At 71.8% G+C, this 57,671-nt stretch carries 46 protein-coding genes and 2 pseudogenes (2 of these 48 cut by a window edge); 21 read left to right on the forward strand and 27 right to left on the reverse strand.

Translation table 11 applies throughout. The features are described 5' to 3' along the window. Nucleotides 1-128, forward strand: partial view of a tetratricopeptide repeat protein gene (locus tag OHB04_RS34180; protein WP_326808963.1) — the final stretch only. Its footprint begins 442 nt before the window's first position; only the last 128 of its 570 coding nucleotides appear in the window; the start codon falls outside the window, past its left edge; the stop codon is at nt 126-128. Nucleotides 129-578: 450 nt separating this feature from the next. Beyond that, nucleotides 579-1,378, forward strand: a protein-coding gene (locus OHB04_RS34185; RefSeq protein ID WP_326809575.1) for an IS5 family transposase whose coding sequence is annotated in 2 segments (ribosomal slippage) — nt 579-918 and nt 918-1,378 — 801 coding nt in all. Because the reading frame shifts where the segments join, the coding sequence is not laid out codon by codon here. Between the two features lie 236 nt (nt 1,379-1,614). Here the strand turns inward: OHB04_RS34185 and OHB04_RS34190 are convergent. Next, entirely contained in the window at nt 1,615-2,349 is a 735-nt protein-coding gene (locus tag OHB04_RS34190) for an IclR family transcriptional regulator (protein ID WP_326691499.1), read from the reverse strand. A gap of 408 nt (nt 2,350-2,757) precedes the next feature. On the opposite strand from OHB04_RS34190, the gene OHB04_RS34195 reads away from it, so the two are divergent. The 7 genes and pseudogenes from OHB04_RS34195 to OHB04_RS34225 all read left to right on the forward strand — a co-directional run. Continuing rightward, complete coding sequence (locus tag OHB04_RS34195; RefSeq protein ID WP_326691500.1) at nt 2,758-3,336, forward strand: VOC family protein; 579 nt, start codon at nt 2,758-2,760, stop codon at nt 3,334-3,336. Beyond that, nucleotides 3,333-4,316, forward strand: a complete 984-nt coding sequence (locus OHB04_RS34200; protein WP_326691501.1) for a fumarylacetoacetate hydrolase family protein — start codon at nt 3,333-3,335, stop codon at nt 4,314-4,316. The genes OHB04_RS34195 and OHB04_RS34200 overlap by 4 nt, the downstream gene beginning before the upstream one ends. Further along, entirely contained in the window at nt 4,316-5,398 is a 1,083-nt protein-coding gene (locus OHB04_RS34205; protein ID WP_326808964.1) for an alpha/beta hydrolase, read from the forward strand. The genes OHB04_RS34200 and OHB04_RS34205 overlap by 1 nt, the downstream gene beginning before the upstream one ends. Nucleotides 5,399-5,453: 55 nt before the next feature. Beyond that, nucleotides 5,454-6,386 (forward strand): NADP-dependent oxidoreductase, encoded by a 933-nt coding sequence (locus tag OHB04_RS34210; RefSeq protein ID WP_326691503.1) that lies wholly within the window; start codon nt 5,454-5,456, stop codon nt 6,384-6,386. Between the two features lie 51 nt (nt 6,387-6,437). Beyond that, nucleotides 6,438-7,988: a bifunctional 3-(3-hydroxy-phenyl)propionate/3-hydroxycinnamic acid hydroxylase MhpA gene (mhpA, locus tag OHB04_RS34215; RefSeq protein ID WP_326691504.1), complete on the forward strand. Its 1,551-nt coding sequence runs from the start codon at nt 6,438-6,440 to the stop codon at nt 7,986-7,988. A 66-nt stretch (nt 7,989-8,054) separates the two neighbouring features. Continuing rightward, complete coding sequence (locus tag OHB04_RS34220) at nt 8,055-8,885, forward strand: alpha/beta fold hydrolase (RefSeq protein ID WP_326691505.1); 831 nt, start codon at nt 8,055-8,057, stop codon at nt 8,883-8,885. Continuing rightward, a pseudogene (locus OHB04_RS34225) lies at nt 8,882-9,410 on the forward strand (transposase family protein); the annotation flags it as partial. The gene OHB04_RS34220 and the pseudogene OHB04_RS34225, both read left to right, overlap by 4 nt. An 87-nt stretch (nt 9,411-9,497) precedes the next feature. Here the strand turns inward: OHB04_RS34225 and OHB04_RS34230 are convergent. Continuing rightward, entirely contained in the window at nt 9,498-10,070 is a 573-nt protein-coding gene (locus tag OHB04_RS34230) for a TetR/AcrR family transcriptional regulator (RefSeq protein ID WP_326691506.1), read from the reverse strand. A gap of 145 nt (nt 10,071-10,215) precedes the next feature. On the opposite strand from OHB04_RS34230, the gene OHB04_RS34235 reads away from it, so the two are divergent. Beyond that, on the forward strand, nt 10,216-10,953 hold the full coding sequence (locus OHB04_RS34235; RefSeq protein ID WP_326808965.1) for an SDR family oxidoreductase: 738 nt from the start codon (nt 10,216-10,218) through the stop codon (nt 10,951-10,953). 9 nt (nt 10,954-10,962) lie between these two features. On the opposite strand, the pseudogene OHB04_RS34240 reads toward OHB04_RS34235, so the two are convergent. The 10 genes and pseudogenes from OHB04_RS34240 to OHB04_RS34285 all read right to left on the reverse strand — a co-directional run. Next, a pseudogene (locus tag OHB04_RS34240) lies at nt 10,963-11,076 on the reverse strand (SDR family oxidoreductase); the annotation flags it as partial. Nucleotides 11,077-11,368: 292 nt separating this feature from the next. Next, nucleotides 11,369-12,088, reverse strand: coding sequence for a lytic transglycosylase domain-containing protein (locus OHB04_RS34245; protein WP_326808966.1), 720 nt, complete (start codon nt 12,086-12,088; stop codon nt 11,369-11,371). 146 nt (nt 12,089-12,234) lie between these two features. Continuing rightward, on the reverse strand, nt 12,235-12,429 hold the full coding sequence (locus OHB04_RS34250) for a hypothetical protein (RefSeq protein WP_326691509.1): 195 nt from the start codon (nt 12,427-12,429) through the stop codon (nt 12,235-12,237). A gap of 259 nt (nt 12,430-12,688) precedes the next feature. Continuing rightward, nucleotides 12,689-14,029, reverse strand: a complete 1,341-nt coding sequence (locus OHB04_RS34255) for a glycosyltransferase (RefSeq protein WP_326808967.1) — start codon at nt 14,027-14,029, stop codon at nt 12,689-12,691. Nucleotides 14,030-14,234: 205 nt separating this feature from the next. Next, entirely contained in the window at nt 14,235-15,764 is a 1,530-nt protein-coding gene (locus OHB04_RS34260) for a SulP family inorganic anion transporter (RefSeq protein ID WP_326691511.1), read from the reverse strand. A 56-nt stretch (nt 15,765-15,820) separates the two neighbouring features. Beyond that, nucleotides 15,821-16,222: a hypothetical protein gene (locus OHB04_RS34265; protein WP_326691512.1), complete on the reverse strand. Its 402-nt coding sequence runs from the start codon at nt 16,220-16,222 to the stop codon at nt 15,821-15,823. Between the two features lie 156 nt (nt 16,223-16,378). Further along, nucleotides 16,379-17,218, reverse strand: a complete 840-nt coding sequence (locus OHB04_RS34270; RefSeq protein ID WP_326691513.1) for a carbohydrate ABC transporter permease — start codon at nt 17,216-17,218, stop codon at nt 16,379-16,381. After that, the gene (locus tag OHB04_RS34275) at nt 17,215-18,132 is read right to left on the reverse strand and encodes a carbohydrate ABC transporter permease (RefSeq protein ID WP_326808968.1); all 918 of its coding nucleotides are present in this window, start codon (nt 18,130-18,132) and stop codon (nt 17,215-17,217) included. The genes OHB04_RS34270 and OHB04_RS34275 overlap by 4 nt, the downstream gene beginning before the upstream one ends. Nucleotides 18,133-18,223: 91 nt before the next feature. Then, nucleotides 18,224-19,606, reverse strand: coding sequence for an ABC transporter substrate-binding protein (locus OHB04_RS34280; RefSeq protein ID WP_326691515.1), 1,383 nt, complete (start codon nt 19,604-19,606; stop codon nt 18,224-18,226). Between the two features lie 264 nt (nt 19,607-19,870). After that, nucleotides 19,871-20,209, reverse strand: a complete 339-nt coding sequence (locus OHB04_RS34285) for a hypothetical protein (RefSeq protein ID WP_326691516.1) — start codon at nt 20,207-20,209, stop codon at nt 19,871-19,873. A gap of 162 nt (nt 20,210-20,371) precedes the next feature. Here OHB04_RS34285 and OHB04_RS34290 point away from each other — a divergent pair, with 162 nt between their 5' ends. After that, a complete protein-coding gene (locus OHB04_RS34290) occupies nt 20,372-20,728 on the forward strand; it encodes a PRC-barrel domain-containing protein (protein ID WP_326691517.1) in 357 nt (118 codons plus the stop codon). A gap of 249 nt (nt 20,729-20,977) precedes the next feature. Beyond that, nucleotides 20,978-21,859: a class I SAM-dependent methyltransferase gene (locus OHB04_RS34295; protein WP_326808969.1), complete on the forward strand. Its 882-nt coding sequence runs from the start codon at nt 20,978-20,980 to the stop codon at nt 21,857-21,859. Nucleotides 21,860-22,004: 145 nt separating this feature from the next. Here OHB04_RS34295 and OHB04_RS34300 read toward each other — a convergent pair whose 3' ends face one another. The 5 genes from OHB04_RS34300 to OHB04_RS34315 form a co-directional block, all read right to left on the reverse strand. Further along, nucleotides 22,005-22,835, reverse strand: coding sequence for an SDR family oxidoreductase (locus tag OHB04_RS34300; RefSeq protein WP_326808970.1), 831 nt, complete (start codon nt 22,833-22,835; stop codon nt 22,005-22,007). Between the two features lie 818 nt (nt 22,836-23,653). Beyond that, on the reverse strand, nt 23,654-24,184 hold the full coding sequence (locus tag OHB04_RS34305; protein ID WP_326808971.1) for a hypothetical protein: 531 nt from the start codon (nt 24,182-24,184) through the stop codon (nt 23,654-23,656). After that, entirely contained in the window at nt 24,109-24,624 is a 516-nt protein-coding gene (locus OHB04_RS41995; RefSeq protein WP_442815024.1) for a TfuA-like protein, read from the reverse strand. Before OHB04_RS41995 ends, OHB04_RS34305 begins: the two co-directional genes overlap by 76 nt. A 36-nt stretch (nt 24,625-24,660) precedes the next feature. Beyond that, nucleotides 24,661-24,942 (reverse strand): hypothetical protein, encoded by a 282-nt coding sequence (locus OHB04_RS34310; RefSeq protein ID WP_326691522.1) that lies wholly within the window; start codon nt 24,940-24,942, stop codon nt 24,661-24,663. Nucleotides 24,943-25,374: 432 nt separating this feature from the next. Next, nucleotides 25,375-26,724 carry a cytochrome P450 gene (locus tag OHB04_RS34315; protein ID WP_326808972.1) on the reverse strand — a complete coding sequence of 450 codons (1,350 nt, stop codon included), beginning with the start codon at nt 26,722-26,724 and terminating at the stop codon, nt 25,375-25,377. A gap of 426 nt (nt 26,725-27,150) precedes the next feature. Here OHB04_RS34315 and OHB04_RS34320 point away from each other — a divergent pair, with 426 nt between their 5' ends. From OHB04_RS34320 to OHB04_RS34345, 6 genes are all read left to right on the forward strand, one after another. Then, complete coding sequence (locus OHB04_RS34320; protein ID WP_326808973.1) at nt 27,151-28,554, forward strand: extracellular solute-binding protein; 1,404 nt, start codon at nt 27,151-27,153, stop codon at nt 28,552-28,554. Continuing rightward, nucleotides 28,529-29,542, forward strand: a complete 1,014-nt coding sequence (locus tag OHB04_RS34325) for a carbohydrate ABC transporter permease (protein WP_326691525.1) — start codon at nt 28,529-28,531, stop codon at nt 29,540-29,542. Before OHB04_RS34320 ends, OHB04_RS34325 begins: the two co-directional genes overlap by 26 nt. Continuing rightward, the gene (locus tag OHB04_RS34330) at nt 29,539-30,375 is read left to right on the forward strand and encodes a carbohydrate ABC transporter permease (RefSeq protein WP_326808974.1); all 837 of its coding nucleotides are present in this window, start codon (nt 29,539-29,541) and stop codon (nt 30,373-30,375) included. The genes OHB04_RS34325 and OHB04_RS34330 overlap by 4 nt, the downstream gene beginning before the upstream one ends. Further along, nucleotides 30,375-31,469 carry an ABC transporter ATP-binding protein gene (locus tag OHB04_RS34335; RefSeq protein ID WP_326691527.1) on the forward strand — a complete coding sequence of 365 codons (1,095 nt, stop codon included), beginning with the start codon at nt 30,375-30,377 and terminating at the stop codon, nt 31,467-31,469. Before OHB04_RS34330 ends, OHB04_RS34335 begins: the two co-directional genes overlap by 1 nt. Next, entirely contained in the window at nt 31,466-32,761 is a 1,296-nt protein-coding gene (locus tag OHB04_RS34340) for a CehA/McbA family metallohydrolase (RefSeq protein WP_326808975.1), read from the forward strand. Before OHB04_RS34335 ends, OHB04_RS34340 begins: the two co-directional genes overlap by 4 nt. Nucleotides 32,762-32,882: 121 nt before the next feature. Further along, nucleotides 32,883-35,675 (forward strand): alpha-mannosidase, encoded by a 2,793-nt coding sequence (locus OHB04_RS34345; RefSeq protein WP_326808976.1) that lies wholly within the window; start codon nt 32,883-32,885, stop codon nt 35,673-35,675. Between the two features lie 183 nt (nt 35,676-35,858). Here the strand turns inward: OHB04_RS34345 and OHB04_RS34350 are convergent, their stop codons facing one another. Together OHB04_RS34350 and OHB04_RS34355 are read right to left on the reverse strand one after the other, a co-directional pair. Next, nucleotides 35,859-38,678, reverse strand: a complete 2,820-nt coding sequence (locus OHB04_RS34350) for a helix-turn-helix transcriptional regulator (protein ID WP_326691530.1) — start codon at nt 38,676-38,678, stop codon at nt 35,859-35,861. Between the two features lie 255 nt (nt 38,679-38,933). Continuing rightward, on the reverse strand, nt 38,934-39,689 hold the full coding sequence (locus tag OHB04_RS34355; RefSeq protein WP_326691531.1) for a 4'-phosphopantetheinyl transferase family protein: 756 nt from the start codon (nt 39,687-39,689) through the stop codon (nt 38,934-38,936). Between the two features lie 280 nt (nt 39,690-39,969). Here OHB04_RS34355 and OHB04_RS34360 point away from each other — a divergent pair, with 280 nt between their 5' ends. The 3 genes from OHB04_RS34360 to OHB04_RS34370 are packed head-to-tail and all read left to right on the forward strand — an operon-like array spanning nt 39,970 to nt 41,817. Next, nucleotides 39,970-40,209 carry a DUF5988 family protein gene (locus tag OHB04_RS34360; protein ID WP_326691532.1) on the forward strand — a complete coding sequence of 80 codons (240 nt, stop codon included), beginning with the start codon at nt 39,970-39,972 and terminating at the stop codon, nt 40,207-40,209. Between the two features lie 49 nt (nt 40,210-40,258). Beyond that, on the forward strand, nt 40,259-41,047 hold the full coding sequence (locus tag OHB04_RS34365) for a thioesterase II family protein (RefSeq protein ID WP_327391854.1): 789 nt from the start codon (nt 40,259-40,261) through the stop codon (nt 41,045-41,047). After that, nucleotides 41,044-41,817: an AfsR/SARP family transcriptional regulator gene (locus OHB04_RS34370; RefSeq protein ID WP_326691534.1), complete on the forward strand. Its 774-nt coding sequence runs from the start codon at nt 41,044-41,046 to the stop codon at nt 41,815-41,817. Before OHB04_RS34365 ends, OHB04_RS34370 begins: the two co-directional genes overlap by 4 nt. Before the next feature lie 170 nt (nt 41,818-41,987). Here the strand turns inward: OHB04_RS34370 and OHB04_RS34375 are convergent, their stop codons facing one another. From OHB04_RS34375 to OHB04_RS34410, 8 genes are all read right to left on the reverse strand, one after another. Beyond that, on the reverse strand, nt 41,988-43,106 hold the full coding sequence (locus OHB04_RS34375; RefSeq protein WP_326691535.1) for an alpha/beta hydrolase: 1,119 nt from the start codon (nt 43,104-43,106) through the stop codon (nt 41,988-41,990). Further along, nucleotides 43,103-43,999, reverse strand: coding sequence for a 2-oxo acid dehydrogenase subunit E2 (locus tag OHB04_RS34380; protein WP_326691536.1), 897 nt, complete (start codon nt 43,997-43,999; stop codon nt 43,103-43,105). The genes OHB04_RS34375 and OHB04_RS34380 overlap by 4 nt, the downstream gene beginning before the upstream one ends. Further along, a complete protein-coding gene (locus OHB04_RS34385; RefSeq protein ID WP_326691537.1) occupies nt 43,996-44,226 on the reverse strand; it encodes a phosphopantetheine-binding protein in 231 nt (76 codons plus the stop codon). The genes OHB04_RS34380 and OHB04_RS34385 overlap by 4 nt, the downstream gene beginning before the upstream one ends. Then, nucleotides 44,223-46,304: an HAD-IIIC family phosphatase gene (locus OHB04_RS34390; protein WP_326808977.1), complete on the reverse strand. Its 2,082-nt coding sequence runs from the start codon at nt 46,302-46,304 to the stop codon at nt 44,223-44,225. Before OHB04_RS34390 ends, OHB04_RS34385 begins: the two co-directional genes overlap by 4 nt. Nucleotides 46,305-46,309: 5 nt before the next feature. Then, complete coding sequence (locus OHB04_RS34395) at nt 46,310-47,341, reverse strand: 3-oxoacyl-ACP synthase III family protein (protein WP_326808978.1); 1,032 nt, start codon at nt 47,339-47,341, stop codon at nt 46,310-46,312. A gap of 56 nt (nt 47,342-47,397) precedes the next feature. Next, nucleotides 47,398-48,888: an FAD-dependent monooxygenase gene (locus tag OHB04_RS34400; RefSeq protein WP_326808979.1), complete on the reverse strand. Its 1,491-nt coding sequence runs from the start codon at nt 48,886-48,888 to the stop codon at nt 47,398-47,400. Between the two features lie 115 nt (nt 48,889-49,003). After that, nucleotides 49,004-53,971: a type I polyketide synthase gene (locus OHB04_RS34405; protein ID WP_326808980.1), complete on the reverse strand. Its 4,968-nt coding sequence runs from the start codon at nt 53,969-53,971 to the stop codon at nt 49,004-49,006. A gap of 1 nt (nt 53,972) precedes the next feature. Then, nucleotides 53,973-57,671, reverse strand: partial view of an SDR family NAD(P)-dependent oxidoreductase gene (locus OHB04_RS34410; RefSeq protein WP_326808981.1) — the 3' end only. 8,481 nt of this gene lie beyond the right edge of the window; 3,699 of the gene's 12,180 nt are visible here — the last part of the coding sequence; the start codon falls outside the window, past its right edge; it ends in the stop codon at nt 53,973-53,975.

Genomic DNA, 57,671 nt, shown 5'->3' on the forward strand with positions numbered 1-57,671 from the left:
TGGCCCCCCATCTGCCGCGCTACCAGCGCTCGATGGCCAACTACGCCCGTGTGCTGACGGCTCCGCCGGAGCCCGGTCCCGCACTCGCGCAAGAGAAAGACCCGCAAGCAGACCGGAGTTTGCCGTAGGCGTTCGGCACCTGGTTCGGGCCCGAGAGGATCTCTCCGCCGCGCGCTTTCAGGGCCCGCACCCCATCCAGGTCGTCGACGAGCACGGTGTTCTGGACGTCCCGGAACGGGGCGAGGGCCTCGTCGGTGCCCGCGACAAGCAGGAAGCCGCCGATGCTCGCCACCTCCACACCGCCGTAGGTGAAGCGCCTCCCGCTCGCGGGCATCACGTCCACGCACATCAGCGGGAAGACCCGGCTGGTGACCCTGCGCCGGAACGAACTCGGCCTCCGCTTCCCCTCCGGCACAGTGCACCGGGCGCCAATTTCGGAGAATCGCGGAGCGTATCTCGCTTCGTCGAGCTGTTTCACCGTAGGTCCGGGAGCGGTTGAGAGGCAAAGACGAAAAGTGAGCAGGTGCTAAGAGGTCATCTCATTTGGCTGGGTCGGTAGTCTGTCGGTCGTGGTGGGGATCGTTGAGCGGCTGGTGCCGGATGAGTTGTGGGAGTTGTTCCAGCGAGTGGTGCCGGAGGTACCGGCAAGGCCGCAGGGTGGTGGCCGTCGTCGGCACGGCGACCGGGAAGTGCTGGCCGCAATCGTGTTCGTGGCGACGTCCGGCTGTACCTGGCAGCAGGTGCCCGCAGCGTCTTTTGGGCCGTCCGGTGCCACGGTCCACCGCCGCTTCACTGAATGGTCGAAGGCCAGAGTGTGGGCGAAGCTCCACCGCCTGGTCCTCGACGAACTCGGCTCTCGCGGTGACCTGGACTGGTCCCGATGCGCGGTCGACTCGGTGAACATGCGCGCCCTGAAAAGGGGGACCTGACAGGTCCGAATCCTGTCGACCGGGGTAAGTACGGCTCGAAGATCCACTTGATCACCGAGCGGACCGGTCTGCCCCTGTCGATCGGGATCTCAGGGGCGAACCTGCACGACAGCCAGGCACTGATCCCTCTGGTCAAGGGCATACCGCCGATCTGCTCCCGCCGCGGCCCCCGGCGCCGCCGACCGGGCAAGCTCCACGCGGACAAGGGCTACGACTACTCCCACCTGCGACGCTGGTTACGCGAGCGCGGCATCACCCACCGCATCGCGCGCAAGGGAATCGAGCCCTCACAGCGACTGGGCCGCCATCGCTGGACCATCGAGCGCACCATGTCCTGGTTGGCCGGCTGCCGACGCCTCCACCGTCGCTACGAGCGCAAAGCCGAACACTTCCTCGCCTTCACCAGCATCGCCTGCACCCTCATCTGCTACCGCAGACTGGCCAAATGAGATGACCTCTAAAGGGGTTGCCTATAGGCAACCCGGTAACCAGGTGGGGCGGTGCGCGGTGTGACCGCGATGGTCGCGGAAAGACCTGTCGTCTGCTCCGGTGGGCCGAGCCGAACAATGTGGCACATCGAGCCGTCTTTGCGGCACCTATTGCGCGACTATTGATAGCCGGAACCACCAGCACGTCGTGTTCCGGTACAGCACCCCCCACCAGGACGAAGGGCTCAGGCTGCGCCCTAACCGAGCCGCGTGCCGAGTTCGGTGGCGGCGGCGATGACAGCGCCGCTGAGGAGGGCGAGTTTGGCGTCGGTCCGCCTCGCCGGGCCGGATACAGACAGCGCACCGCAGGCCACGCCCTGCCGGTTCCGTACCGGGGCGGCCACCGCGCAGAGGTCCCGTTCGCTTTCCTCCATGTTGGTGGCATAGCCGGTCTCCCTTACCTTCTCGAGCTCGGCCTCGAGCGCCCGGCGTGTGCTTACCGCGTGCTCGGTTCCGCCTCGCAGCCGCGCGCCCGGATAGCGGCGCCGCAACTCTTCGCGGGAAAGCTCGGCGAGCAGAGCTTTCCCTGCGGCAGACGCGTGCGCCTGGCCTCGCTGCCCGGTACGCAGCCCGGCACGGATCACCTGCTGGCTCTCCACACCTTCGATGAAGACGGTCTCTGTGCCTTCCAGTACGAGCAGATGCGCGGTCTCGGAGGTGTCTTCGACGAGCTTTTCCAGCAGGAGACGCGCTTCGTCGCGGAGGGAGACTGCCCCCATCACGGCGATACCGAGCCTGGCCAGAGCGGGCCCAGGTCCGTAGCCCTTGGTCTGGGCGTCCTGGCGGAGCAGGTCGCGGGCCTGCAGGGTGGTCAGCATCCGATGGGCGGTCGACCTGGCCACCCCCAGCTCGGCGGACACGTCTGCGACTCGCAACGACGGCTTGTCCACCAGCATCAGCAGGATCCGCGCCGCGTTGTCGATCGATTCCACAGGGTAGGCGGCTGACACTGCCACAACCCCTCCATCCCGCCGTCGCCACTACGACTGTTCTGGTGATTGAACTACATTTCGCCAGCCAGAATAGTCGCAGTCCTCCCCGGCGTCTGCGCGTCTCGGCGGATCTCGCGAAGCGGTCCGCAGCTTGTTGGCGGCACGTTACGGCGCCGCCGGGGGCACCCGAGCCGCCTCCGAGCACTTCCGCGAGCGGGTTGGGGGGTCCTTCTCGCCGGCCGGAGTCGCCACCGTGGCCACCGTTCCACCAATGTGCCGCCCGTCTTACGTTCTGCTGAGAAGACCATCATCCGTCTAGCAGAACACATCACCATTGACTGCGCACCGGAGCCGGGTTACCTTGCAGAACATGATCTGCCCAGCAGAACACTCTCCAGGAGGAGCGGCGTGACGCCCTCAACGCCGTCCGTCGCGGAACTCGGCCATGTGGGCCTGCGCTGTCACGACGTGGGTCGGCAGCTGGCGTTCTACACCGGCGTGCTCGGACTGACGGTCACCGACCATGACGAGCGGCTGGGCATCTGGTTCCTGTCCGCCCGGCCGGACACCGAACATCACGAACTGCTCCTGGCCGAGGGGCGGGACGCGCCGGTCGGCAGCAAACTCATCCAGCAGGTGTCGTTCCGGTGCGCGCGCTTCGAGGACGTCCTCGGCTTCCATCGGCGTTTCCGGGAGCACGACGTCCGGCTCGACATGATCGTCTCGCACGGCAATGCCGTCGGCGTCTACTTCTACGACCCGGAGGGCAACCGGTGCGAGGTCTACTGGCAGACCGGGCTCGCGGCACGTCAGCCCTTCGTCGAGCACATCGACATCGAGACCGATCCCGAGGAACTGCTGGACGCCATCCGGGCTTCGGTCGAGCGCTACGGCGCGACGGGTTTCACCGAGGAAAGTTATCGCGCCTGGACGCGCGAACAAGCGGTGGCAGCCGATGGCGCCGCAGACAAGGAGGTAAGGCGGTGAAGTTCGTTCGCTACGCGGACGGGCCGTCCGCACGCGTCGGCGTGGTGGACGGTGACCTGGTCCGGGTCATCGACGGTCCGGCAGACCTGCTGCCTCTCATCGAGGCCGGCGAGGCCGAGTTGCTCGCGGCCGGACGGACCGCGCTCCGACGCGGCGCGACCGTGCCGCTGCCGGACATCGTTCCTCTGTCGCCGATCGCGACGCCTCCGACCGTCCGCGACTTCTACGCCTTCGAACAGCATGTCCGGGCAGGGCGCGCCTGGCGGGGCCTCGAGATGGAACCGGACTGGTACGAGCTGCCCGTCTTCTACTTCTCCAACCCCTACGCCGTGATGGGCTGCGGCCCGGTGCCGATGACGCCGGGTGCGGAGCGTTTCGACTTCGAGCTGGAGGTCGCCGCGGTGGTGGGGCGCGGCGGCCGGGACCTGACCGTCCAGGACGCCGAACACACCATCGCCGGTTACTGCGTGCTCAACGACTGGAGCGGCCGGGACGTTCAGCAGCGGGAGATGAAGCTGTCGATGGGGCCGGTGAAAGGCAAGGACACCGCCACGAGCCTCGGCCCGTACTTCGTGACCCCGGACGAGATCGCCGACTTCCGCGAGGGCAACGGATACCGTCTCGAAATGACCTGCACGGTCAACGGCGCCCCCTACTCCCGCGCCCTGTGGTCTGACATCCACTGGTCGTTCGGCGAAATGATCGCCTACGCCTCCCGCGGCGCCGAAGTGAGGCCCGGCGATGTGATCGGCTCCGGCACCTGCGGCACCGGCTGCGTCCTGGAACTCTCCCGCACTCACGACTCGGCGACCTACCCCTGGTTGCAGCCGGGCGACGAGGTCGTCGCGGCGATCGAAGGTCTCGGCGAGTTGCGCAATACCGTCACCGAGGCGGCGCCGGTCATTCCGTTGCGAACCCGGGGCGCGACAGCGCAGGAGGACGGAACACGACCGCGCTTCACCGACGAAGCCGCGCTCTGATGGACACTCCCGTATCGGTGGAGGACCCGGCCAAGCTTCGGGCCGCGTTGCTGCGTGCCATGCCGATGTCCCGAATGCTCGATTACGGCATGGACCACGGAGACGCCGTCCACCTGGCCAACGCGGCCGTCTCGGAACCGTGGCACGAGGTCGCGACTCGCCTGGCCGAGGCGCAGTCGACCCGCGCGGAGGCGACCGCCGACCGCGGTGATGTCGAGACCGCGGTCGCGTGCTATCGCCGGGCGACGGCCTCCCTGATCTTCGCGCAGATGGCTTTCAACACCGACCACCCGGCCAAACGCGCGCTCTACGTCCGGCTCACCCGGGCCTACCAGGCCGCGGCCGAACTCGACACCGAGTCGCGCGTGGAGCGGCTGTCGATCCCCTTCCGGCAGAGCCACTGCACCGCCTGGTTCGTGAGTCGCTCCGGCGCTCGCCCCGGCCCCACGGTGGTCATTGTCGGCGGGCAGAGCGGTTGGGGCCCGGCCTTCCATCAGCAGGCCGAAGCCCTGGTCCGACGGGGACTGTCCGCTGTCCTGCTCGAAACACCGGGCCAGGGTGATACGCGCATGGCCGGCGGACTCCACCTCGACGGGACCGTCGACCGAGCTTTCAGCGCTGCCCTCGACGCCGTGCGTGCCCGTACCGGCTACGACGGCCGGTACGGGGTGTGGGGAAACAGCTTCGGTGGACTGCTCGCCGCCCGCGCCGCGGTGCACGACAGCCGCTTCGGCGCGTGCTGCGTCAACGGGGCCACCGCGAAGCCGGAGCCACTGCCGTTCCGGACCGCACGCGAACAATCGCGGGCGCTCCTGGGCGTCGACACCGACGAAGCCGCCGCGGCCGTCTTCCGCACCCTGTGGCTCGACCCGGCGGTCGACCACACGAGCGCCGCGATGCTCGTGCTGCACGGCGGCAACGACCCGCTGGTCAGCCTCGACCAGCAGAAGGTGTTCCTCGACCTGTCGGCGCATCCCACCCTGCGGGTCTGGGACGACGGCGACCACACCATGTACAACCACTCGGCCGAGCGCACGGAGTTTGTCTGTGACTGGTTCCGTGCCCAGCTCTGCCGTGGGTGACCCAGAAAAATCCAACACCCGATTCCGAACAGTTCACAGAATCATTGAGGAAAGCATGAAAGCAATCGCCCTCCAGCACTACGGCGACGCGGACGCCCTGGAGATCATTGAGCAGTCGACGCCGGCGGTCGCGCCCGGGGAATTCCTGGTCCGGGTCAAGGCAGCCGGAGTGAACCCAGCCGACGAAAAGATCGCCGTCGGCAATCTCGACGGCATCATGGTGACCCACTTTCCCCTCATCCCGGGCTTCGAGATGGCCGGCGTCATCGAGGCTCGCGGTTTCGGCGCCACCGAGTTCGAGATCGGCGACGAGGTGATCGGCTTCGTCCTCAAGGACTGGGCGCAGAACGGCGCCTACGCCGAACTGGTTTCAGCCCCGGTCCGCACGCTGGCACGCAAGCCGGCGTCCTGGGACTGGCTGCGTTCGGCGTGTCTGCCGCTGAACGGGCTGACGGCTTACCAGGCCATCAAACGCATCAGCATCGGCGAGGGCGACACCGTCCTGATCCACGGGGCCGCAGGTGGGGTCGGCTCGCTCGCCGTGCAGATCGCCGCCATCCGGGGCGCACACGTCATCGGCACCGCCAGCGAGCGCAACCACGGCTACCTGCGTGAACTCGGCGCCACACCCATCACCTACGGAGAAGGACTGGCCGATCGGGTGCGCGAGCTCGCGCCGGAGGGCGTCGACGCGGCGCTCGACTTCTACGGCGGGGACGCGGTGGCCGTCTCGCAGAAGGTCTTGAAGGATCCCGCGCGGGTCGCCTCCGTGGCCGACATCACCGCTCCCGAACAGGGTGGCCAATTGGTGTGGGCACGCGCGAGCGCCGACGAGCTGACGGAGGTGGCTGCGCTCGCCGAGTCCGGCAAGTTGTCCGTCCCCGTGAATCGCTCCTTCCCGCTGGAGCAGGCCGCCGACGCCTGGCGGATGCTCCACGCGGACAGCCGCGCCCGCGGCCGGGTCGTACTGGACATCGACGCCACCTGAGGCGATCTCCGGCACGCACAACGCTCCGGCGCAAGCGAAGGGTTGGGACACATGAAGCTTGCCGATGAACCCCGTACATCCACGATCACGCAGGATGCCGTGGATGCGGATGTCCTCGTCATCGGGTACGGCCCGGTCGGTCAGACCCTGGCTGCTCTACTGGGCGCGTCGGGGCACCGCGTACTGGTGTGCGAACGGCGGGTCGGGCGCTACGAGACGCCACGAGCCGGACACTTCGACCACGAAATCATGCGCGTCTTTCAGTCTTTGGGAATTGCCGACGAGGTACGGCGCATTGCCGAACCAGCTCGTGTGTATGAATTCCTCGATCCCGACGGAAGCGTGATTTCTCGTCTGCCAAGGGAATGGGCCGCCCCCTCCGGCTGGGACGCGTCGTACCACTTCTACCAGCCGGAACTCGAGGATCTTCTGGACGCGGCAGTCCGCGGAGCAGCCACGGTGGACGTTCGTTTCGGTGCGGAGCTGGTCGGCCTGCGCCAGGAAGCCGACCACGTGGTGGTGACGTTGGCGGACGGCAGCGTCGTCACCGCTCGCTTTGTGGTCGGGGCGGACGGCGCCAACAGCGCGGTACGCACGCTCTGCGGCATTCCAACGGAAGATCTCGGTTTCCGGGGCGACTGGCTGGTCGTCGACGTCCGGCCTCGGCCCGGCGCCCCGACCCTGGACATCCCGGACACCGGCCAGGTACTCGACCCCGCGAGGCCGAACCACATGGGCCGGGTGGCTCAGCGGTACTTCCGCTGGGAGTTCATGCTCGTCGAGGGCGACGATCCCACCGAGATGGTGAAGCCGGAACGTGTCCGGGAGTTGCTCAGGCCCTGGATCGGCCCGCAGGAGGGGGAGGTGATCCGGCAGACCGTCTACCAGTTCCGATCCATCGTCGCCGACACGTTCCGCCACCGGTCGGTCCTGCTTGCCGGTGACGCTGCTCACGTCATGCCGCCATTCCTCGGACAGGGCATGAGCTCTGGTATCCGGGACGCCGCAACCCTCGGCTGGATGCTCGACCTCGTACTGACCGGCGCCGCGGACCCGAAGCTGCTGGACCTGTACACGCTCTCGAGAAGGCCACAGGTCATCGACTACATCGAAGAGTCGGTGCGGGTAGGGACCGTCGTCTGCGAGACCGACCCCGTTCGTGCGGCGCAACGTCGTGAGGAGATGCGGTCGGCGACCGAGCTTCCGCCACCGTTCGAGCCGCCTGTCGGCGCAGGCTTCCGAGACGGACAACCGCTGGCCGGCCACTTGGCCGTACAGCCCCTTCTGCGTACGAGCAGCGGGAAGACCGGGCGGTCCGACGACGTGCTTGGCCGCGGGTTCACCCTGCTCAGCTTGGTCGAACCGGACGCGGCGACGGCCGCGGCCGTCTCGGAACTCAAGCGCGCGATCGGGCTGCGGTCCGTGGTGGTTGGCGCCGAGGGGGTCCAGGAAGAGGGCGAGGCGCTGAGTAACTGGCTCAAGGAGTCCGGTGTCGTGGCCGTGCTGGTTCGCCCGGACTTCTACGTCTTCGGCACTGCCACCGGGCTCTCCGAGGTGGTGGGCCTGCTCGCCTCACTTCGCGTGAGCCTGTCGCTGGTGTAGCGGCGTGACACCCGCTCGCGCGGCGACCGACGACAGCCCGGATCACGTGACACACGGAGGAATCTCATGCCGAAGACGGACAACGGTATCCACTACGAGGAGTGGGGAAACGGGCCGGACGCTATCGTTCTGCTGCCCGGACTCGGGTGCTCGCTCAAGTGCTGGTCCGAGGTGGCACCCCTACTCGACGGCTATCGCCTCGTTCTCATGGACCTGCCGGGCCACGCGGGCTCCCTCCATGCGCCTGCCGACGGATCGAGCCTCGCCCGGATCGCCGACACGGTGATCGATGCTTGTGATCAGCTCGGCCTCGAACGCTTCGCCCTCGTCGGTCTCTCCTTCGGTGGCGCGCTCAGTGTGCGGATCGCTCTGAACCGGCCCGGCCAGGTAGTCGCGGTCATGGCGCTCATGCCGTGGAACGCGGGCGGTACCGAGGCGGGCGATCCAGTCATCGAAGGGTTCCACAAGTCCTTCCGTGACGTCGAAGCCATAACGCAGGCCATTGGGGCCATCTCGCTGGAGCCGAGCAAGACGACCGATGTCGTGCGCACGATGACGAGTGCTGTCACAGAGCAGTTCTGGCGCAGCTGGCTCGGAACCGGTGGCGGTGCTTACACGAGCATGTTCGAGGAGCTGTCCGGGATCGCCGTGCCGGCGTGCTACGTCATCGGCGGCCGAGACACCATCGCCCCGCAGGACAAGTTGATCGCCGACGTCCGTGCGATGCCCGGAGGCCGGCTGGTCTTCCTGTCGGACGCGGGACATCTCGCCCCTTACGAGTCTCCCGAGCTTGTCGCCCGGGAGATCCGCGAGTTCGTCAGCCGATACGCGAACACGCCGTCGCCGGGCGCGGGTTCCGCGCCCGGATCCTCGCCCAGCGCACGGCCGAGCAGATAGAGACGCCTTTGTCCAGCTCGGCCTTACGCTTCCTCGCCCGGCAACTCGGCGTCCGCCGGCAGCGGATCGGCAGCCGCTGGCGGTGCCTGACGCCGGGACGGCAGGCCCTCCTTGCCCTCGCCCGTCCACGCTGCGGTGACACCTGCACCCGGCTCGCCGCCGGGTTCGGCATCGGCCTGGCAACCGTGTACCGCCACGTCCATGAGACCGTCGACGTCCCTCGCCGCGCTCGCCGAGAGCCTGCCCGCCGCGATACGGCGGGCGAAGCGGCCGGCGTACGTGATCCTGGACGAGACGCTGCCGCCGATCGACCGTATCGCCGCCGACCGACCGTTCCACCCGGGGAAGTACCAGCGGCACGGCATGAACATCCAGGTGATCACCGACCCGCCCGGTCGTCCGCGGTGGGCCTCGCCGGCCCTGCCCGGCTCGACGCACGACCAGAGCGCCGCCCGCACCCACGGCACTCTCGACGCACCGACCAACGCGGACATCACCTGCTTCGCGGACCGGGGCTATCAGGGCGGGGACCGGCAGATCGTGTCGGCGGATCGCGCTGGGAGCAGGCCCGGGTGAGCAGCTCTTCTTCCGCTCCCACGCGGAACCACCCCCTCACGAACGGGCCTTCAGACCGTCCAGGGTGAGGTCGAGCAGGCGTTCGGCTTGCTGTCGTTGTTCGGGGCTCGCCGAGGTGCGGGCGATGCCTTCGAGGGCGGCACCCATGTCGGTGGGGCTGATGTCGGTGCGAATCGTTCCGGCGGTTGCACACGCGTCCATCAGGGCGGTGATGGCGGCCTGGATCATGTCCCGACTGTGGCCGTAGGGGTTGCTTCCCGCCGCGGCGATGGCACGCAAGGCGTCGGCCATGCCGAATTTGGCGGTGACGTAGTCCAGGAAGAGGCGTGTCCAAGCGCGCAGGGCTTCGTAGGGCGGCTTCGAGGCGAGCAACTGGGGGACGGCGTCGCACAGCTGGGCCACCTCGTTGCGGTAGACCGCCTCGATCAGAGCCTCCCGGGTGGGGAAGTTGCGGTACAGGGTTGCGCTGCCCACGCCCGCCTCTTTGGCGATGCGCTCCAGGTGCGTGTCCAGCCCTTCCTCGGCGAACGCGCGCACCGCAGCCGCGAGGATCTTGTCTCTGTTACGCCGTGCGTCAGCTCGCAATGGGCGTTGTGCACTGTCGGCCATCAGTGGTCGTCATTCTCCTCTCCGGTTCCCTTCAACTTGCTAAATGGAGGCATGCCCACTTAGCCTGACGTAAGTGGCGGCTTCCCCACTTTCACTGTAGGTCATGGGCTGACCTGCGCACATCCTCCTTGGAGGGACGTTGATCATGTCAGGTACCGAGGGCAAGGTCGTAGCGATCACAGGTGCCAGCAGCGGCATCGGAGCGGCGACGGCGACCTGGCTCGCCGGGAAAGGGGCCCGGCTTGTGCTCGGGGCCCGACGGGAGGACCGGCTGAACGCGGTGGTGGACCAGATCACGGCGCAGGGCGGCTCGGCCGTCGGGGTCGTCATCGACGTGACGCGCCGCGAGGACCTCAAGCGCCTGACGGACACGGCGGTCGACCGGTACGGCCGGCTCGATGTCCTGGTCTCCAACGCCGGCACGATGGCGGTGTCACCGTTTGACGAGTTGCGCCAGGACGACTGGGACGCCATGGTCGCCACGCATGTCACCGGCCTGCTGAACGGGATCGGGGCGGCACTTCCCGTCTTCCGGCGGCAGGGCTCCGGCCAGTTCGTCAACGTCGCCTCCACTGCGGCCTACGTCGTGAAATCTCCCCAGGCCGTCTACGCGGCCACCAAGACGGCGGTGAAGGTGCTGACCGAGGGCCTGCGGCAGGAGTCGGGGCCGCACCTGCGAGTCACCCTCGTCTCGCCGGGGTTCACCAACACCGAGGGCGTGGGCAAGGGGGCGAGCCCCGAAGCAGCGGCGGCGGCTGCCCAGCAGCGCGACGAGATCGCCATCCCGCCCTCCGCCATCGCATCCGCGATCGGTTACGCGATCGAGCAGCCCGTCGGCATCGACGTCAGCGAGATCGTCGTCCGGCCCACCGTGCAACCCTGACGCCGCTTCTCACGCGCTCATGCCGCCATCCACGGGCAGGATGACGCTGACGCCAGTGACGAAGGAGGCGCGGTCGCTGAGCAGCCAGGCGGCGGCCTGCGCCGGCTCGTCGGGTTCGGCGGCACCTGGAGCTGAACTGCGACGCCCCACTCGTCCCCCGAACAGGACCAGCAGGTCATCATCTACACGGCCGACCCCGGCACCTCGCCCGACCGGCCCTTCAACTCCTCGCCGTCATCGGCACCCAGCGCATGGACACCAGCCTCGAGGGCGGCTGACCCCCTCGGTCGACGCTGCAACCCGGTGGACCGCGGGCCACCGTCGGCGACGGCGACGGCGACAGCGCACGAGCCGGTCGCAGTACGCCGCGGCCAGGTTCCGGTCATGCGGTGTGAGGACGGTGGTGCCTGGGTGTTCAACCGCCCACGGCCCGGCCCGCCTTGGCCCAGTTGCCGCGCAGTTTGTCCAGATACGACTGGGCCATGCTGCCTGGCTTCACCCCGCGCGCGAACGCCTGCATGTTGCCTGACCCGGCGTTGTAGCCCAGCGCCAGCAGCTCGTCCCGGCTGAGACCCCCGCCGCTGCCGCCGCTGCCGGCTCCGCCGCTGTCCGGTCCGAGCTGCGCCGCCAGGTCGTGCAGATGCCAGGCCGCCGCCTTGAGTGCCAGATCGCGGTCATCCGGCAGCTCCTCCCACGAGCGGGAGGCGAAGTCCTTGCCGCGCTTGGTCTCGTCGAAGGCCGTCCGGTGCATGTTGGCGATGCCGAACGCGGCGTCCGGCTTGAACCGCTGCCAGGACCGCTCCAGTTCGGGATCGTGCGGTTTGTAGGCCTCGTTGTAGAGGATCGCCATCAGCAGCCGCGGGCTGATCCCCGCCTCCCGCGCGTGCGTGCGGACCTGTCGGGCGTACCGCGCGGGTTCGTAACTCCCCTTGCGGGACCCGGCGGAGGGCGAGTCGTCCGGCGCACCGGTCGGCTTGTCGGACGGCCGCGCATCGGAGGAGGGCCGGTCCGAGGAGCGGTGCGAGGGGCTTGCCCGCTCCCCTTTCGCGTCGTCCCCGTCCCGCGCCATACCCCATACGATCAGCGCCAGTAGCGGTACGACCCACCACCGCCACTGCGTACGCCCTTCGGCCATCCGCCGCCTCCCCTCGCTCTACGACCCCTTCCATGGTCGCGCACCGAGGGGGAACCGGACGGGAGGCCGGGAGCCCGGAAGTCCGAGTGGCGGTATCCGCCCGGAAGTCGAGGGGCGTGGCACCGGAGGCCGAGGGCCGTGGCGGCTCAGGCGTCGCGGCGGCGCAGTGCCAGGTAGCCGCCGAGGAGGGCGGCGGCCGTCCATGCCGACAGAATCGCGAGCGCGCCCCCGGGGCCGTAGTCGTGACTGAAGCGCGGGTCGTCCTGCGGGCCGACCAGGTGCATGAGCACCATCCCCGCCTGGTCGGGGAGGTATTGCGGGACGGTCTTCAGCGCCGGCACGTTGCCCAGCCCCTGGGAGCTGAGGAACGGGCCCGCGGCGCGTTCCTCAGCACGGCCCGCCCCCGCTCCGGTGGGTCACGGACTCCCCGGCGACTCGCAGAAAGGTGTCTTCCAGCACGCCGCCGACGATCCCTCCCGCACCCCGCGCGGCACATCAGTCCCGGGAAGGACTCGAACGGGTCATCTTCCAGGCGGAGTTGAGCCGCACGAGCGGCGCACGGGTCCCCTCATGGGGTGGAGAGGGGGCGGGGCGGCCTGATCATCGTTCTCCACCCTGGCCTCGCGGTGCGGGCCGCGCGCTGTCAGCCGCCCGCGCGCCGGGTGGCGGGGCGGCTGCCAGGTTGTTGAGGGCGGTCACGACTGCCCCTACGCCGTCCTCGGCCCGCAGCCGGGTCGCCACGCGCTCGGCCCGGCGCCCGTAGACGGGGTTGCGGACGGCGGCGGCCAGGGCTGCCGCCAGCCGGTCGGCGGTGAGCTGCCGGAGCGGGACGGCGGTGGGCGCGACGCCGAGTGCGACGAGTCGTGCGGCCCAGAAGCCCGCGTCGAACTGCACCGGAACCGGCACCGCGGGCACTCCCGCGCGCAGCCCCGCGCCCGTCGTGCCCGCGCCGCAGTGATGGACGACGGCCGCCATCCTCGGGAAGAGGAGGGCGTGCGGCACATCGTCGACGGTGAGCATGTCCTCGGCGCCCGCGTCGACGCCCTCGTCGGCGCGCAGTCCGGCCCAGCCGCGCTGGATCACCCCGCGCAGTCCCGCCGCGCGCAGCGCGCGCACCACCAGGGCGCTCGTGCGGGCCGGGTGGGGCACGGTCGCGCTCCCGAGGCCGACGAAGACCGGTGGCGGGCCCGCGTCGAGGAAGGCCCGTACCCGCGCCGGGAGTTCGGCGTCCGGCGGATCGTAGGGCCACCAGTAGCCGCTCACCGTCAATCCGGGCCGCCAGTCGCGGGGGCGAGGCACGATCAGCGGGCTGAAGCCGTGGTGCACCGGCCACAGCCGGCGCTCCCTCGCCGCGTGCCGGGTCGCGCGGGCCGAGCCGTGGGGGAGGTCGAGCAACTGCCGTACGGTCGTGCGCAGCGTGCTGGTGAAGATGCCGTCCACGCCGGCGTTCACCGCGCGCGCCGCCAGCCGGTTGCCCGCCGGGCCGAAGGAGCGGGTGCCGATCACCGAGGGGCCGAAGGCACCGGTCGGGTGGAGCGGCTGGAGATAGGCGCCCATGCTGGGGATGCCCAGGCCCTGCCCAATGGCGTACCCGAGCGGCGCCAGCGAGCTGGACAGCAGCAGCACGTCGCTGTCCCGCGCCACGTGCACCAGCTCGGCCGCCAGCTCGCCCACCACCGTCCGCGCGATGCTCATCAGCCGCAGTATCTTGCCCGCGCCCGTGGTGCTGTCGTGCAGCCCCCGGCCCTGCTCGGACTCCAGCACGGCCCGGGGGTCGACCGGCAGCGGGCGGAAGCCGACCCCCGTCGCCGCCACCAGCGGGCGGAACGAGCCGTGTGTGGCGAGGGTGACCTCGTGCCCCGCCCGAGCCAGACCGTGTGCGAGCCCCGTGTAGGGGGCGACGTCGCCCCGCGAACCCGCCGTCATCACCGCAACGCGCATCTACCAAGTATCGGCGAGACGGCCCCCGGCCGCGACGGGGCAACGCCAGAGCGGGACGAGGCGACGTCCGGGTGGGACGAGGCGACGTCCGGGTGGGACAGGGCGACGTCGTCCGGGTGGGACGGGGCGACGCTGGGGCGCCGGGCGACGCCCACCGATGCCCTGTCCCTTGCCCGTCACGGCGCCGCGCCGCCCCCGAGCCGGGTCATCCGACCAGGCTTGCAGCGTCCTCGCTCTTTTCGGCAGACCTGGTCGCGGCCCGTCCGGCCGCCTTGTTGTGCTGCTCCTCCCAGGTGGACAGCGCCAGACCGCACGCGTGGTCCATGTGCCGCAGACCCTCCAGGCGCAGCTCCACGTGGCGGTCGGCGGGCATCGCGTCCAATTGGTCCTGGAGCTTGGGCAGCCGCAGGAAGGTGGCGTTGCCCAGCACCATGACGTGCAGCGGCTGCCCCTCGCCGGGGTCCTCGGTCTCCACGTGCACGTGCGAGGTCTCCCAGGCGGTCTTGATCACGGCCATCAGCAGGCCCAGCAGCACACCCTGGAACATGTCCGTCACCACGATCGCCAGCGCCGTGGCGATCAGGACAACGGCCTCGGCCCGGTGCTCGCGCCACATCGGCCCCAGGGCCTTGACGGGGATCAGCTTCCAGCCCGCGTGCACCAGCACACCGGCCAGCGCCGAGACGGGGATCAGCTCCAGCGCGGCGGGGAACGCGGCGGCGAACACCAGCAGCCACAGCCCGTGCAGCACCCGGGAGACCTTCGTCTTGGCACCCGCCGAGACGTTCGCGGAGCTGCGCACGATCACGGCGGTCATCGGCAGCGCGCCCAGCACGCCGCACACGGTGTTGCCCGCGCCCTGGGCCATCAGCTCCTTGTCGTAGTTGGTGCGCGAGCCGTCGTGCAGCTGGTCGACGGCCGCCGCGCTGAACAGCGACTCGGCGGAGGCGATCAGCGTGAAGGCCAGCACCGTGCCGAGCATGCCGACCGTGGCGAGCCCGCTGAAGTCGTCGAGCCCCGGGGGCTGTACGGAGGCGAGGAGGCCCTGCACCTCGACGCGGGCCACGGGCAGTCCGAACCCGGCGGTGGCCGCCGTCGCCAGCAGTACGGCAGCCAGCGGCGCGGGCAGCACCCGTGCCCCGGCACGCCACTTCGGCCACAGCACCAGCACCAGCACCGTCGCGGTTCCGATGCCGAGGGCGGTCAGCGCCTTGCCGTCGCTGAGGGCGTCCAGGGCGAGGCCACCGAGGCCGAGGAGCTTGTCGGGGCCGCTGCTGGGCGCCTTGGCGTCGGCGAGCGCGTAGAGCTGCCCGGCGATCAGCACCAGGCCGATTCCGGCGAGCATGCCCTGGACGACGGAGACCGAGATCGCACGGAACCAACGGCCCAGCCGCAGGGCGCCCATCGTGAGCTGGAGGAGCCCGGCGGCGAGCACGAGCACACCCAGGCCACTGAGGCCGTGGGTCTTCACGGCCTCGTACACCAGAACCGTCAAGCCCGCGGCCGGGCCGCTGACCTGGAGGCTGCTGCCGGGCAGGAAACCGGTGACCAGGCCGCCCACGATGCCGGTGATCAGGCCGAGTTCGGCCGGTACGCCGGAGGCGACGGCGACACCCACGCACAGGGGGAGCGCGACGAGGAAGACGACGAGGGACGCGGTGATGTCAGCACGCAGCGTGGCCGGATCCCGGAGGGGACCGAGCCGTGCGCGGACATGCGGAAAGAGGGGTTTCATGCGGTGTACCTCACGAGGAGTCGGCGTGTTGCGGTCGCGCGGCTGCTCGTGAGATGTCAGTGCAGGAAGACCTGGTGGAGTACGGGAACCTCGACGGATCTGCGCCAGGGCATGCCGGCGCTCCCCGTCTCCGGGAGCGCACCGGCGCTGTGGGGCGCGGGCGGGGCCGTCCAGCGGCAGTCCAGGGGCCGCTGGGGCGGGCCGGACCAGGAGGGCGTGGCCAGGGTGCGGGAGGAGCGGGGTGTGCGGCGCGTGTGGCAGTCGTCCTCGCCGTGCTCGCCCTCGTCCGCGAGGGGTGTCACACTCTCCTGCGGTGTCACGCTCTTCTGCGCGACGGAGCCGGACCGGTCGGCGGCCCATGCCTGGTGCGCGCCGGCGTCACCGACCGTCAGCAGGAGGCCCAGCACCAGCGCGACGACGTAGGCACACGTACGCACGGCGGTCACGCTGCGGCGCATGCAACTCCTCACGTCGCGGGTTCGCGGGGCCTGTCCGTCGGTGTCTTCCATAGTCGCCTATGAGATGTAACGGATCATGACGCAAGAGGTTAACCCCAGGTGAACTCCGCGAGGAGGCGCGTGCTCACGGCGCTGAGCCGCTGCACGCGCACAGCGCTATCCCTTGAACGCGCCCTGGAGCAGCCCGGAGACGAAGCTGCGCTGGAAGAGCAGGTAGACCAGGGTGATGGGCAGCATCACGATGATGGTCCCGGCGGCCAGCATCGGCACATCCGTGTTGTTCTGCCCCACGAAGAAGCCGAGCCCCGCCGGTGCCGTCCGCTTGGTCGCGTCCTGGATGAGCACCAGCACCAGCAGGAACTGGTTCCACGACCACATGAACACCAGCACACCCAGCGTCGTCAACGAGGGCCTGGCCAGCGGCAGCAGCACCCGGAAGAGGATCGTCCACGACGAGGCGCCGTCGATGCGCGCCGCCTCCACCAGCGAGGGCGGCGTCGTACGGAAGTGGGTGCGCATCCAGAACACGCTGAACGGCATGAACAGCGCGATCTCCACCAGGATGACGCCCCAGTAGGAGTCCGTGAGTCCGACCCCGCGCAGGTCGAAGGAGAGCGGCACCACGATCAGTTCGACCGGGATGGTCAGCCCCGCGATGAACAGCGCCGCCACCGCGTTGCCGCCCGGCAGCCGCATCGTGCCCAGCGCGTACCCCGCCAGACCCGCCAGCACCAGCGAGGCGGGCACCACCCCGACGGCGATGAGCAGGCTGGAGCGCATCAGGTCGGAGAACCCGGCGACCGACCACGCCTGCCGGTAGTTGTCCAGACTCCAGTGCTCCGGCCAGGCCATGCCGACCACCGGCTCACCCGAAGGCTGCATGGAGGCGAGGAAGACGCTGAGGAACGGGATGATCACCGCGACCGCCAGCACGGTCAGCAGCGCGTAACCCGACAGGCGCTCCGTACGCGACGTGGTCCGGGAGGCGGTGTTCATGAATCGGACCTCGACAGTCGGTTGATGACGTACACGAGTACGAGGATCAGCAGGCTGAGGACGACGCCGAGTGCCGAGGCCAGGCCGACCTTGCCGTCGGAGAAGGCCAGCCGGTAGACGAGCAGCCCCGGCACCGTCGTCTCCTCACCGGGCCCGCCGCCGGTGGTGACGTACACGATGTCGAAGCTGGCCAGCGCGGCGACCGTGGTGACCGTCAGCGCGACGGCCAGCTCCCCGCGCAGCTGGGGCAGCGTGACCGAGACGAACTCCCGTACAGGCCCTGCCCCGTCCAGCCGCGCCGCCTCGTACAGCTCCGAGTCGATCTTCTGCACGCCGCTGAGGAAGAGCATCATGCACAGCCCGCTGAGCACCCAGGTGCCCACGACGCCGACCGCGATCAGCGCCCAGTCGAAGTCGCCCAGCCAGGCCCGGGACCAGCCGCCGAGCCCGATGCCGCCCAGCGTCTCGTTGATGAGCCCGTCGTCCCCGTACAGCCAGCGCCAGGTCACTCCCACGGCGACCAGCGGAACGACCTGCGGGAGCATGAACAGCAGCCGGAAGGCGCCCATCCCGGGCCGCCGGTCGGGGGCACCCCCGGACGAAGTCCTGGGGAGGGCCAGCAGACCGGTCATCGCCAGGCCCGCGAGGATCGGCAGGAACGAGAAGAAGACCACCAGGACCAGCGCGTTGACGACCGAGCCACGCAGCGCGGGGTCGGCGAAGACATCCCGGTAGTTGTCGAGCCCCGCCCAACTGCCCAGCGACACCCCGTCCCAGTCGAAGAACGAGAGGTAGGCGGTGTGCAGCGCCGGGAACACGGCGAACACCAGATAGACCGCGAGCGCCGGGAGCACGTAGAGGTAACCGCGCCACGCGCGGCGGCGGTGCGCGCGGCGCGACGTCGAACGCGACATGGCCTTCACCTGTGTCCTCACCTGACCCTGACCTGTGTCCGCACCTGCTTCGGGGGCTGCTGCTCGGTGTGCTGCCTACCTGGTGTGCTGCCTACTCGGTGTGCCGGCCCGCCCAGACCTCCTGGAGCGAATCGAGGTACGCCGACGGCGTGACGCGGCCGGCGATGAGCTTCTGCACCCCGGAGCGGAGCGGGTCGAGCATGTTGGGCGCCGTGAAGTCGGGGAAGTGGTTGATGCCGTTGTCGGCGGTGACCCGCCGGTGGGCGCGGGCGACCTCGCCGAGTACGCCCTTGGGTATCGGGACGGCCTTCTCGTCGGGCGGCAGGAACCCGTTCGCGCTGACGATCTTCGCGGCCTCTCGCGAGCCGAGGAAGTCCAGGAAGGCACCGGCCGCCCGTGGGTGCCTGGTGCGCGAGGAGATGGCGTAGGAGACGCTGAAGCCGGAGGCGACGGCGCGCGCGTGCGGCCGGGTGCCGGGCATCAGGAAGAACCCGGCCTTCTTCCCCATGGCCTCGGCGAGCGTGCCCGCCGCCCAGTTCCCGTTGATCAGGAAGACGCTCTCGCCCCGGGTGAACTGGCCGGTGGAATCGACCTGAGCCGTGCCGTTGGCCGAGTCGTCGAAGTAGCCCTTGCGGCTCCACTCGGCCAGCTTCTTCGTCGCCGCGAGGGTGCCCTTGGTCTTGATCGTGGCGCCCGGGGTGCCCTTGACCCAGTCGCGGTAGTCCTTGGGCGGCATCATGCTGTTGACCAGCGCGGCCCACAGGTGGAGCCCGCCGGAGTCGAGAGCGCCCACGCCCAGCGGGGTCGTCCCGGCCTTCTTGGCGGCGGCGAGCTGGCCCTCGAACTCCGCCAGCGTGCGCGGCGGATGCGTGATGCCCGCCTTCTTCGCCAGCTCCTTGTTGTAGTAGATCCCCGTCATCGACAGCCCCGCCGGCACCCCGTACAGGTGCTTGCCCGAGGCGGCGCGCTTGCCGGAGCCGGTGAGCTGGTCGAGGTTGGCGGCCGGGAACTTCGCGCGCCAGCCGTACGCGTCGCGGTAGGGCGCCAGGTCCAGGATGTCGCCGCGCGCCGCGATGTCGTCCATGCCGACGGCGAACTGGGCGAGGTCGGGCGCGCTGTCGGAGGCCATGGTGAGCTTGATGCTCTTCACATAGTCGGCGAACTGGGTGTACGAGGGCTCGACCGTGATGTTCGGGTGCTTCTTGTGGAAGGCCACGATCAGCGCGTCGACCATGACGGGCGCGTCCGCGAACGTGAGCTTCAGCGTGACGTCCTCGTCCGGCACAACGGTGGAGCGGGGCACGGTCCGCGGCCTGCCGGAGTCGGCCTCGCTGCCCGGCGTGAGGGCCCCGCAGGCGCTGACCAGCAGGGCGAGCACGGCGAGCAGGGCGGCGGCCATCGTGGGGCGTGCGGTGTGGCGTGCGGTGGTGCGGAGTGCGGCAGCGCGGCGCCGGGCGCTCCGGTTCGTCTCCATACGCGCCCTCCGGGTGGACGTGGGGCGTGCGGCAGTGGGCAGCGAGCGGATCAGGACCGTACCAGCGGGAATCGGGCCGGGCCAGACCCCGTACGGGCCACGTAAGTCCTGGTCACCGTAGGGCGGTTGGGGCAGTGGGTTGGAGCTGTGGCGGGCCTTGGGTGGCAAGGGAAAGGCGGGCGCCGTGGCGCCCGCCGTGGGCTGGAATGGCGGCCGGGCCGGGGTGGCGGGCCGAGTCGGAATGGCGGCGCGGGCCGCCGTCGGTCAGGAGAAGAGGACCGAGCGCACCTTCAGCCGCTCGGAGCCGTGGCCGGTGTGGGGGCGCAGGCTGAAGTGGTCACCGGTGCAGTCCGGGCCGGTGAAGACCACGGCGGTGGAGTCGGTGTGGTTCCTGGGGGAGTGGGCCGGCGGCGTCCACTCCGCCACCCCCGGCAGGGTCACGCACTCACGGCTGGGCGGGTCCGCCAGGATCGCCCGCTGCGGGCCCCCCGGTGTCTCGTACGTGTAGGAGAACTCGCCGGTGGCGGCCCCTGCCGGAGCGGCGACGGACAGAGCGAGCGCTACGGCGCCGAGACCGGCGGCCACAGTGTGGCGCAGACGCATGAGGACTTCCTCTTTCTCTGGCTACTGCCCGAGCTGTGTGCTGGGCCCCCCTTCACTGCCCCGCGCCCCCGCCGGGATGCGCCCGCGCGCTCGCGCTCACACGAAAGAGCGGCGCGGCGGCAACGGTGTCACGATGGGAGAAGCCCATCCGTGGAGGCAGAGATGTTCGAACCGGATGACATCCGGGAGTGGCGCGGCCACGACGTGGTCGACGAGGACGGACACAGGATCGGCTCGCTGGAGTCGGTCTACGTGGACACGGCCTCCGACCAGCCCTCCTTCGCCACGGTGACCGTAGGCGTGCCCACCCGTCATCGCCTGGCCTTCGTCCCGCTGGCGGGCGCGTCGGTGGGGCCTGGCTATGTGAAGGTCGGGTTCCCCAAGAGCCAGGTCAAGGGCGCCCCTTCGATCGGCACGGACGGTGTGCTGCCCGCCGAGGACGAGGCGGCTGTCTTCGGCTACTACAGGCTCCACTACACCCCCGGCGCGAGCGGCGAGCGGCGCCTGGCACGCCGCTGACCGGACCGCGCCTGCGGCCCTGCCGCGATGACGAGTACGGCTCCTTCCGCCGCGACGGCGAGAACCCGACGACCGCAGCACGGGCACACGTTCACACACCGGCAAAGCCTTACCCAAAGGGGTTCACCGGGCCCCGAAACCACTGGTTGCCTGCGGCTACCATCTTGTAACGTGCGGGGCGGGCGCCACCGTACGTGCGCTCCTGAGCACTGTGTGAATCTGCCTCGGGGGAGCCATGGAGGTATACCGGTGAACACCGATCAGCAGCAGTGGGACATCGTTTCCGGAGTGGGCATGACCGCCCTCCTGGTCGCCGCCGGAAGAGCCCTGGAATCCAAGCGTCCGGACGCGCTGATCACCGATCCGTACGCCGCGCGCTTCGTCACCCGGGCCGAGCCGCCGACGCCGGTCCCGCTGACGCCGGAGGGACTGCGGGAGCACGCGGACCCCGGGGGCATGTGGGCGGCGATGACGGAATATGTGGGGGTGCGCTCCCGGGTCTTCGACGACTTCTTCCTCGGCGCCGCCCGTGACGGCGTCCGCCAGGCTGTCATCCTCGCCTCCGGGCTGGACACCCGGGCCTTCCGGCTGGAGTGGCCGGATGGCACCCGCTGCTTCGAGCTGGACCAGCCGCTGGTCCTCGACTTCAAGCTGCGCGTCCTCCAGGAGGAGGGCGCTCGCCCCGGCTGCGCCCACCGGGCGGTCCCGGTCGATCTGCGGGACGATTGGGCAACTGCCCTGGAAGCAGCGGGATTCGACGCCTCGCGGCCGACCGCGTGGCTCGCCGAGGGCCTGCTGCCGTATCTGCCGCCGAGGGCGGAGGAGCGGCTGTTCAAGGAGATCGACCGGCTGTCGGCCCCCGGCAGCCGGGTCGCGCTGGAGCAGGCACACGAGATGAACGAGTCCGTACGGGATCGGGTTTTCCGGGAGACCTCCGAGGCGCTCGGCGTAGACATGACCTCGCTGGTGCCCGAGGGCGAGAAGCGCTCCGTGGAGGACCAACTGGACGCGCTCGGCTGGGAGTACGAGAGCCGCTCGGTGCGGGAGTCGAGCCGCCGGCTCGGTCGCGCGACGACGGAGTGGCCGGCCATGACGGACCGCCTGGTGCACACCTTCGCCCAGCGTCCCTGACCCCGTCGCCGCGGCGGCGCCGCGTAAGCGCGGGACCTTTGGTGTACGGGACGGCCACCGCCGTCCCGTACACCGTGCCGGGAGACCGCGGCCACGAGACCGCCCTCGGCAAGGGCGCGCTCTCCCGTCGGGGCGGGTGCCTGTGTCAGCCGAGTTGCACGGGGACCACGACCATCTCGGCGATGTTCACATTCGCCGGTGCCGTGACGGTGAAGGCGACGGACTCGGCGATGTCCTCGGCGGACAGCGGGCGCAGGCCGGTGCGCATCCGCGCCAGGGCGGAATGCATGTCTTGGTTGAGCATGTCGTCTCCCAGCTCGGTAGCCGTGACGCCGGGCTCGATGTTGTGCACCCGTACGTCGCGCGGTCCGAGTTCGGCTCGCAGGTTGCGGGTCAGGTGGGCGACCGCGGCCTTGGTGGCGCAGTAGACGGACCAGTTGGGGTAGAGGCTGTGGCCGCCGATGGAACCGATGTGCACGAGGTCGGCAGGGCCGCTCTCCGCCGCGGTGAGCAGGTCGTCGGCGAAGGCGCGGCCGGTGAGCAGCAGTCCGCGCAGATTGACGTCGATCATGCGGTCCCACTCGGCGGTGTCGGCGGTTTCGAAGGGCGCGCCCAGCATCGCGCCGGCGTTGGCGACGACGAGGTCGACCCCGCCGAGACCGGAGCGCACGGACGCCGCCGCCCCGGCGAGGGCCTGGGGGTCCGCGAGATCCACGGCCACCGGCAGGATCTGGCCGGAAGCGGCCGGACGCAGTTCGTCGGCCAGCTCCATGAGCCTGTCCTCGCGGCGGCCCAGCAGGGCGACGCAGGCGCCGCCGAGGGACAGCCGCCGGGCGGTGGCGGCGCCGATACCGCTGGTGGCCCCGGTCACCACGGCCACCCGCCCGGCGAGGGGATGACCGGGTTCGGCGGCGGACGCGGAGGCGGGAGCGGAACGTGTGGATACGGCCGAGGCCGATGAGGAAGAGAAGGTCATGTCCCCACCGTGGGGTGATCCGGCGGCTCCTTCCAGGCAGCGCTCCACCTGGGTGACCTCAACCTAGGAGTGACACGACCACTCTCGGCGGCCGGAGGTGCCCTCCGGTGGATTCCATGGACCGCACGACGGCTTCTTCGCGGTCGCCGATCCAGGCACGTGCGTGCCCCAACTGCACGGGCGCCAGGGGCCGGCTCCGGTGGAGTGGTGCTGCTCGTAGGGACGGGAAGGTACGGGTCAGCCGGGTTCGACAGGGCGTGCAGCCGGTCGAGAGCGTCCGTGATCACCTCGGTCCAGGGTCAATGTGCTGCGATGCGGAGGATGCGGCGGCGTCCGATGGTGACGAGTTGGGCGCTGCGGACCCCGGCGAACAGCGGGGTGGCGGCGACTCACTGGGAGCCGATGACCCGCCGCCGGCCGGCCGTTCAGTCGGCGGCGCTGCGGGTGACGGCCGGTCATACCTGTGCCCGGGGTCACCGGACGGTGACAGCGGTGGTTGCGGCAGCGGCTCGGACTCCGCCGGAACCGACGAGAAGCAGCCCGACCAGGCTGGTGAGTCAGACGGCGAAGATGGGTCCGGTAGAAGCGCCGGACAGTACAGGTGAGCCCCTGAGACAACCTCAGCCCCGAGCCGTCCGGCAGATGTTCGCTCACCAGAAGCCCTTCACCTTCCGCTGTTGGTAACAGAGCACCGGTTCCACCTTTGGGCCCTCGTTTGAGTGCTCTCAGCCCGACCAGCGCGGCAACCAGGCTTGTGAGCTGCTGCTTTCGTCAGCCGCCTGACAGCCTCCTGATCTGCCTATCGGTGGCCGGCGGTGTCAGACGTCCACCCTGTCCGAGGCGTGCAGGTAGAAGGCGCGAGCCGCCTCGACCGCTTCGGCCACGTCGACGAACCCCCGGTCGCCGGCTGCCCCCGCCAGCGCGCGGCGATCACCTGGCGGTACACACCACTGGTCAGCGAGATGCCCGATCAGCAGGTCGGTGCGGAGCCGATGGACCGAACGGTGCGGAGCGGAGGCGGCGACGGCTTCGTTGAGCCGCCAGGCCGCGCGCACCGCCGAGGCGCTGTCGATGTCGCCGTCGAGCAGTCCCGCGGCCCGCTCCGGATCGGTGAACCGCGCGGCCCCCGCCGCACTGAGGCGGGACGAGCGGACGAGCATCCGGAGGAGCTGTTCCGCCGGGTCGGGCAGCTCGCTCTCGCCGGAAGCCAACCACTGCGCGACCTGGTGGGAGGTGAGGGTGCCCGGAGCAAGGCCCCGCAGGCGGGCGGCGGTCAGGGCCCGCCGTGCGGTCGGCTCGGCGGACTGGGCCGGCTCGGCAGGTCCGGCCGACTTGGTCTGTTCGGGCATCCCCGCGATCCAGGTGAGGACGAAGTGCCGCCACCGGGCAGGGAAGTGGGGGTCGTAGAGCTGCTGGTGCTGAAGCTCGGCCGCGAGCGGGACCCTCTCGGCGGCGGCTCCCTGGGAACTCCGTGCGCGGTACCGGGAGACCCACTGTCGATCGTCCCCTCCTGGTACATCGCGAAGATCCGCCCGACACCACGCATGCCGTACGGGTACAACTCGGCCGCGCGCAGCGCTCCCATGCTCGCCGCTCCCGCCACGGCCACGCCCCGGGCGAGCAGCCACAGGATCTCCTTGTGCCGTACCGGCGCAGCGGAGTGGAAGACGCCGTCGATGACCAGGACGAGGTCACCGGGGCAGGCGTGCGACGCCAGCAGGTCACCGTGCCGCACGGGCGGGTACCGGAGCGCAGTGGGCAGGATCCGGGAGACCTCGCGGACCGTCACGCTCGGTCCGTGACAGGAGCGTGAGGGCTGCGCGGGTCAGTGAACCCCGGCGCCCTGTGTGCCCGGCTCCGCCGCCGTGGCGGCGCCGGTGATCGTGTCGGTCGGCTGGAGGAAGGAGTGGTGCTCCGGGCCGCAGCCGAGAGGCCCGACGTGGTCGTCGCGGCAGTACCACAGCGGCCACAGAGGGCTGTGCCCCTCACCGCTGTACTCCAGCAGCGGCAGCGACGAGCTTTTCTCGGCGCTGCTCCCAGTAGCTGCGCCCCCTGCGAACAGGCTGTCCAGGTGGGCGTACTGATCGATCGCCTGGGTGGCTGTCATGATGTGATCCCCGCTCTGTGCCGGGCCCCCTGATGAGGGCTGTGTCCGTCGACGCCGCCAGACGCCAACTCCCGCCCTGGGATGAGGATCGGCGCGTGATGGCTCAACGACTGTCCCGGCGCCTCACCCCTGGACCGGCAAGGAGTCAACCTCCCCGGACAACAGCCTGTAAACATGATTCGAGATCTTCGAATGTCCACCGCCAACGCCGAAACGGTTGGCCGGACTTGGTCGTTCATGAGGGCCTGTCGGCGTGCTGACGGACGGAACTTCGGGGCCGAAGACCGTGGGGGCCTTCGCAGTCCGAGCGGGCTGGCAGCCGCCCTCTGCCGCTACAAACGACTCCCCGAACTGACCATGTAGGACCCGGTCTTGGCCCAACGTCCAACGTCCAACGCCCAACGTCCAACGCGGATCGGGCGGTACTCCGCTTCATGCGGTGCGTTGCCGTGGCCGTGCCCGTAGGAGGAGGCGGCGCGGGTGCAGGATGGCGCTGTGCGGAGCCGGACGCGAATCGGATCCCGGCGCGCTGCGCAGTTGCCACCGGTGGGTGATGGTCGCGAGGGCGAGGGTGGCTTCGACTGTGCCGTAGCGGTCTCCGATGCATTTGCGTGATCCTGCGCCGAAGGGCAGGTACGCGCCGCGGGGAAGGTGGCCGGCGTGGTGCGGCAGCCAGCGGTCGGGGTCGAACACGTCAGGATCCGCGTAGAAGTGGGGGTGCCGGTGCACCGCGGCACTGCTGAAGACGACCGTGCTTCCGGGGCGCAGTACGTGCCCGCCCAGCCGGGTGGGGGCGGTGGTCACCCGCGTGAGCAGCCAGGCGGGGGGATAGAGGCGGAGCGCCTCGGTCAGTACGCGGGAGGTATAGGGAAGTCGGGCCACATCGCTCCACTGCGCCGGCCTGCCGTCGAGTACCTCGTCCACCTCTTCGTGGACCCGGCGCTCGGCGTCGGGGTGCTGGGCCAGGAGGTGCAGGGTCCAGGCCAGTGATGCCGCGACGGTGTCCGAGCCGGCGATGAGCAGCGGGAGGACCTGCTCATCGATGTCCGCGTCGGACAGCCAGTCGTAGCCCTCCTCCTGCCGGGCGGCGATCATGGCGGAGAGGATGCCGCCGTCCTCGCCCCGGCCATGAGCGCTCTCGGCCATGAGGGTGTCGCGGGCGTGCAGGAGATCCTGCATCACTTGCCGGAGGCGACGGACTATGGGCAGCGGGAGCTTTTCAAGGCACCGTGGCAGCATCAGCCGTGGCAGGAAACTACCCATCGCGGTTGCCATGCTGCGCCGGAACTTCTCCACCGAGCCGGGGTCAACGCTGGTACGGAACAGCGTGCGGCTGACCGTACGCAGTGCCATGTCGAACAGTGCGGGGAAGGCATCGATGACCGGGGTGTCCCGCCAAGAGGCCGTCATGGCGGTGATCTCGTCCGCCATGACCTCGCTGTACCGCTCCAGCCTGCTGCGATGGAAACCCGGCTGCATCAGCCGGCGCTGCCGAAGATGATCCTGGTGGGGACACAGCGGCAGGCCGTTGCCCGCCAGCGCGCGCGCTTTGTCATACATCCAGCCGCCCTTGTCGAACGTACGGTCATCCGTCAGGACCTGCCACAACAGCTCCGGATGGCACGGGACGTACGCGCGCAGCGGACCCAGCCGGATCGTCACCAGATCACCATGACCGGCGAGAGAGCCGGTGAAGTCGAGCGGGCGCCGCAGCAGCGCCCAGCCATGGCCGAGGATCGGAAGCGCGCCCGGGGCGGCTGCGGCAGTGAAGGCGTGGGTCATCAGCGGTGGTTTCCTCATGGAGTCGTGGACTCGGTGGCGAATGCTGTACGGGAGGGTGAGGCGCGGCGCGGGGAAGGCCGTACCGCCGAGCCGTCCGCCCGGCACCGGCAGCAGTCCGGCACATGCCGACGCTCCCGCTCGCCGTCATGCCGGTGCGGTGCAGCCGGCACAGCTGCCAGGCGATCCTCACCACTTCAAGATCGAACTTCATCAGAACAAGCCGGTCGCGCGCCAGCCACGGCTCCAGACCCGACGTGCTGCCCGGTCATCGCCGACCAGCACCAGCCCGTGAAGATCCCAACGAGAGGCCCTGGACGGCCGGCGCGGCTCCGGGTCGTGATGTAAAGGTAAGGACAACAGCTCTTTACGTCATCCGGGCAGCGTGTAAATCTTCCGCCACGATCTCTGGCGCAAGGAGGGGCCTGGATGGGAGGCATCGCGCGGCGTACCGCGTTGACCGCTGCCGTCCTCGGGGGTGGGTCGGCGGCTCTCGCAGGATGCGGAAGCCCGCTCGATCCTCGCGGGGGCGAGGGCTCGGACGGTGAAGTGGCGCTCACCGTCGCCACCAACGCCGTCTCGGGCGGCAAGAACGCCGACGAGGCGGACTGGATCAAGAAGTGGGTGATCCCCCGCTTCGTACGGCAGCAGCGGGCCAAAGGCGTGGACGTCCGGGCGGAGTTCGTGCCCAGCGGCGTCGATGACGAGCAGTACAAGACCAAGCTCGCACTCGACCTGAAGGCGCACGCGGGCCCCGACATCATGTCGCTCGACGGCATCTGGGTCGGCGAGTTCGCCCAGGCCGAGTACATCAAGCCGCTGCGCGCCGTGGTGGGTCCGGGCGCGGCCCGCTGGGAGGGGTGGCGGCAGATCAGCGCGAAGGTGCGCTCCCTGGCCCGCTTCGAGGGACAGCTCTACGGCATACCCGCGGGCACCGACGCGCGCGTCCTGTACTTCCACAAGCCGCTCTTCCGCCGCGCCGGCCTGCCCGAGGACTGGCAGCCGCGAAGCTGGCAGGACATCCTCGACGCGGCCCGCAAGCTCAAGCGGCTCCCCGGCGTCACCCCGCTCCAGATCAACGCGGGCACCGCCATGGGCGAGGCCACCACCATGCAGGGCGTGCTCCCGCTGCTGGCGGGTGCCGGAGGCCAGGTCAGCAAGGGGGATCGCTGGTACGGCGACACTCCCCAACTGCGGGCCGTGCTGAGGTTCTACCGCGACATCTACGCCCACGGCCTCGGCGACCCCAGGCTCCAGCAGGAGGCCAAAGGCCGGGACAAGTCCTTCGAGAAGTTCGCCGGCGGCAAGCTGGGCATCCTCGCCGAAGGGGACTACTTCTGGCGCGACGTGATCTCCCCGAAGACCGGCACTTCGCCGATGAAGCGGCGTGACAACGATGTCGGCTACGCGCTCTTCCCGGCCCGTGCGCGCGGTGAGGGACTCGCGGGGCGCGACTACGTCAGCCTCTCGGGAGGGGCCGTCCATGTGCTCAACCCCCACACCCGCCACCCGCAGCAGGCGTTCGAGCTGCTGGGGGCGCTCCACTCGGCGGCGGCGCTGCGTGCCCGGCTGGGGGACAGCGCGATGATCACGGAGCGGGACGACGTGAACGACGTGGTCCTCGACAAGGACCCCATGCTGCGCTTCTGCGCCGACAAGGCGATGCCCGTCACCACCTTCCGGCCGGGGCTCGCCGCGTACCCGGAGATCTCCCTCGCGCTCCAGGAGGCGACGGCCCAGGTCGTCGCGGGCAAGAACCCCGACCACACGGCGGCGGCCTACCGCAAGGAGCTTCAGGAGGTGCTCGGTGGCAACGACCGCCTCATCAGCTGAGTCCGAGTCCGCCTTGAAGGCGGCGGCGGGCGGCCCGCACGGCGAAGGCCCCCCGGAGCGGGAGCCCGAGCGCGACGCGGCCGGACTCGGACGGCGCAGGGCCGCCGCGTTCGTCGCACCCGCGCTGGTGCTCATCGCGCTCTTCCTGGTGCTGCCCGCCGTCTGGACCCTCTACCTGGGCGCCACCGACTACCGGCTGACCGGCATACCCGCCATCGACCCCAGCTTCGTCGGGTTCGACAACATCACCAAGGCGCTCGGCGACAGCGGCTTCCTCAACTCGCTCTGGCTGACCCTGTTGTTCGTCCTGGGCTCCGCCGTCATCGGCCAGGCCGGGCTCGGCTTCGCGCTCGCCTGGTGGATGCGTGAGCGCAAGGGCTGGGTCAAGGGCCTGCTCGAAGCGCTGGTGATGCTCTCGTGGATCCTGCCCAGCTCGGTCGTCGCGTTCTTGTGGATCGCCTTCCTCGACCGGGACGGCGGCACGCTCAACGCGCTGCTGCACACCCCGGGCGCGGCCTGGCTGCTCGACCACCCGATGCTGTCGATCATCGTCTACAACGTCTGGCGCGGCAGCGCCTTCTCGATGATGCTCTACAGCGCCGCGCTCGGGAACGTGCCCGCCTCCCAGCTGGAGACCGCGCGGTTGGCCGGGGCCAACGGCTGGCAGCAGCTGCGTGACGTCGTCTTCCCGCGCATCCGCGGCCACGTGCTGACCAACCTGCTGCTGATCAGCCTGTGGACGTTCAACGACTTCACCCCCTTCCTCATCACCGCGGGCGGGCCCAACGGTCAGACCGAGACGCTGCCTGTCTACATCTACAAGACGGCCCTCGGCAGCGGGCAGCTCGGCTACGGCGCCGCGATCTCCTTCCTGATGCTGCTGATCAACCTCGTCGTCGCCGTCATCTATCTGCGGCTGCTCGGCCAGAAGAAGAAGTCCGGCCGCAAGACGGCACCCGACAAGGCCACCAAGGAGGAGACGGCATGAGACAGACCGGCAACCCCGTCCGCGACCTGCTGCGCGGCGTCGGCGTCTACCTCCTGGTCGCCCTCGCGCTGGCCTTCTTCGCGCTGCCGCTGCTGTGGCTGGCCAGCGCGCCGTTCGACAAGCACCCCGGCATCACCGCCTCGCTGCCCGACTTCACCCTCGACAACTTCGAGCGGCTGTGGAACAACCCCAACGCCGTCAACTCGCTGGCCAGCTCCCTGATCCTGGCCATCGGCAGCGCCGTCCTCGTCGTCGGCCTGTCCGCGCTGGCCGCCTACGCGCTCAGCCGCGTCCATATCCGCGGCAGGGACGGGCTGCTCTACGCGCTGCTGCTGCTCTCCTCCATCGTCACCGGCACGGCGGCGATGGTGCCGATCTTCCTGCTGGCCGCCGAACTCAACCTCGTCGACTCCTACCTCGGCGTCATCCTCGTCCTCACCGGCGGGCTGCTGCCCGCGGCGATCTTCATCCTCAAGGACTTCATGGACACCACCCCGCGCTCCTACGAGGAGTCCGCGCGGGTCTTCGGCGCCTCGCCGCTGCGCGTCATGAAGGACATCGTCGTGCCCGTCGTACGGCCGGGACTCGCCACGGTCGGCGTGTGGACGGTGGCCCAGGTGTGGGGGAACTTCCTCATTCCGTTCCTGCTGCTGCGCTCGCCCGACAAGTCCCCGGCGGCTGTGGTCATGTACACCTTCTACACCGAGGGTGGCCAGCCCGACCTCGCCCTCATCTCGACCTTCTCACTGCTCTACTCGCTGCCGGTCGTGCTGATGTTCCTCTTCGTCAGCCGCCGCTACGGATTCCGCTTCCACGGAGGGATCAAAGGCTGATGGCAGACATCACCCTGAACCGGCTCGCCAAGGTCTACCCCGGCGGAGTGCGGGCGCTCAACGACCTCGACCTGACCGTGCGCGACGGGGAGTTCTTCGCGCTGCTGGGCCCCTCCGGCTGCGGCAAGTCCACCCTGCTGCGCACCATCGCCGGACTGGAGGCGGCCAGCGGCGGCGCCATCCGCATCGGCGAGCGCGAGGTGACCACGCTCCCGCCCGGCGAGCGCGATATCGCCATGGTCTTCCAGGACTACGCGCTCTTCCCGCACATGACCGTCAACGAAAACATCGCCTACCCCCTGAAGATCAAGAAGGTCGGCAAGGCCGAACGCGCCGCCAAGGCCCAGGAGACCGCAGAGGAACTCGGCCTCGGCCACCTCGCCGAACGCCGCCCCGGACAGCTCTCCGGCGGACAGCAGCAGCGCGCCGCGCTCGCCCGCGCCATGGCCTGCCACCCGAAGGTCTTCCTCTTCGACGAGCCGCTGTCCAACCTCGACGCGCGCATGCGGCTCGAGGCCCGCACCTTCCTCAAGAAGCTCCAGCGCGAACTCGGCGTCACCACCGTCTTCGTCACCCACGACCAGGCCGAGGCCCTCGCCATGGCCGACCGTATCGCCGTCATGGAAGGCGGCGAACTGCGCCAGATCGGCACCCCTACGGAGGTCTTCCGCCGCCCCGTCAGCACCTTCGTCGCCTCCTTCATCGGCTCCACTCCGATGAACCTCCTGGCGGCCGAGGTCGTCGAAGGGCCCGCCGTACGGGTATGCGGCACCGAACTGCCCGTCCCCGAGGAGGCGGCCGACGGCGTGCGCGAGGGGGACAAGGTCGTCTACGGCATCCGGCCCGAGTACCTGCGCTGGACCGACAGCGCCACCGAAGGCGCCCTGGAAGGCACCGTCTCCGTCGTGGAGAACCTCGGCAGCGCTCAGCTCGTCACTCTGGAGTGCGAGAACGACACCACCGTGCAGGTCGTCGTCCCCGAGGACCACGAACCGGCCGTCGGCGGACGCGGCCGGGCCGTGCCCCGTGCCGACCGCGCCCTGCTCTACCGCGACGGAGACCTGGTGACGGCCGGGGAAGCGGTGCCCGCGTGACCGTGCGTGAACAGGCCCACCGGGGCACCTGGACGATGGAACAGCGCGCCGAGGCGGTGCTGCGCGAGCTGCCCTTCGAGCTGCCGCCCGGCACCGGCGCGCTGAGCGTCACCCTGTCCTACGAGCGCCGCGCCGGCGTCCTCGACCTCGGACTCCTCGGCCCCGACGGGGAGTTCCGCGGCTGGTCCGGCGGCGCCCGCGACACCTTCACCGTCACCGAGGAGTGGGCCACGCCCGGCTACCTGCCAGGCCCGCTCACCCCCGGCACCTGGCGCGTCCTGATGCGGCTGCACCGGGTGCCGCCCCAGGGGCTGGCCTACGAGCTGCGGGCCAAGACCCTGGCCGGGCCCGCCCCCTCACCGCCCGACGAGGCCCTGCCCACGCCCGTACCCGCCACCTCGCGGCGCCCCCGGCGCGCGCTGCCGCCCCTGAACGGCGCGGGCGACGTGAACGGCGCGGGCGACGTGAACGGCCCGGGCGGCGCGGACGGCGCGCGGTGGTTCGCGGGCGACCTGCACGCCCACACCCTCCACAGCGACGGCTCCCTCACCCTCGACGAACTCGCCCGCCGCGCCGCCGCCGAGGGCCTGGACTTCCTCGCCGTCACCGACCACAACACCACCAGCCACCACCCCTGGCTGCCCGCCGCCTCGGCCCGCCAGGGCATCACGCTGCTGCCCGGCCAGGAGGTCACCACCGACCTCGGCCACGCCAACGTCTTCGGCGACACCGGCTGGATCGACTTCCGCGCCCCCGCGGGGGAGTGGCTGGCGCAGGCAGAGGCAGGCGGCGGAGTCCTCTCCGTCAACCACCCCCTCGCCGACGACTGCGCCTGGGAACTCCCGTTCGCCGGGCCCCGGCCACGGCACGCGGAGATCTGGCACCACTCATGGACCGACCGGCGCCACGGGGCGCCGCTGGCCTGGGCGCGGGCCTGGAGCGGCGATCGCGACGACGTGATCCCGCTCGGCGGCAGCGACTTCCACCGCCCCGACGACGGCCGCCCCCTCGGGGCGCCCACCACCTGGATCCTCGCCGAGTCCGCCGAGGTGCCGGCCCTCCTCGACGGGCTCCGCGCGGGGCGCACCGCGGTGTCGGCGGGGCCGGACGCGGGGGCGCTGCTGCTGCGGTACGGGGATGAGGTGCTCGCTTTGGAGGCGGACGGGACGGTGTTGGTGCGGCCCGACGGGGGGCGCACCGTCGTGCGAGGGGGCTGCGTCCGGCTTCCGGCGGGGGAGGGGCCACACCGTCTTGAGACCTCCGCGTGTGAGGTCCTCGCGCTGTGCACGTGAGTTGTGCCGGCCCCTGTCCCTCCCCCAGCCTCCGGCCGGGGGCCCCCACCCGCGAGGGAGAGGCAGCAACCGTTTGACCTCTCACCCGCCTGAAGGCGGGAGTATCCACGAAGGAGTCCAGATGAAGTCCCACGCGCCCGCGCCCTCGGCGTCCGCCGCGCACCCCGCGCCCGCCCATTCCCCGGCGTCCGCCGAGACCCCCGCGGCCCCCGACGAGCTCGTCATCGTCCCGCACACCCACTGGGACCGGGAGTGGTACCTCCCCTTCCAGCAGTTCCGCCTCCAGCTGATCGGGCTGCTGGACGAGGTGCTGGAGCGCATGGAGAACGACCCGCGCCAGCGCTTCACCCTCGACGGGCAGGCCGTCGCCGTGGACGACTACCTGGAGGTGCGCCCCGAGCAGCGCGAGCGGCTGACCTCGCTGGTCAAGTCCGGGCGGCTCGCGGTCGGACCCTGGCAGATCCTGCTGGACGAATTCCTGTGCTCGGGCGAGAACATCGTCCGCAACCTCGAACTCGGCCTGCGCCGCAGCCAGGAGATGGGCGCCTCGCTGCGCGTCGGCTACCTGCCGGACATGTTCGGGCACTGCGCCCAGATGCCGCAGATCCTGCGCGGCGCCGGTATCGAGCACGCCTGCGTATGGCGGGGCGTGCCCGCCGAGGTCGACAGCCACGCCTTCGCCTGGACGGCGCCCGACGGGACGGCTGTCCGCACCGAATACCTCGCCGCGGGCGGCTACGGCAGCGCCGCCGGACTCTTCGACGACCCCGAACAGGTCGCCGAGCGCGCCACCGCCATCGCCGCCAAGCTGCGCCCCTGGCGGCCCGACGGCTCCCCGATCCTGGCCATGTACGGCTCCGACCACACCGCGCCCGCCGCCGACCTGGCCGACCTGCTGGAGCGGCACAACGCCACCGACAGCGGGGTCACGCTGCGGCTGGCCACCATGGCCGAGTACTTCGGCGCGCAGCCCACCACCGTCGAGGGCCTGCGCGCCGTCCGGGGAGAGCTGCGCAGCCACGCGCGGGCCAACATCCTGCCCGGCGTCTTCTCCGTACGCGCCCCGCTCAAGCAGGCCATGGCCCGCGCCGAGCGCGCCGTGGAGCGCTACGCCGAGCCGCTGGCCGCGCTCTGGTTCGACGGGGCGGCCCAGCGCTTCCTCGACATGGCCTGGCACCGCCTCATCGAGGTCTCCTGCCACGACTCGGTCACCGGCTGCGGCTGCGACGAGACCGCGCAGCAGGTCGCGGCGCGTATCGCCGAGGCCGAGCAACTCGGCCTGGCGGTGCGGGACATGGTCGGCAAACAGCTCGCCGCACGGACCCCGCACGACGCGCAGGTGCTGCTCAACCCGACGCCCGAGGAGCGCACCGACCTGGTGGAGCTGGACGTCGCGGGCGACGGCCCCGTCCACGTCACCACGGCGGAGGGCCGCGCGTTCCCCGCGCAGCGGATCTCGGCGGCGCCGACCCTCCTGGCGGACGACACGTTCGCCGCCGAGCGGCTGGCCACGGTCCTCGCGCGCGTCCACGGCATCGAGCTGTACGGCCAGGAGATCACCGACTGGCACGCCGACCCTCAGACGCGGGTGCTGCACTTCACCGTGGCGCGCAAGAGCGAGCTGCGCTTCGACATCGCCGAGGTCAAGGCCGCACTCGCCGGGGCCGAGGGCGAGTGGCGCGTCGTCATCGAGGCCGAACCCCGGCAGCGGGTGGCCGCGCTGGTGGAGGCCCCCGCGCTGGGCCACACCGCCGTACGCGCTGCCGAGGGCCAGGCCCCCGCGCCCGCGCACGCCGTGCACGCCGCCGACGGCACCCTCGGCAACGGGCTGCTGAGCGTGGAGATCGCCGAGGACGGCACCTTCGCGGCGCGCACTCCCGAGGGCGTGGAGCTGACCGGCGCCGGACGTGTCGTGGACGGCGGCGACCTCGGCGACACCTACAACTACGCGCCGCCGGACCACGACGTCCTGGTCGACCGGCCGGACGAGGTCACCGTGCGCCTCGTCGCCGAAGGACCGCTGGTCGCCGCCTACGAGGTCGCACGCCGCTACGGCTGGCCGTCGGCGGGGGACTTCGCCGCCGACGGACGCACGGCCCGGGCCGAGCCGACCACCGTCACCACCCGCCTCGAACTGCGCGCGGGTGAGCGCTTCGTGCGCCTGGCCGTCTCCTTCGAGAACCGCAGCGACGACCACCGCGTCCGCCTGCACGTGCCGCTGCCGCGCCGCGCCGAGAAGTCCTACGGCGAGGGCCAGTTCGCGGTGGTCGAGCGCGGGCTGACGTCCGAGGGCGGCTTCGGCGAGGAGCCGCTGCCGACCTTCCCCGCCTCCGCGTTCGTGGCGGCGGGCGGCGCCGCCGTGTTGCTGGAGCACGCCACCGAGTACGAACTCGTCTCTGACGGCGCCGAGGTGGCGCTCACCTTGCTGCGCCCGACCGGGCGGATGTCCCGCAACCGGCACGTGTGGCGGGACGAGCCCGCCGGCGGCGAGTTCGCCACCCCGCAGGCCCAGTGCCGGGGGCTGCGCACGGTCTCCTTCGCGCTGCTGCCGTACGCGGGGCAGTGGCACGAGTCCGGCGTGCACGCGGCGGCCGAGTCCTTCCGCCACCCGCTGGCCGTGCTGCCCGGCACGGCGCCGTCCGCGACGCCGCTGCCCGGCTCCACCGAGGGGCTCCGGGTCGCGGGTGCGGGAGTCGTCCTCAGCTCGGTGCGCGAGCGTGAGGGCCGCCTGGAGGTACGGGTCGTGGCCCAGACGCCCACGGATACGACGGCATGCCTCGCGCTGCCGGGGCTGCGGGCCGCCTTCCGCGCGGATCTGCTCGGCAACGCGGGCGAGGCCGTGGCCGTGGACGCCGGCACCGTCACCGTCGCGCTCCGCCCCTGGGAGATCGCCACGTTCCAGCTCGGGCGCTGAGCCCGCGCGGAGGGCCGGGCCCGCCCTCGCGGCGGGCCCGACCCTCCTCTTTCCTGGTGCTGAGCAAGGGCTGCCCCTGGCTGTGCTCGGCAGACTGCGGGCGTGTTCTGGGCCGGTCGCGCAGTTCCCCGCGCCCCTTCGGGCTCCCCCCGGTGCCGGGCACGCATGAGCTGCCGGGCGTGCTCAGGGGTGGTCGACGGATCTGAGCAGCAACTCCAGCGACAGGTCGGCCCTGTTGCTCACGCGCAGCTTGCGGTAGACCCGGGTCAGGTGCTGTTCCACCGTGCTGACGGTGATGAAGAGGGTCTTCGCGATCTGGGTGTTGGTGTGCCGTTGGGCGGCCAGCACGGCAACGCGCAGCTCCGCTTCGGTGAGATCCTGGACGAGTTCCTGGTCGTCGTGCGAGGGCGTGAACGACGGCGCCAGCGAGGGCGGCGCGGCCAGGGTCGCCAGGCTCTCCTCCCGCTCGGGCACCTCCGCCGGAGGCACGAAGCCGTACTTCGAGGAGAGCTCGGCGATCCTGCTCTCCAGCTTGCGTGCCTGCTCCAGCCAGCCCAACTCCTGGCACATGCGCTTGAGCGCGGTCATGGTGCGAGCCTGCTCGTAGCAGTCTCCCGACTTCACCAGCAGCTCCGCCGACTCCCGCAGCAGCGGCAGGCGCTGCTCGGGGGCGCTGGAGGCGGCGAGCACCCGCAGCGCCATGCCGCGGGCGCGGTAGTCCTCCGGGCGCAGCCGCGCCAGCTGCTCCTGGGCCTGGTCGCGGGATTCTTGAACCCGGCCCAGTTCCAAGGACAGCTCGGCGGCGCGCACCCGCCACGGTACGAGCGAGGGCAGCTCCAGGTTCCACTTGTCCATCAGCTCGCCGCACGTGTGCACATCCCCCAGCGCGGCCGAGGTCTGCCCGACAGCGGCGAAGTACTGGGCGCGTGCCTGGAGATAGTCCAGGCCGAACGGCGTCTGGAACATCGCCGCCGGGACCGGGACCCGCAGATACTTCTCCGCCTCCCGGCACCGGCCCTTGGCGACCATCGCGGAGACCAGGCTGGCCAGCGGCAGCCCGAGCAGCACCCCCCAGCCGCCGGGCGGCGCGATGTCCAAGGCGACCTGCGCGGAGCGCTCCGCCGCGTCCAGCATCCCCCAGCGCATGTCCACGTGCGCCCTGGTGGCCAGCAGGAGGGCGCGCCACATGGGCGCGTTGCGCTCGGTCGCCTCCTGGAGAAGCGCGTCGCACCAGTGCGCCGCCGTGCGCAGCCGTCCGCTGAGGACCAGCGCCGCCAGGGCCGCCGCCGCCGGGCCGAGGGAACGGCCGTTGAGGCGGGAGCGCTGGAGGACCTCCTCTGCCTCGAGGACGAGGGACCCGTCCGCCTCGCCCTTCAGTACGGCGCCGACGGCCAGGGCCGCCATGCTGGTGGTGTTCCGGGGCCGCGCGCCCTCGGCGGAGGGCAGTCTGCCCAGCAGGTCGGGGAACGCGCAGCACATCCAGGCGTGGGTGAGCGTCAGCGCTTCCTCGTCGCCCGCGTCCGGCAGCTGGGTGCCGATGTCGCCCCGCTCGACGGCGTCGAAGATCTCCTTGGCCTGCTCGATGTCGCCCGCCCACACCAACTGGGAGATCACCGAGAGGACGGCGGGCATGGCCAGCTTGTGCTGCCACACCGCGCGCGTCAGCTCCGGAAGGTAGCGCCCGGCGACGGCCGGATCGAGCGACCACTCGACGTGCACGAGGGCCGCCTTGACCGCGGCGAGCATCCGCTCGTCGGTGCACCCCTCCTGCGCGAGCCGCAGGCAGTCGGCCGCCAGATACACCTGGCCCTCGTCCACGGCCTGGTCGGCGGCCTCCAGCAGGGTCGTGGTCATCCATGGCTCGCTGACCGGGTCCCCGGCGATCAGATGGCGGGCCTGGGCGACGGCGCTGGCGCCCAGCGTGTGCAGCTGCCGTGCGGCGTGCGCGTGCAGCCGGGAGCGCACGCCGGGGGAGAGGGTGTCCAGGACGGCGGAGCGGGTCGCCTTGTGGCGGAATCCGGTGCCCTCCAGCAGCCCCGCGGAGTTGAGGACGTCGACGCTCTGCGCGACCGTGGCGTGGCTCTCGCCCAGGATCTCCTCCAGTGCTGAGGTCGGATCGCCGTCCGCGAGCACCGCCAGGCCCTGCGCGACGGCCAGCACGGCGTCCCCGCACCGGTGCATGCAGTTGGAGACCGCCTGGTGGAACGCGGGGCCCGGGGGCGCTTCCAGCAGCGGGTCGCGGGTCGCCGCCTGGTGGTCCTCCAGCAGCGCGCGCATCAGCAGGGGGTTGCCGCCGCTGATGTGGTGCCAGACACCGGCGAACTGGTCGGCCTGCTGTTCGCCGAGCGCGGCGGCGACCATGTGGGAGACGTCGCGCCGTGACAGCGGATTCATCCGCACGATGCGGGTGAAGGGCTGCCGTGAGACCTCGGCCTGGAACCACTGATAGCCCTGCGGGACGCGGCTGCTCTCGTTGAGGACGAGCAGAATGCGCGAGGACCGCAGGCGCCGGATGAGAAAGAGCAGGCACTCCAGGGAGTGCTGGTCCATGTAATGCGCGTCGTCGACCCCGATGATGAGCGGCGCCGACTGGGCCCTCTCGAAAAATATGTTGGCCAGCTCACGCCGCGCCCGTACATCGGCACCGCCTCTGCCCGGGGGTGGCAGAAATGCGGGGGGTTCCGCCGTGGAAACGGCGTGGACCAGAAGCCGCTTGTGGCGCTCCGCCTCGCCCTGGGAGGGCGTGGCGCTGTGCAGCAATTGCCCGATCACGCTGAGGGGCTGGTCCTGTTCCGATCGGGAAGCCGTGGCGTCGAGGAAGACGGCGCCTTCTTCGACCGCGGTTTCTCCGAAGGAGTGCAGTAGTGTCGTCTTTCCCGAGGCGACCGAGCCGCTGACCACGATGACAGCGCCGTTCCCATCCAGGCACTTCGAGAAATGTGACCTTAAAAGTTCGAACTCCCTATTCCTTTCCACCGTTCTCCCAAGTGTCCCCGTCGTCATCCGGGCATGCGAAGTTCACAGCCCGGTTGCTTCTACCTTGGCGAGGCAGTGGGGGGTTCGCGGCTCGGCGCGGCCGTTCCGGCGCACCCCTCTGCTTCACGCATTCGTGGCTCATGACGCCTAGAAAGGGAATGCGGTTCTGCTGCGGCAGTGCTTCACCCCCGTGTAGTCCTGGCCCGCTTCTGTGAGTATGGCACGTGACTGTACGTATCCCAAGATAGCCCCTCAGCCAACCACCATTGCTGACAGTATGTTTCAGAACCGGGCGGGTGGTGTGAACTGTGGGTTGAGGTCATATCTGGCGGAGAGGGCCAAGGCGGTGAGAATCATCTCTTTTCGAATCAGCCAGCGGCCGTGCAAGGGCGGGCTCCCGGGGCCGGGCGGCCACGGGCTCGCGGTGAAGGAGCCGCTGTCGCCGGCCGTTCCGCTTGTGGGGAACACCGTCATCCCGTCGAAGTCGAGCGGTTCGCGCGTCAGCGGCCACCAGGTCTTGTAGAGCGCCTCCTTGGCGCTGAACAGGACGGTTTTCCAGTGCGCGCCGGGCCGGGCGGCGCCCAGTTCGCGCAGCCGCTCGCGCTCCGCGGGGCCCGAGACGATCCGGTCGAGCACCCCACGGGGCAGCGCCCGGTGTGCCTCGGCGTCGATTCCGAGCGCGCTGAAGTCAGCCGTCCCGGCCGCGATCGCGGCGCGGTATCCCTGACAGTGGGTGATGCTGCCGGTCAAGCCCGCAGGCCACAGGGGTGATCCCCCGTGGTCGCGCGGAAGGGGCACAGGGGGGATGTCCAGTGCGGCCGGTGCCGCGCGGGCGCACGCCCGGCCGCCCCGGAAGTCCGCCCTACGCCGCTCGCCCGCTCCCCGGAGGGTGCGTTCCCCCTCGGGGCAGAGCCCGTCGTTCACCGGCGCGCCCCCTTCGGGGCAGGCGCCGGTGGACTCCGCGCCTCGCACGGAGGACGGCAGTAACGGGCGTGCAATCACGTGCCGTTCCCCTTTCCGGCTCCCGAAGCACCGCATTCTGCACCCCTCGTGCTGGGCGCGTCCACAGTGCGTGCTGACGCAATGATTCCGTTTCCTTCGGATAGGGGGTCCGCTTCGCCCCGGTCCAGTGCCTCGACCGTACCGTCTCGTATCCCGGAACTCTCTTTACGGACGCTTTGGGTCCGCTTCTGCGCGGCAATCGGGGCCCCTAGGGGGCCGCTTGATCCATAGGGGGGTGGTTACGGGTTCCTCGCACCGTGGGGGGTACGTGAGTATCGGGGTAAATACGTCAATGCCCCGGACGGAGGGTGTTTGCATGGCCGGAATACACCGAGAAGCCTCGGAGGAGTCCGCAGTCGAGGTGCAGCTCACAGGAGGTCCCATCGAAATCCCGCAGACGACAAGGATCCGTCAAGCTCTCATTAATGACGGGATAGTGAAGATCGCCCACCGTGGCGGTTACGAACACTTCGAACTCGTGACGTCGGAAACCGAGCGTGAAGGAAACGCGCCGGTCGTCTTCCGGTGGACGATGCGGACGAAGATCGCCGAATAGTGTTCAGCGCTCACGGGGAATTTCAGCGCACAACGGGGAGGAGCACATCGTGACGGTATCCGCAGAGGAAAGGGACAGGTGGGTCAGAAGGTTTCGCGTCTGCCCCGAGAGTCGCGTGAGGCTGGTGTGCTTTCCGCACGCCGGCGGGTCGGCGAGTTACTACTTCCCCATGGCACAGGGCCTCGCGCCCGGCGTGGAAGTGCTCGCCGTGCAATACCCGGGCCGCCAGGACCGGCGCCAGGAACCGCACGTCGAGACCATCACCGAACTCGCCGACCGCGTCCACGAGGCGCTGGGCGGCTGGACCGACCGGCCCTTCGCCTTCTTCGGCCACAGCATGGGCGCGGTCCTGGCCTACGAGGTCGCCAGCCGGTGCGAGCGGCGCGGTACACCCCCACCCGTATGGCTCTTCGCCTCGGGCCGCTCCGCGCCGTCGCGGGGCGTACTCGGTGACGTACACCGCCGCGACGACGAAGGGATCCTGGCCGAACTGCTCCGGGTCGGCGGCACCGACCGCAGGCTTCTGGACGACGAGGAGCTGAAGGCCGCCGTCCTGACCGCCACCAGGAACGACTACCGGGCCATCGAGACCTACGCGCACACCCCCGGAACCGCGCTCTCCTGCCCCGTCACCGCCCTCGTCGGGGACGCCGACCCCAAGGTCGGGACCGACGACGCGGAGGCCTGGCGCGAGCACACCACCGGGCCGTTCGCCCTGCGGGTGCTGCCCGGCGGCCACTTCTACCTCAGCGAGCAGTGGCCGGAGATCACCGGGACGGTCACCGCCGCCCTCCGGCAGACCTTCCCGGCCTGGGAGTTCGAAGGGAGCAGCTCGTGAAGTACGAGACACTGGGGCCCCTGCGCGTGATCGACGGCGACCACACGTCCGTCATCGGAGCCCGGAAGATCGAGACCGTACTGGCCGTCCTGCTGATCAAGGCCGACCAGGTCGTCACCTCCGAACAGCTCATCAACGAGGTCTGGGGCGACCAGATCCCCCGGCGCGCCACGGCAGGGCTGCACGTCTACATCTCCCAGCTGCGCAAGTTCCTCAGCAGGGATCACCGGCCCGACAACCCCGTGGTCACCCGCCCCACCGGCTACCTGCTGCACCGGGGCACGGACGAGATCGACTTCCAGTCCTTCCTGCACCTGGCCGCCAAGGGGCGCACGCTCGCCCGCGAGCGGCACCACGAGGAAGCGCTGGAGACCCTGGAGGCCGCCTTGTCGCTGTGGCGGGGCGCCGTCTTCGGCGACCTGCGCAGCGGCGCGGTCATCGGGGGCTTCGTCGCGTGGCTGGCCGAGACGCGGCTGGAGTGCCTGGAGATGCTCGCCGACCTGTATCTGGAGGTGGGCCGGCACCGTGAAATGGTCGGCAGGCTCTACTCGCTGACAGTGGAACACCCCCTGCGGGAGGCGTTCTACCGGCAGCTGATGCTGGCGCTCTACCGCTCGGAGCGCCAGGCCGACGCGCTGCGGGTCTACCAGACGGCGCGCAGCCTCCTGCACGACGAGCTGGCCGTGGAACCCTGCCGAGCGCTCAGGAACCTGCACCACGCGATCCTGGCGGCGGACGACCGGCTGGACTTCCACGCCGCACCGGCCTGATCCCAGGCCACGGCAGGCCCCGTGCACGGGACGCACGCGGGCCGTGCGGACAGCGCTCCGCTGAGAGTCCGGTGCGTCGTCTGCGAGTCTGTTGTGGCTGGTGGGGGCACCTCCCGGCCGGAGGCTGGGGGAGCAGTTCCCCGCGCCCCTTCGGGGCGCGCTGCCGCTCCTCAGCGGCTCTGTCCCCGGCCCAGCGCCCCGCCCAGCCGGCGGCGCGCCCACATTCCCCGCCAGGCCAGGTCCACCGCGGCGGCCTTCGGCCCTCGCAGGCCACGCATCCGCACGAGCGCCCGTACGCACCACATGCGGGTCTCGGCCGTATGGGCGGGCGAGCCGTGCACATCGTCGATCGTCAGCAGCCCCACATCGCGCACATGGCGCTCCAGCGCGGCCGGGTCCGCCGCCGGAATGATCTCGTCCCGGCCGCTGACCACACAGCGCACCGGGATCCGCAGCCCCTCCAGCAGCGCACCGTCGAGTGCGAACTCCCCCATGGAGCCCAGCACTTCGCCCCGGTCGTGGGAGTCGATGCCGCGCAGGTGGGCCAGGGTGTCCACGGTGACGCGGGGCACCGTGCGCTGCCACTCGCGGTCCTGGAAGAAGGCGCTCACCGGCGCGCCCGCCGTCACGACACCCCGGATGCGGGAGTCCTCGGCGGCGCAACTCAGCGCCAGGTGCCCGCTGAAGCTCAGCGCCAGCGCGTATGTGCGCGCCACCTCGGCCCGGTCCGCGACGGCGTCGAGCAGCCACGACAGCATCCGGGAACTCTTCGGCCCGTAGCGCAGCGGGTTCTCGCCGATGCCCGGCAGCTCGGCGACGATCGCCGCCATCCCCAGGTGCCGCACCGAGGTGAGCACCGGCGCCCACAGCTCCTTGACGGAGACGATGCCGCCTGTGATCACCAGCAGCGGGCGGGGGTCGGCGGCATCCAGCCCCGTCGCCCAGCAGCGCATCCGGCCCCCGGGCAGTTCGACCTCCAGGCTCTCGATGCCCAGTTCCGGCCGGGCCGAGCGCCAGCGGTCGAAGGCGTCCACACAGGCGTTCTGCGCCTCCTGCCGCGCGGGCCCGTCGACGAAGGGGAAGCGCGCCATGGCGAAGTAGCGGCAGGCCTCCAGCGGCATGTCCCGCTCGATCAGGCGCCGCCCCGCCGCGCTCCACTCGCCCGCCCACGACCCCGGGCCGCCGCCCTCGTCGGTGTGGATACGGTCCAGCAGCTGTTGGTGGTCGGGGATCCGCTGGCCGCGCGCGTGCACGACCACGAACTCCTTCAGCTCGGCGAGGTCGTTCACGGCGTCACCCGCTCCCCGGCCCGCTCCGGCACCGCACCGGCCCCGGTGTGCCCGTCCCCGGTGTGCCCGGACCCGGCGCCCTCCTCCTCAGCGCGCTGGTCCTCGTCCGCCGTCGCTGCGAACTCCTCCAGCGCGTCCTTGAGTTCGCCCAGCACGTCGGCCGCCTCCGCGCCGTCGATGACGCGGTGGTCGAAGGTCATGCTCAGCGGCAGCAGCGGTGCCGTCGCCAGCTTCCCGTCCCGCACCACGGGCCGCTCCGCGACCCGGCCCAGGCCGAAGGTGAGGGTCGTGCCGCCCACCGAGTAGAAGCCGTTGACCGGGCGGTGCCCCAGCGAGGTCACCGCGAACGTGCCGTTGGTGCCGGCGCGGCGCGCCAGCGGACGGGTCCCCAGCCGGTAGGCCAGCGGGCCCAGCGGCCAGGGCAGCCGGTGCAGGGTACGCACGGCGGCGAACTCCCCCATGGTGTCCGGGTCCCCGTGCCGGTAGTGGTCGATCTGCCGCTGGATGTCCGCGAGCCCCTGGCTCTCCAGTCCGGGGAGGACAGCGGAGAGCACCACCCGGCGCCCCTCCAGCGTCTTGTCCAGCGTCACCTTCCCCGCCACCGACGCGTAGCGCGCCACCCGGGGCCGCCGACGGCCGCGTATCGCCGCGTTGGCCTCCGGATGCCGGGCCAGCACACGCGCCGCGGCGTGCAGGACGTACGCCACCGTCGAGTACGGCCGCTCCCGCAGCCCGGCCGCCACCGAGGCGGCACCGTGCGCGCGCACCGCGCTCATGTCCACCTCCGTGTCGAGGAAGACCGGCGCGAACGCCTTGATCTCGTCCAGGAAGTACAGGGTGTGGCGGCGCTGCCGGGCCGCGGGGACGCTCCGCGCGCCCTCGGCCGCGCTCACGCCGGCACCGCCACCAGCGCGTAGATGTCGTGCAGACAGGTGGCTTCCAGCACGTCCGGCAGGGACACCCGCCGCCCCGTGGCGCGCTCCAGCGCGGACAGCAGGGTCACCAGCAGCAGAGAGTCCCACTCGGGCAGCTGGTCGAAGGGCAGGTGCGCGTCCTCGTCGGCGAGCGGCAGCCCCACCTCGGTCCTGACGAGGGCCATGAAGTCCTCGAATGTCGTCACGGCGCGTTCCTTTCGGGGTCGCTTTCGGGGTCATGGCCGAAGCCGTCGTCGGGCTCGCGGTCCTCGTACCGCTCGGTCAACCGGATGTGCGGGGGCGGATCCTCGAGGGTGTCCAGCGCCCGCCGGAAGGTGGCCGAGGTGCCGTCGTCCTCGACGGGTGTGAAGCCGTTGCGTACGTAGAAGTCGGCGACCTTCGCGTTCTTGGCGCTCTTGCGGTAGACGCCAACCACCTCCTGCGCGCCCTCCCTGCGGGCCTGCCGCAGCACCGAGGCCAGACACGCCTGCTCGATGCCCCGGGCGAACACCCGGCAGCTCAGCAGGAAGTTGTCGATGTGGACGGTGTGCCCGGCGCGGCGCAGAAAGACCGCGCCGACCAGCCCGTTGTCCCCGAAGCGGTCCCCGGAGCGCACGCTGAGCACCCGCGTGTCCTCCCCGGCGCACAGCTCCCGCACCTGGGCGGGCTGGAGGCGGCGCGTGGTCAGGTGGAACTGATTGGTGCGCAGCGTCAGCTGCGAGATCCGCGCCGTATCTGCGGCGTACTCGGGGTTCTCGGGCCGGGCCCGCGCCACCCGCACGCTCACCCGCAGCTCGCGCAGATAGTCCCCGAGGGAGTCGAAGGTGTCCAGGAAGTCCTTGCGCACCAGCTCCTCGCGGTAGCGCACGGCCCGGCCGCGGTCGTCGTCGGTCACCTCGCGTACGTCGAACCAGCCGTCGCGCAGCAGCTTCTCCAGGTGCAGCGCGGGCTCGTCGTCGACCGGCACCACCGTCACCTCGGGCAGCGCGTGCCGCACCAGGCCGCACTCGTAGGGGCTGTCGTCCACGAAGACGAAGCTGTCGACGCCCAGGCCGAGCGCGGTCGCGGTCTCCTGGAGCGCCTCGGGCTTGGGCCGCCAGCTCGCCGCCACCCGTACGAAGTCCTCCTCGCGCAGCAGCATCCCCGGATGGCCGCGCAGCACCTCGCGCACCGGCTCGGGGTCGTTCTTGCTCGCCGCCACCAGCAACACCCCCTGGGAGCCGAGCTGGTGGGCGACCTGCTGGAAGGCGTGGAAGGCCGCGCCCCGATAGCTGTCCGCCGCCTCGACCTCGATGCCGTCGGGGCCGTCCTCGCCCAGCACACCGCCCCAGACCGTGTTGTCCAGGTCCAGAGCGAGCACCTTCTTCGTGCGGCCCGTCAGATGCCGGGCCAGATGGCCGATCTCCCGCGCGTACCGGGCCAGCAGAGCGGGGGACAGGTGCGCCTTGGCATAGACGCTCAGCCGGGTGTCGGCGGCGGCGCCCTCCTCGGCGAGCAGCGGGTCCAGGTCGACCACCAGCACGGACGGGTACGTCTCGGCCAGCCGCAGCAGCCGCGCCCCCGCCTCGCGCCAGACCACGCCCAGCCGGGCGCGGGCCCGCAGGCTCACCAGCTGCGCCGCGTAACGCCTCGGCAGCGGAAGCGTGTTGAGAACGAGGGTGCCGCCGCAGCTCTCGCCGAAGCGCTGGGCCAGACCCTCGATCAGGTCCAGCTTCCGGCGCAGGACCCGTTCGACGTCCTCGGGCAGCCACGGCGCCGGCACCTCGTCGAAGACCACACCGGGGTCGAGCACGCAGCAGACCAGGTCCGGTGCGCAGGCGTACAGCTCACTGGCGGGGTCGCCCAGCTCGAAGACGTAGCTGTCGAAGTCCGTCGTGTGGGGCCGCAGCAGGACGCCGTGCCGGGCCAGCTCCCCGGTGAGCGCCGGCAGCAGGCCCGAGAGGGTGCCGTGCCCGGTGACGGCCACGGTCAGCGCGGGGACCTGGGAGTGCGCCGCGGTGACCTGGTGCGGATCTAGGCGGGCCAGGAGCTGTCCGGCGGCGGCCAGTTCGGGCCCGGTCGCCGTGGCGAGCAGCTCCTTGACGCGCGGATACTCCTCGGCCAGCCGTCCGGCGGTGTGGAGCGCGCGGAGCGCGGCGGCGGGCGACGCCGGGGCCCCGGCCCCGGCTCCCGCGGCGGCGCCCGGCCCGGCTCCGGGCTCGGCCCCGGCCCCGGCCCCGGCCCCGGGCTCGGCTCCGGGCTCGGCTCCGGGCTGGGGCCCGGCTGTGGATGCGGTGGTGCCCATGCCGGTCAGCACACCTCCAGCGCGAAGCCCGCCTTGATCCATTTGCTGGACTCGATGGCGATGCCGACCGTGCGGTCCCCGGTGGTCATCCGGGGCAGCGCGCGCTCCAGCTGGAAGAAGGGCAGCGCGTTGCCGGTGTTGCCGATGTCGACCACACAGCTGATCTCCTGGGCGCCGGGTACGTCCAGCCGCTCGGTGATCTTCTCGGTCATGGTGCCCGAGAGCTGGGGCGGCAGGAGATAGTCGATGTCGGTCTCCTTCCAGTCCAGCATGTCCAGCATCTCCTCCAGGGTCTCGGCCGCCATCGAGGGCACCGACTCCTCGATGGCCTTGTAGTCCTCGCTGATCGGCTGGCGGTCCGAGCCGCGGTCACCGCGGCCGAACCACTCCACGGTCTGCCCCGGCTCCCGGCCCAGACCCACCAGCCGCAAGAAGACGTGGCGCAGGACGGCCGTGCCCGGCCGGGGCTCGGTGCTGAGCACCATGGCGCCCGCGCCGTCCCCGAACAGCACCCCGTTGACCTGCTCGGAGGTGGGCAGCGAGGCCGCGTCCATGGACAGGTCGATGTGCTTGGCGCAGTTCTCGGCGCCCAGCACCAGCGCGTTGCGGTAGTGGCCCGACAGCAGCATCTTGTGCGCCACGTCCAGCGCCTGCACCGCCCCGCTGCACCCGGACTGGAGCTGGTAGGTCGGCACGTCGTTGATGCCCAGCCGGTCGGCTATGAGGTTCACCGTCGCGGGCATCAGCATGTCGGGCGAGGCGGTGCCCAGCACCATCACGTCCACGTCCGAGGCGCGCAGCCCCGCCTCCTGGAGGGCCTTGGCCGCCGCCGTCTCGCCCAGGTCCGCCAGCGAGTAGCGGATGGTGCCGGTCTCCAGGTCGAGGGCGAAGTGCCGGGTGCGGGTGCCGATGAAGGAGTCGATCCACAGCTCCCACACCGAGGGCATGTTGAAGCGGTCGGCCAGCGTCGCGTTGTCGACGGGGGCGCCTGGCAGCGCGGTGCCGACCGAGAGGATGTGGATGTCGGGCTCGTCCATGCCGGTTCCTTCCAAGGGAGCGGATCTCCAGGGTCGGGCAGTGCTCTGAAGCGGGCCTAGACCCGGCCTTCGCCGCCCCCGGGCTGCCCGAACCACCGCTCCAGCGCGGCCCGCAGCCCCTTGTCGTCGCTGTCGTCGGTCGCCCACGCCACCCGCCCGTCGGGCCGCAGCAGCAGCCCCGTGGCGCCGATGCCCGCGGAGGGCTCCGCCATCACCACGTCCACGCGGCCTTGCCAGCCCTCGGTGCCCCGGGGGCCCAGCAGCCCGCCCGACAGGTCCACCACCACGCCACGCCCCGGCCGCAGCAGCTCGGCCAGGCCGCGCTCGCCCTCCGGCGTCTCCAGCACCACGTCACCGAGGCGCCGGCCCGTCAGCGGGTGCGCCTGCGCGCCGTCCCCGCCGAGGGGATACGTGACATCCAGCGCGCCCGCCAGCCGGACCAGATGGGCGTTGACGTCGTCGAAGCCGATCAGCTCGGCCAGCAGTTCGCGCACCGGCGCGATCCGGTCCATGGGGTGCATCAGCGCCGTCTGGGCGAGCGTGGTGCGGCAGGCGCGGGCGCCGACGGGGTGCCGCTCGGCGTGGTAGGTGTCCAGCAGCCCCTCGGGTGCCCAGCCGTGGACGGCGGCGGCCAGCTTCCAGCCCAGGTCGACCGCGTCCTCGATGGTGGTGCTCAACGCCTGGCCGCCCAGCGGGAAGTGCACATGCGCGGCCTCGCCCACCAGGAAGACCCGGCCCGTCCGGTAGCGGTCCGCGAGCCGGGTGATGTGGAACCAGCGGGCGAGCCAGTGCGGGCTCTCCAGCGCGAGGTCGGCACCGGTGATGTGCCGCGCGCGCTCCCGCAGCTCCTCCGGCGTCGGCTCGGCGTCCGGGTCCGCAGGGGTGCGGCCCAGCTCGCCCGTCATCACCCGCAGCGTGGCGGGGCCCGTGGGTGTCACGGTGAACAGCCCCTCGTCGTACTGCCGGGCGCCCAGATGCGGGAACAGTTCCTCGGTCATGTCCAGGTCGGCGACGATCCCGTAGAACGGCGAGTCCTGGCCCGGGAAGCCCACGTTCACCAGTTCCCGCACCGTGCTGCCCGCCCCGTCGCACCCGGCCAGATAGCCGCACCGCTCGGTGTGGCGGGCGCCCTCGGGGTCCGCCACGGTGAGGGTGACGCCCTCCTCGTCCTGCTCCAGATCCGTGATCCGGTAGCCGCGCCGGATGTCCGCGCCCAGCTTGAGCGCGTGCTCCTCCAACCGCCGCTCGACCTGCTGCTGCGGCACGGCGAAGTTGTAGGCGCGCTCCTCGGGCAGCTTGGTGGGATCCAGCGCGAGGTGGGCGAAGAACGCCTGCCGGAACTCCATACCGTCCGCGCGCAGCGCGTCCATCACCCCCCGCTGGTCGAGGAGTTCGACGACGGCCGGGTTGATGGCCACCCCCGGCGCGGCGCGGCGCGGCTCGGGCAGCGGGTCGAAGACGACGGTGGGCACACCCGCCGTACGCAGCTCGCACGCGAGCATCAGCCCGGCGGGACCCGCGCCCGCGATGGCGACCAGGTTGTTCATGGAACAGCTCCTTCGATGTGCGGCACGGTCTCGGTGGAAGTCGTCACGGAAGCGGTGGACGTGGTCACGGAGGCGGGGGAGGCAGGGGAGTCGAGGGCGGCCGGGGGCGGGCCGGTCATGGGTGGAGCTCGGCGCGTAGGTGCTCGGCGAGCGCTGCGGCGCTGGGGTGGTCGAAGACCGCCGCCGGTGCGGGCTCCACCCCGAGGGGCCGCAGCCGGGAGCTGAGTTCGAGCGCGGCGAACGAGGTCAGCCCCAGCTCGAAGAAGTCCCGGTCGGGCTCGACCTCCTCGGGACCCGTCAGGCCGAGGACGGCCGCCGCGTGCTCGCGCACCGCGTCCTGGAGGAGCGGCAGCCGTTCGGCCTCGGACGCCTCCCGCAGCAGGGCGCGCAGCCGCGCGTCCCTCGCCTCCCCCGCCGGGTCGCCCGGGGCTCCCGGGGTGGCGGCACGGGCCTCGGGCAGCGCCCGGAACATCGGGTGCTGCCGCTCGGCGGGCAGCCCCGCGAGGAAGGGCTCCCAGTCGACGGAGGCCACGGTGACGGCCGCGTCGCCGCCCGGCGCCTCGGCACGGGCGAGCACGCCCATGGCCAGCGCGGGGGAGGTGCGCCCGATGCCGGGGAGTCCCGTGTCCGGGCGGCCCCCCTCGGCCTCGTGGGTCCCGTCTTCGGTCGGACCCCAGGTGACGGCGAGTGCGGGCAGCCCCGCCGCGCGCCGCTGCCGGGCCAGGCCCTCCAGCGCGGCCGGTACGGGCCCGCCGAACGGGTCGGCCGAGCACGTCAGCGTGATGAACTCCGTGAGCGCTGCCGGGCGGGTCAGCTCCTCCAGGGCTCGCACGGCAGCGGTCTGACGCGCCACGGCGGCCCCCGCCGCCGCCACGGAGGCGGAGGCGTCGTCCGGGACAGCGACGTGAACGACGCCCGTCAACGCGACGCCCGTCGACGCGGCGCCCGTCGACGCGGCGCAGGTCGCGTCCGTGGCTGGGTCCGCGTGCTCCCCGTCTCCCCGGGCCCCACCCAGCGCACCGTCCAACAGCCCGGCCAGCGCGGGACGGTCGCCCTCCGCCGCGGGATCGGCCACCGCGTACTCCGTACGGGCCCCCAGCGCCGCCAACTCCTCGCGCAGCGCGGTGACTTCGGGGCTGACGGCCGGTTCGGTGCCCGCGAGCAGCAGGACGCCGGCGCCCTGCCTGGCCAGCCGGCGCGCCGCGTGCGCCCCGGTCGCGGTGTGGGTGCCGGTCACCAGGACGGCGCCGCGTGGCTGCCGGTCCTTGTCGCCCGACGCCCCCGCGAGGGGTGTGCGCAGCAGCCTGCGGGCCGCGGTGTACGCGGCCCGGACCGCCAACTGGTCCTCGCCGCCCGCCTCGGCCAGCAGCTGCGCCGTACGTTCCATGACGCGGGGATCCACGTCCGGCGGCAGGTCGACCAGGCCGCCCCAGGTGTCCGGGTGGGCGCGGGCCAGCAGGTGGCCCAGGCCCCACAGCGGTGCGTGCGCCGGGCAGCTCACCGGATCGTTCTCCCCGGTCTGTACGGCGCCTCGCGTCACGGCCCACACCGGCGCCCGCACGGATGCCGCCGCCAGCGCGGCGGGCAGCGCCGAGGTCAGCGCGAAGGAAAGCGTGTCGGTGCCCTCCATGCCCTCCGCCGAGGGATCCGGCTGCCCGTCGGCGCCGAGCGCCAGCAGCGAGAGCACGCCGCTGATTCCGCCCGCGCCGGAGCCCAACTCCTGTGCGAGCGATGCCGCAAGGGCGCTCCGAGCCCCCTCCGCCTCCGCCCCCGATTCCGCCCCCGATTCCGCGTCCGCGCCCGCCTCCGGCGCCATCGCGCCGTCCGTCGGGACGCCGACGCGCAGCACGCGCGCGCCGCGCTTCTCCAGCGCCTCGGACGCCTCCTCCGTGAACCGGTCCTGCACCAGTCCCTCGCGCACGAGCACCAGCCAGGTGCCCTTCAGCGGCTGCGCCGGGGCCTCGCCCAGGTGCTGCCAGGAGGTGCGGTAGCCCCATGTCTCCCGCTGCCGCCACGCCTTGAGGCCGGGCAGCACGGCGCGCAGCGCCTGCCGCTGTTCGTCGGGGAGCTGGAGCAGCTCGGCGAGGCCGCCGGGGTCCGCGCCGTCGACGGCCTGCCAGAACGGGGCGTCGGCCAGGGCTCCGGACCGGGCGGCGGCGGAGCCGGGCTCGGCCGGGCCCGAGGTGCGCTCCAGCCAGTAGCTCTTGTGCTGAAACGCGTACACCGGCAGCTCCACCGGCAGCTCCACCGGCAGTTCCACCGGTCGCGGCGCCGGGCCCCCGAACCAGCCCGGCCAGTCCACGGGGTGCCCGGAGACATGCAGCTGGGCCAGCGCCGTCAGTGCCGTACGGGCCTCGGGCCGTCGGGCACGCAGCAGCGGCACCAGCGTCGCCCCACCGGAGCCCTTACCGGTGCCCTTACCGGTGCCCTTGCCGGAGCCGGAGCCGGAGCCGGAGCCGGAGCCGGAGCCGTCGCCCTCGGCCTCCGCCAGGCACTCCTGGGCCATGGCCGTCAGCACGGGGTCGGGGCCCAGCTCCAGGTAGCGGGTGACGCCCTGGTCCCGAAGGGTGCGGATCCCGTCGAGGAAGCGGACGGTGCGGCGGATGTGCGCGGACCAGTAGCCGGGCGAGGACAGCTCCTCGTCCGTGGCCCGCTGCCCGGTCAGGTTGGAGACCACGGGGATCTGTGCGGGCGAGAACGTCAGCGCCGCCGCGACCTGACGGAACTCCTCCAGCACCGGTTCCATGTGCGGCGAGTGGAAGGCGTGGCTGACCTGGAGCTGCCGGGTGCGGCGCCCGCGCTCCTTCCACTCGGCGGCCAGCTCCAGCACGGCGTCCTCGTCACCGGACAGGACGCAGGAGTGCGGCCCGTTGACCGCCGCGACGGCGACCCGGTCCGTCCTGCCTTCCAGCGACGCGAGGACCTCCTGCTCGCCCGCGCGTACCGACACCATCGTGCCCCGCCCCTCGGCCTGCTGCATCAGCCGGGCGCGGGCCGCGACCAGGGTGCAGGCGTCGGCGAGGGAGAGAACACCGGCGGCGTGGGCGGCCGTCAGCTCGCCGACCGAGTGACCGCCGAGCAGGTCGGGCCGCAGCCCCCAGGAGGTGACCAGCCGGAAGAGCGCGGTCTCCAGCGCGAACAGCGCGGGCTGTGTGTAGCGGGTCTGGTCCAGCAGGGCGCTGCCGGGCGTGCCCTTGTCCGCGAAGACGACCTCGCGCAACGGCCGGTCCAGGTGCGGGTCCAGGTGGGCGCACACCGCGTCGAACGCCTCGGCGTACACCGGGAACATCTGGTACAGCTCGTGCCCCATGCCCGGCCGTTGACTGCCCTGGCCCGAGAACAGGAACGCCAGCCGCCCGTTCGCGCCGCCCGCCGTGTCGCGGACGACGGAGGCGCTGGGCGCGCCGTCGGCCAGCGCGTCGAGCCCGGACAGCAGCGCGGGCGTGTCCGCGCCGATGACCGCCGCGCGGTGCGGGAAGTGGGAGCGCGTGGTGGCCAGCGCGCGGGCGACCTCGGTGGCCTCCGCACCCGGGTGCTCGCCCAAGTGGGCGCGCAGCCGGGCCGCCTGGTCCCGCAGCGCGGGCCCGGTCCGGGCCGAGAGCAGCCACGGCAGCGGGCCTTGAGCCGTTACGGCGTCCCCGGGTGCGCCGGGGGCGGCTGCGGCTTCGGCGGGCTCCGGGGGCGCCTCCAGCAGGAGGTGCGCGTTGGTGCCGCTGATGCCGAACGAGGAGACGCCGGCCCGGCGCGGGCGCCCCGTCTCGGGCCAGGGAGTGTTCTCGGTGAGCAGGCGGACGTGTCCCGCCGACCAGTCGACGTGCGGGGAGGGCTCGTCCACGTGCAGCGTCCTGGGCAGCACACCGTGCCGCATGGCCTGCACCATCTTGATGACGCCCGCGACCCCGGCGGCTGCCTGGGTGTGGCCCAGGTTGGACTTGACCGAGCCGAGCCACAGCGGCCGGCCGGCGGGGCGCCGCGTGCCGTAGGCGGACAGCAGCGCTTGCGCCTCGATGGGGTCACCCAGGGTGGTGCCGGTGCCGTGCGCCTCGACGGCGTCGATGTCGGCGGGCGTCAGCGCGGCGCTGTCGAGGGCTTGGTGGATGAGCCGCTCCTGTGAGGGCCCGTTGGGCGCGGTCAGCCCGTTGCTGGCGCCGTCCTGGTTGATGGCGCTGCCGCGGATGACGGCCAGCACGGGGTGCCCGTTGGCCCGCGCGTCCGAAAGCTTCTCCAGCAGCACCAGCCCGACGCCCTCGCCCCAGCCGGTGCCGTCGGCCGCCGCGGCGAACGACTTGCACCGCCCGTCGGGGGCGAGCCCGCGCTGCCTGCTGAACTCGACGAAGACGCTGGGCGTCGCCATCACCGTGACCCCGCCCGCCAGCGCCAGCGAGCACTCGCCGCGCCGCAGCGCGTGCGCCGCCAGGTGCAGCGTCACCAGCGAGGACGAGCACGCCGTGTCGACGGTGACCGCCGGACCCTCCAGGCCCAGCGTGTAGGCGACGCGGCCCGAAGCGACGCTGGTGGCGCTGCCGTTGCCCAGGTAGCCCTCGAATCCCTCGGGCGGGTTCGGGTACAGGCGTGCCGCGTAGTCGTCGTACATCACTCCGGCGAACACCCCGGTGCGGCTGCCGCGCAGCGATTCCGGCACGATCGACGCGCGTTCGACGGCCTCCCACGCCGTCTCCAGCAACAACCGCTGCTGCGGGTCGATGGCCAGCGCCTCGCGGGGGCTGATGCCGAAGAACGCGGCGTCGAAGCGGTCCGCGTCGTAGAGGAACCCGCCCTCGTTGGCGTACGAGGTGCCGGTCCGCTCGGGGTCGGGATCGTAGATCCCCTCCAGGTCCCAGCCCCGGCCCGTGGGGAAGCCGGCCACCGCGTCGGTACCGTCCCGCACCAGCCGCCACAGGTCCTCCGGGCCGCGCACGCCGCCCGGGTAGCGGCAGCTCATGGCCACGATCGCCACCGGCTCCTGCTGCCCCGACTCGGCCTCCGCCAGCCGCTGCCGGCTCTCGTCCAGCCGTTGCCGTGTTTCGTGCAGATCGGCCGTGACCCACTTCAGATACTCGACGATCTTGTCTTGGTCCGTCATCTCAGGCCCCCTTCAGCTCCTTGTCGATGAAGTCCAGGACCTCTTCGGCAGACGCCGCCTGGATCCGGTCCGTCACGCTCTCCTCGGCCGCGGCGCCGTCCCCGGCGCCCTCAGCGCCCGGGGCGGCCGGCGTGGAGCGCGCCTCGTTCCACTTCGCCATGAGGACCCGCAGCCGCCGCGCCACCGCCTCGCTGCCCTCGCCGGCGGGCGGCAGCGCGGTGAGCGCCTCCTCCAGCCGGTCCAGGTCCCGCAGCACCGTGTCCGAGGCGTCGGCGGGGGAGGGCGCCAACTGGGCGCGCAGATACGCCGCGAGCGCGTCCGCCGTCGGGTAGTCGAAGACCAGCGTCGCCCGCAGGGTCAGGCCGGTGGCCGTGCCCAGCCGGTTGCGCAGCTCGACGGCGGTCAGCGAGTCGAAGCCCAGCTCCTGGAACGCCCGCCCGCTGTCGATGTCCTCGGGAGAGCCGTGGCCGAGGACGGCGGCGATGTGACCGCGCACGGTCTCCAGCACGAGGCGGTGCTGCTCCTCCTCGGGCCGCCCGGTCAGGCGCTGTGCCAGCGAGGGCCCGCTGTCCGCGTGCGCCCTGCGGGCCGGGACCCGCACGACGTCGCTCAGGATCGCGGGCAGCAGCCCGGCGGACGCCTGCGAGCGCAGCGGACGCATGTCCAGCCGCGCCGGCAGCAACAGCGCGGCCCCGGGCCGCAGCAGCGCCGCGTCCAGCAGCCCCAGCGCCTCGTCGGTCGGCAGCGGCACGAGCCCGTTACGGGCCAGCCGGGCCTGGCCCGCGCCCTCCAGATGTGCGGTCAGCCCGCTGCTGTGCGCCCAGAGTCCCCAGGCGAGGGAGGTGGCGGGGAGTCCTCGGGTGTGGCGGTGGTGGGCGAGTGCGTCGAGGAAGGTGTTGGCCGCGGCGTAGTTGGCCTGCCCGGGGCTGCCGAGGGTGCCGGCGGTCGAGGAGAACAGCACGAACGCCGCCAGCTCCGCCTCCGCCGTCAGCTCGTGCAGATTCCACGCCGCGTCCGCCTTGGGACGCATGACGGTGGCCAGCCGCTCGGGAGTGAGCGAGGTGACGGTCGCGTCGTCGAGCGTTCCGGCCGCGTGCACGACGGCGGTGAGCGGGTGCGCGGCGGGCACGTCCGCCAGCAGCCCGGCCAGCGCCTGGCGGTCGGCCGCGTCGCACGCGGCGATCGTCACCTCGGCGCCGTGCGCGATCAGTTCGGCCTCCAGCTCCAGCGCGCCTTCCGCATCGGGACCCCTGCGGCCGGCCAGCAGCAGGTGCCGCGCGCCGTGTTCGGTCACCAGGTGCCGCGCCACGTGCCCGCCGAGGGTGCCCGTGCCACCGGTGATCAGCACGGTGCCCTCCGGATCGAGCGCGAAGTGCGCGCCGTCCGCCGCGGCTTCGGCCCGGCGCAGCCGTGGCACCCGCGCCTGTCCGGCGCGCAGCGCGGCCTGCGGCAGCCGTCCGGCGACGACGCCGGCCAGCGCCGCCAGCGACTCCGGCCTTCCGTCGTGGTCGAGGAGCTGGATGCGCCCCGGGTTCTCCGACTGGGCGCTGCGCAGCAGCCCCCATTGCGCTGCCGCCGCCAGGTCGAGGGGCGGTGCCGCAGGATCGTGCGGGTCCGCCGGGACCGCCCCCTGGGTGAGGACGACCAGGCGGGTGTGCGTGCACCGGTCTTCGGCCAGCCACTGGCGCAGCAGCTCCAGCAGCCGGGCGGCCCCGGTCCGGGCCGTCTGCGCGGGGGTGGCGCCGCCGGGCGCGGGGTCCGGGCCCGGCGTGGCGGCGTTGACCAGCAGTACCTCGGGCAGCGACGTGTCCTCTCCCGTCGAGGCGAGAAGCGTCGCCAGGTCGGGCCACTCCGTCACCTCCGGGCCGCCTGGCAGCGCGGGAACGGCTCCCAGCGCCGCCCACCGGGCGGACACGTCGGCACCCGGGGCACCCGGGGCAGGCGGGCCGGAAGGCAGCGCGGCGGCGGGCCAGGCCAGTTGCCACAGAGCCTCGGTGGGGGAGAGCCGGTCGGTGCGCAGCCGCTCCGTGCTGAGGGGGCGCAGGCGGAGGGAGCCCACGTGGGCGACCGGCGCGCCGGACGGGTCGGCGAGCCACAGGCGTACGCCGTCCTCGCCGACCGGTGTCAACCGCACGCGCAGCGCCCGGTGTTCACCGCCGAGCCCGGCCAGGGACACCCCGGTCCAGGCGAACGGCAGCCATGCTGTCTGCGCCTCTTCCCGGTCCCCGGCTCCCGTGCGGGCGAGCACCAAGGGGTGCAGCGCCGCGTCGAGAAGCGCCGGGTGCAGGGCATAGCCCGCCACGTCGGCGTCCTCGGGCAGGTCCACCTCGGCGTACAGGTCCGCGCCGTCCCGCCAGGCCGCGCGCAGTCCCTGGAAGGCGGGGCCGTGGGCGACACCGGTGGCGACGAACATGTCGTAGACCGCGCCGACGTCGACCGGCTCGGCTCCCTCGGGCGGCCACACGCCCGCCGTCGGCCACCCCTCCGGTGCGCCGTCGTCCGGCGTCGGGCCCGCCGCCAGCGTGCCCGTGGCGTGGCGTTCCCACTCCGCCGGTGCCGTGTCCTCCCTGCCGCCGGCCGACCCGGCCTCCGGACGGCCGAACACCGCCACGGGGCGCCGTCCGTGCGCGTCGGGCGCGCCGACCGCGACCTGAAGCTCGACCGCGCCCCGCTCCGGCACCACCAGCGGGGCGAGCAGGGTGAGGTCTTCCAGCTGGTCGCAGCCCGTCTCGCGCGCTGCCTGGGCCGCCAGTTCGACATAGGCGGCGCCCGGCAGTACGGCGGTGTCGGCGACCGTGTGCTCCGCGAGCCACGGGTGCGTACGCAGCGCGATCCTGCCCGTCAGCACACAGCCGTCCTCGCCCGCCAGCGGCACGGTCGTCCCCAGCATCCGGTGGCCCGAGCCGCCCGCCGCCGCGCCGGGCGCCGTCGGCTCCAGCCAGAACCGCTGCCGCTGGAAGGCGTACGTGGGCAACGGGGCCGGCGGGGCCACCGGGGCGAGCCCGCCCGGGTGCGCGGGCAGCACCCGGGCCCAGTCCGGCCGCGCGCCGTGCGCATGGGCGCGGACGCAGGCGGCCAGCAGCTCACGCGGGCCGTCCTGTTCCCGGCGCAGCGTGCCGAGGACCGTGGCCGCCACCCCCTGGGCCGCACAGCTCTGCTCGACGCCCAGCGTGAGCACGGGGTGCGGGCTCGCCTCCACGAACAGCCGGTGCCCCGACTCCAGCAGCGCGCCGGTGACAGGGCCGAACCGCACCTGCTCGCGCAGGTTCCGGTACCAGTACTCCGCGTCGAGCCCGGCCGTATCCAGCTCACCGCCGGTGACGGTGGAGTAGAAGGGCACCTCGGCCGAGCGCGGCGCGAGCGGCGCCAGGCTCTCCAGCAACTCCTCGCGAATCGCCTCGACATGGTGCGAGTGGGAGGCGTAGTCGACGTCGATGGTGCGGGCGCGTACGCCGTCCGCCTGGCAGCGCGCGACCAGCTCGGCCAGCGCGTCCCGGTCGCCGGAGACGACGGTGGAGTCCGGGCCGTTGACGGAGGCCACGCTCAGCGTGCCGGGCCGGTCGGCCAGCAGTTCTTCCACCGCGTCGGCGCCCAGCGGGACCGAGGCCATGCCGCCCGAGCCCGCCAGCGCGCGCAGCGCCCTGCTGCGCAGGGCCACCACGCGTGCCGCGTCCTCCAGCGACAGCCCGCCCGCGACACA

Source organism: Streptomyces sp. NBC_01775, assembly GCF_035917675.1.
Lineage (GTDB): Bacteria > Actinomycetota > Actinomycetes > Streptomycetales > Streptomycetaceae > Streptomyces.

What these genes read in the sequence shown, in the direction of transcription:
- OHB04_RS34330 (WP_326808974.1), top strand. Translation starts at nt 29,539, where the DNA reads ATGAGACAGACCGGCAACCCCGTCCGCGACCTGCTGCGCGGCGTCGGC.
- OHB04_RS34320 (WP_326808973.1), top strand. Translation starts at nt 27,151, where the DNA reads ATGGGAGGCATCGCGCGGCGTACCGCGTTGACCGCTGCCGTCCTCGGG.
- OHB04_RS34255 (WP_326808967.1), bottom strand. Translation starts at nt 14,029, where the DNA reads ATGCGCGTTGCGGTGATGACGGCGGGTTCGCGGGGCGACGTCGCCCCC.
- OHB04_RS34235 (WP_326808965.1), top strand. Translation starts at nt 10,216, where the DNA reads ATGTCAGGTACCGAGGGCAAGGTCGTAGCGATCACAGGTGCCAGCAGC.
- OHB04_RS34270 (WP_326691513.1), bottom strand. Translation starts at nt 17,218, where the DNA reads ATGAACACCGCCTCCCGGACCACGTCGCGTACGGAGCGCCTGTCGGGT.
- OHB04_RS34290 (WP_326691517.1), top strand. Translation starts at nt 20,372, where the DNA reads ATGTTCGAACCGGATGACATCCGGGAGTGGCGCGGCCACGACGTGGTC.
- OHB04_RS34335 (WP_326691527.1), top strand. Translation starts at nt 30,375, where the DNA reads ATGGCAGACATCACCCTGAACCGGCTCGCCAAGGTCTACCCCGGCGGA.
- OHB04_RS34230 (WP_326691506.1), bottom strand. Translation starts at nt 10,070, where the DNA reads ATGGCCGACAGTGCACAACGCCCATTGCGAGCTGACGCACGGCGTAAC.
- OHB04_RS34315 (WP_326808972.1), bottom strand. Translation starts at nt 26,724, where the DNA reads ATGACCCACGCCTTCACTGCCGCAGCCGCCCCGGGCGCGCTTCCGATC.
- OHB04_RS34245 (WP_326808966.1), bottom strand. Translation starts at nt 12,088, where the DNA reads ATGGCCGAAGGGCGTACGCAGTGGCGGTGGTGGGTCGTACCGCTACTG.
- OHB04_RS34310 (WP_326691522.1), bottom strand. Translation starts at nt 24,942, where the DNA reads ATGACAGCCACCCAGGCGATCGATCAGTACGCCCACCTGGACAGCCTG.
- OHB04_RS34260 (WP_326691511.1), bottom strand. Translation starts at nt 15,764, where the DNA reads ATGAAACCCCTCTTTCCGCATGTCCGCGCACGGCTCGGTCCCCTCCGG.
- OHB04_RS34285 (WP_326691516.1), bottom strand. Translation starts at nt 20,209, where the DNA reads ATGCGTCTGCGCCACACTGTGGCCGCCGGTCTCGGCGCCGTAGCGCTC.
- OHB04_RS34265 (WP_326691512.1), bottom strand. Translation starts at nt 16,222, where the DNA reads ATGCGCCGCAGCGTGACCGCCGTGCGTACGTGTGCCTACGTCGTCGCG.
- OHB04_RS34345 (WP_326808976.1), top strand. Translation starts at nt 32,883, where the DNA reads ATGAAGTCCCACGCGCCCGCGCCCTCGGCGTCCGCCGCGCACCCCGCG.
- OHB04_RS34350 (WP_326691530.1), bottom strand. Translation starts at nt 38,678, where the DNA reads ATGACGACGGGGACACTTGGGAGAACGGTGGAAAGGAATAGGGAGTTC.
- OHB04_RS34220 (WP_326691505.1), top strand. Translation starts at nt 8,055, where the DNA reads ATGCCGAAGACGGACAACGGTATCCACTACGAGGAGTGGGGAAACGGG.
- OHB04_RS34400 (WP_326808979.1), bottom strand. Translation starts at nt 48,888, where the DNA reads ATGAACAACCTGGTCGCCATCGCGGGCGCGGGTCCCGCCGGGCTGATG.
- OHB04_RS34280 (WP_326691515.1), bottom strand. Translation starts at nt 19,606, where the DNA reads ATGGAGACGAACCGGAGCGCCCGGCGCCGCGCTGCCGCACTCCGCACC.
- mhpA (WP_326691504.1), top strand. Translation starts at nt 6,438, where the DNA reads ATGAAGCTTGCCGATGAACCCCGTACATCCACGATCACGCAGGATGCC.
- OHB04_RS34205 (WP_326808964.1), top strand. Translation starts at nt 4,316, where the DNA reads ATGGACACTCCCGTATCGGTGGAGGACCCGGCCAAGCTTCGGGCCGCG.
- OHB04_RS34395 (WP_326808978.1), bottom strand. Translation starts at nt 47,341, where the DNA reads ATGGACGAGCCCGACATCCACATCCTCTCGGTCGGCACCGCGCTGCCA.
- OHB04_RS34390 (WP_326808977.1), bottom strand. Translation starts at nt 46,304, where the DNA reads ATGGGCACCACCGCATCCACAGCCGGGCCCCAGCCCGGAGCCGAGCCC.
- OHB04_RS34405 (WP_326808980.1), bottom strand. Translation starts at nt 53,971, where the DNA reads ATGACGGACCAAGACAAGATCGTCGAGTATCTGAAGTGGGTCACGGCC.
- OHB04_RS34275 (WP_326808968.1), bottom strand. Translation starts at nt 18,132, where the DNA reads ATGTCGCGTTCGACGTCGCGCCGCGCGCACCGCCGCCGCGCGTGGCGC.
- OHB04_RS34300 (WP_326808970.1), bottom strand. Translation starts at nt 22,835, where the DNA reads ATGACCTTCTCTTCCTCATCGGCCTCGGCCGTATCCACACGTTCCGCT.
- OHB04_RS34355 (WP_326691531.1), bottom strand. Translation starts at nt 39,689, where the DNA reads ATGCGGTGCTTCGGGAGCCGGAAAGGGGAACGGCACGTGATTGCACGC.
- OHB04_RS34305 (WP_326808971.1), bottom strand. Translation starts at nt 24,184, where the DNA reads ATGCCCGAACAGACCAAGTCGGCCGGACCTGCCGAGCCGGCCCAGTCC.
- OHB04_RS34210 (WP_326691503.1), top strand. Translation starts at nt 5,454, where the DNA reads ATGAAAGCAATCGCCCTCCAGCACTACGGCGACGCGGACGCCCTGGAG.
- OHB04_RS34360 (WP_326691532.1), top strand. Translation starts at nt 39,970, where the DNA reads ATGGCCGGAATACACCGAGAAGCCTCGGAGGAGTCCGCAGTCGAGGTG.